This is a genomic window from Burkholderia sp. MSMB1072 (genome assembly GCF_001524725.1).
GTDB lineage: Bacteria > Pseudomonadota > Gammaproteobacteria > Burkholderiales > Burkholderiaceae > Burkholderia.
Window position 1 is genome coordinate 172,210 of the sequence record NZ_LOYC01000034.1, and the last position, 57,671, is coordinate 229,880.

The following is a 57,671-nucleotide window of genomic DNA, read 5'->3' on the forward strand; positions in this document are numbered from 1 at the left end:
CGTGTGGGGCGTCGACGTGGGTCAGGTGAAGGTGACGGTGCACGAGGTCGTCGATACCAGGAGCGGGCGCAAGCTCGGCTTCGGCGAGCTGGCGGCGAAAGCGGCCGCGCTGCCGGTGCCGGATACGAAGACGCTCGCGCTGAAGGCGCCGGCCGAATTCCGCTATATCGGCAAGGGCAAGACGGCGTTGATAGACGGACGCGACATCGTCGGCGGCCGTGCGCAGTACGGGATCGATACGCGGCTCGACGGCATGCTGTATGCGGTCGTCGCACGGCCGCCGGCCTACGGCGACACGGTGGCGTCGTTCGATGCATCGACCGCCGAGAAGCTGCCGGGTGTCGTCAAGGTCGTGCAGTTGGCGTCGGCGCCGCTGCCGTCCGGCTTCCAGCCGCTCGGCGGGGTGGCCGTCATTGCGCGCGATACGTGGACGGCCATCCAGGCACGCGCGCAGTTGAAGATCGACTGGAAGCGCGGGCAGCATGCGGACTACGACTCGGCTGCGTATCGCAAGACGCTCGAAGCGGCCGCCGCGCAGCCGGGCGACGTGATCCGCAACGACGGCGACGCGGCCGCCGCGCTCGCCGGCGCCGCGAAACGCGTGCGTGCGACGTACTACATTCCGCATCTCGCCCATGCGACGATGGAGCCGCCCGCGGCCGTCGCGCGGGTGGCCGACGGTCGCTGCGAAGTGTGGACCTGCACGCAGGCGCCGCAGACCACGCGCGACGAGATCGCGAAGGCGCTCGCGTTGCCGACCGAGCGCGTGACGGTCAACGTGACGCTGCTCGGCGGCGGCTTCGGCCGCAAGTCGAAGCCCGATTACGTGGTGGAAGCCGCGCTGCTGTCGAAGGCGGTCGGCGCGCCCGTGAAGCTGACGTTCACGCGCGAGGACGACATCGCGCACGACTACTTCCACGCGGTGTCGCTCGAAGCGTTCGACGGCGGGATCGACGCGTCGGGCAAGGTGGTCGCGTGGCAGCATCGCACGGTCGCGCCGTCTATACAGTCGACGTTCCGGGCCGGCGTCGTGCACGAGCAGCCGGGCGAACTCGCGCAAGGCATCGCGGATCTGCCGTTCGCGATTCCGAACGTGCGGATCGAGAATCCGGCTGCGGAAGCGCACACGCGGATCGGCTGGTTCCGCTCGGTGTACAACATCCCGCATGCGTTCGGCATCCAGAGTTTCGTATCGGAACTCGCGCATGTCGCCGGTCGCGATCCGAAGGATTTCCTGCTCGAACTGATCGGGCCTGCGCGGCGTTTCGAGCCGCACATCACGGTGAAGAACGTGAACTACGGCGAGGATCCCGCGCTGTATCCGGTCGACACCGGGCGCCTGCGGTGCGTGATCGAGACGGTCGCGCGCGAAGCCGGGTGGGGGCGCAAGCTCCCGAAGGGGCACGGGCTCGGAATCGCCGCGCATCGCAGCTTCGTGTCGTATACGGCCGCGGTGTGCGAGGTGCAGGTCGGTGCGGACGGCAGGATTTCGGTGCCGCGCGTCGACATCGCGATCGACTGCGGGCCGCAGGTCAATCCGGAGCGGGTGCGCTCGCAGCTCGAGGGCGCGGTGGTGATGGGGCTCGGCATCGCGCTGCACGGCGAGATCACGTTCAAGGACGGCCATCCGGAGCAGAGCAACTTCAACGGCTTCCAGGTGCTGAGAATGAACGAGGCGCCGCGCGAAATCCGCGTGCATCTCGTCGCGCCGGACGATTTCGCGACGCCGCTCGGCGGGGTCGGCGAGCCGGGTCTGCCGCCCGTTGCGCCGGCGCTGACCAACGCGATCTTCGCGGCGACCGGCACGCGCATCCGCAGCCTGCCGATTGCCGATCAACTGGCGAAACCGCAGGCGGGTTGACGCGGTATCTGTCCCGCGCCGGGCCGCATCGTGCGGCCCGGCCCCCTCTCGAAGCCCCGAACACCGGGACCCATGATTGGCGTGAACCGGCCCCGATGCTCGGCGTTGTCGTTTGCGAACGACCGTGCTAAATTCCTGCCAGCACTTGCAGTCACGCAACCCTACATTCGGCTGACATGGCCGGCACCCCGGGAGGCAGCACGATGAGCCTGTTGATGTCGCGACGCGATCTCGCGTTCCTGCTGTATGACTGGCTCGACGCCGAGGCGCTCGCCGCGCTGCCGCGCTACGCGGAGCACGGTCGCGAGACGTTCGATGCGGTGCTCGACACCAGCGAGCGGATTGCCGAAGACCTGTTCGCGCCGCACGCGGCGCGCGGCGACCGCGAGGAGCCGCGGTTCGACGGCGAACGCGTGACGCTGATTCCGGAGGTCGAACCGGCCGTGCGCGCGTTCGCGCACGCCGGGCTCATCGCCGCGGGTCACGACGAAGCGCTCGGCGGCATGCGCTTGCCGAAGCTGGTCGAAGCCGCGTCGTTCCTGTTCTTCCAGGCCGCGAACATCGCGACGGCCGCGTACCCGTTCCTGACCGTCGCCAATGCGAACCTGCTCGTCGCGCACGGCAGCGCCGCGCAGATCGACGCGTTCGCCCGCCCGGAGCTGGAAGGGCGTTTCCTCGGCACGATGTGTCTATCCGAACCGCAAGCCGGTTCGTCGCTGTCCGACATTGCGACGCGCGCCGATTTCGAACGCGATTCGCCGCTCGGCGCACGCTACCGGCTGACCGGCAACAAGATGTGGATTTCCGGCGGCGAGCACGAGCTGGCGGAGAACATCGTCCACCTCGTGCTCGCGAAGATTCCCGACGAACACGGCCGGCTGCCGCCCGGCACGCGCGGCATCTCGCTGTTCATCGTGCCGAAGTTCCTGACCGGCGCCGATGCCGGCGCGAACGGCGAGCGCAACGACGTCGTGCTCGCCGGGCTGAACCACAAGATGGGCTATCGCGGCACGACCAATTGCCTGCTGAATTTCGGCGAAGGGACGCGTTATCGGCCGCAAGGGCGTGCGGGTGCGATCGGCTACCTGGTCGGCCAGCCGAATCAAGGGCTGGCGTACATGTTCCACATGATGAACGAAGCGCGCATCGGGGTCGGCGCGGGCGCGGTGGCGCTCGGCTATACCGGTTATCTGCACGCCCTCGACTATGCGCGCAACCGTCCGCAAGGGCGCCCGCTCGGGCCGGGCGGCAAGGATGCGGCCGCGCCGCAGACGCCGATCGTCGACCATCCGGACGTGCGGCGCATGCTGCTCGCGCAGAAGGCTTATGTCGAAGGCGGTCTCGCGCTGATCCTGTATTGCGCGAGGCAGGTCGACGAAGCGCGCGCGCACGACGATGCGGCGGTGCGCGCCGATGCCGCGCGCCTGCTCGACATCCTGACGCCGATCGCGAAGAGCTGGCCGTCGCAGTGGTGTCTTGCCGCGAACGATCTCGCGATCCAGGTGCACGGCGGTTATGGCTACACGCGCGACTATGCGGTCGAACGGCTCTATCGCGACAATCGCCTGAATCCGATTCACGAAGGCACGCACGGGATCCAGGCGCTCGACCTGCTCGGCCGCAAGGTGAGTCAGGACGACGGCGCGTCGCTGCGCGCGCTCGATGTGCGGATCGGCGCGACCGTCGAGCGCGCACGAGCGCTGGATGCCGGCACGCGCGAGCAGGCCGATGCATTGACCCGGCGTTGGACGAGGCTGTGCGACGTGACGCGCCAGTTGAGCGCGATCGGCGATCCGCAGACGCGGCTGGCGAATGCAAGCGTGTATCTCGAAGCGTTCGGCCATCTCGTCGTCGCATGGCTGTGGCTCGACGTGACGCTCGCCGCGCACGGGCACGACGGCGATTTCCACGACGGCAAACGTGCGGCGGCCCGGTACTTTTTCCGCTGGGAACTGCCGAAGGTGGATGCGCAGCTCGACCTGCTGTCGAGCGTCGACACGACGACGCTCGACATGCGCGACGCGTGGTTCTGAACGTGGTTTCGACGATATTCCGGAATGCAGACGATCTTGCCGATGCCGATGGCCATCGCATGCGCGTCGTGAACCGGCCGCGCGGGGGGATCCCGCTCACCGCACCGATGCGCGGCCACGCCGCGCAAGGAGACAGAAGCGCATGAAAGCCCTGTTGTGTACCGCATTCGGCCCGATCGATCGCTTGCGCATCGAGGACGTCGCGATTCCCGAACCGGCTGCCGGGCAGGTCCGGATCCAGGTGAAGGCGGCATCGCTCAATTTTCCCGACGCGCTGATCGTCCAGGGGCTGTATCAGGTGAAACCGGCGCTGCCGTTTTCGCCGGGCGCCGAGTTTGCCGGCGTGATCGACGCGGTCGGCGAGGGTGTCACCGCGTGGCGACCTGGCGATTCGGTGATGGCGTTTACCGGACACGGCGGGTTCGCGGAGCAGTGCGTGGCCGATGCGCACCAGCTCGCCGCCCTGCCGCCGGGAATGACGTTCGAGCAGGGCGCGGCGCTCGTGCTCGCCTACGGCACGTCGCTGCACGCATTGCAGCAGCGCGCGCACCTGCAGGCGGGCGAGACGCTGCTCGTGCTGGGTGCGGCCGGCGGCGTCGGGATCGCCGCGATCGAGATCGCGAAAGCGCTCGGCGCACGCGTGATCGCGGCCGCGTCGAGCGCGGACAAACTCGCGCTGTGCCGCGAAGCGGGCGCCCACGAGACGATCGACTATGCGACCGAAGACCTGCGCCGCCGCGTCGACGAGCTGACCGGCGGGCGCGGCGCCGACGTCGTCTACGATCCGGTGGGCGGCGCCAGCAGCGAAGCGGCGCTGCGTGCGACCGCGTGGCGTGGCCGGTTCCTCGTGGTCGGCTTCGCGGCCGGCGAGATCCCGAAGATCGCGCTGAACCTCGCGCTGCTGAAGGAGCGCGACATTCTCGGCGTGTTCTGGGGCGATGCGGTGCGGCGCGATCCGGCGCAGCATGCCGCGAACATGCGGCTGCTCGCCGAATGGTTCGCGGCCGGCAAGGTGCGGCCCGCGATCACCGAGCGCGTGCCGTTGGCGGGCGCGGCCGACGCGATCGCGCGGATGGCGAACCGACAGGTGAAGGGCAAGGTGGTGATTTTCCCGGACGCGTGATCCGGTTTCGCCGCGCGGCGATTCGAAGCAGGCCGCGCGGCGGGTTCTTCACGAAAGCGGGCACGGTGCGACCTGCTGTAAAGAGCCGCGACCCGGTTTCCGTTCCGTCCAACCTCGATGCTGGAGACTCAGATGACACACGCCCCGCTGCATCTTCATCCCGCTGTCGCGAAATCGCTCGAGACATGGCATGCGATGGTCGAGCGCAAGGATTTCGGCGCGCTGGAATCGATTGTCCATCCGGACGCCGTGTTCCGTTCGCCGATGGCGTTCAAGCCGTACGGGCCGGCGCCCGCGCTGCTGATGGCGCTGCGCACGGTGATCACGATTCTCGAGAATTTCACGTATCACCGCCAGTTCGTGTCCGACGACGGCAAGAGCGTCGTGCTGGAGTTCGGCGCGACCGTCGGTGACAAGGCGTTGAAGGGAATCGACATGATTCGCTTCGACGACGACGGCCGGATCGTCGAGTTCGAGGTCATGATCCGGCCGTTCAATGCGCTGCAGGCGCTCGGCGCGGAAATGGGCGCGCGGCTTGGGCAGCAGTTGCCGGCGTTCAAGACTGGCGGCTGAACAGGGTGGGGCTATGGCGTAGCCGGCTCGCGGCTGCGCTGCGGAACCTGCGCGCGAGGCCGTGCGAAGCGTCGACGAGCCGCGCAGCAAGCGCGCGTTCGGGGTGCGCAACCGGCCGCGAACGGGCGACAAGCCGGCCGCCGCGCTGGCCGGCGCGATCCTGCTCGTGTGGGCCGATGTCGCCGCGCGCACGCTCGCGGCGCCGGAGGATCTGCCGATCGGCATCGTGACCGCACTGTTCGGCAGCCTGTTCATCGTCGTGCGGCTGCGTCGGTGCTGAGCGCAGGCGCCGTCAGGCGAGGGCGGGCCGAGTCCCGTGGCCTGTCTTCATCGAAACGGGATGACCGTGTCCGTGCCGCTGCGGCGGCGCCTATCGGCGTGCGGGGTCGCAACGTCCTGCGCGGCGTCGAAGAGGCTGTCCGGCAGCGCACGTACGGGCAGCGTGATCACGAAGCGCGCGCCGCCGAGCGCCGAATCCTCGAGCCGCACGTCGCCGCCGTGCACCTGTGCGACGCGCCGCACGATTGCAAGCCCGAGCCCGAAGCCGCCGGTTTGCCGGTCGCGACTCGAGTCGAGCCGCTGGAACGGCTCGAACACGCGGGCGCGCTCGGCGGCCGGGATGCCCGGCCCGTCGTCGTCGACGCTCAGCACGAGCGCCCCGGACCGATCTCGCGTGGCGGCCAGCACGACCTTGCGCGACGCATAGCGGGCGCCGTTACGGATCAGGTTCAGCAGGGCCCGGGCGACGAGCTTCGGATCGCATATGTGGGTCGCGGGCGCGTCGAGCGTCGACACGTCGAGCGCGATGCCGCGATCGGCGATGTCGTCCGCGACGTTGCCGGCGACGCTGTCGAGCAGCGCGTCGACGACGACCTCCATCGGCGCGAGCTCGCTCGCACCCTGTTCGAGCCGGCCGATCGTCAGCAGCTCGGTGACGAGCTCGTCGAGTTCGCGCACGTCGCGCCGCAGCGCGTCGCGGCGCTCGCGCATCCGGCCCGTTTCGTCGGAATCGGCGAGCAGCGCGAGCCCGAATTCGAGCCGGGCGAGCGGCGTTTTCAGTTCATGCGAGATGCCGTGCATCATTTCGCGCTGCTGCTTGATCGACGCCTCGATGCGCGCGGCCATGTCGTTGAACTGCTGCGACAGCTCGTAGATGTTCGACTTGCCCGACAGCTTCACGCGCGTCGACAGCATCCCGGCGCCGAATGCGCGCGCGGCGTCCTGCAGCCGGCGAATGTCGCGCCAGTGATGGTGAATCCAGAGCACCACCGCGAACAGCGTCGCGAGCGCGAGCAGCATGTACGCATAGATGCGGATGTCGAGGTCGGGCGCCTCGATCGGCCGCGCATGCAGCACCGAGCCGTCCGCGAGCGGCATGTAGTAATCCTTGCCGTCGTAGCTGATCGCGATTCGGCCGGCATCGAGATCGCGCAGCGGCGCGCCGCTCAGTTGCGCACGCGCGTCGGCCATCGACATGAACCCGAACCCTTCGCGGCCGTGCAACGCCAATTCGCGCAAGGCGAGCTCGCGCTGCGCGCCCGGATGGCGCTCGAGGTAATCGTTCAGCACGAACGCATAGGTTGTCAGCGAGTCGCGCTGCGCCTGCGCGACGCGCTCGTAGAAGATCCGGTCGAACGACAGCTGGATGAAGACGATCGACGCGCCGACGCACAGGATCACGACGAGGTACAACCGGAGCAACGGGCGCAGCATTTACTCGTCCCACGCAGAAGGGCTGAACAGATAGCCGCGGCCCCAGATCGTCTTGATCTTGTGCGGCTCCGATGACGCGTCCTCGAAGCGGCGGCGCAGCTTCGAGATGCCGGAATCGACCGAGCGGTCGAGCCCGTCGAATTCGATCCCGCGCAATTGCTTGAGGATGTCGTCGCGGCTCAGCACGGTGCCGGCCGCGCGCGCGAGGATCAGCAGCAGGTTGAATTCGGCGGTCTTCAGCTCGACCAGCTCGCCGCGCCACGTGACGGTGCGGTTCGGCGGCGAGATCGTCAGTTCGCCGAATACGAGCGCGTCGGGCGCGACGGCGCTCGCTTCCGCCACGGCCGGCTGCGCGCGGCGCAACAGCGCACGGGCGCGCGCGACGAGCACGCGCGGCTCGATCGGTTTCGTCACGTAGTCGTCGGCGCCGGTTTCGAGCCCGGCGACCTGGTCGTACACGTCCGCGCGCGCGGTCAGGATCAGCACGGGGACATTGGTGAACGCGCGGATGCGCCGGCAGACTTCCATGCCGTCGAGATTCGGCAGCATCAGGTCGAGTATCACGAGGGCCGGCTGGTGCTCGCGCACCGCAGCGACGGCGAGGTCGCCGCGCCGCACGACCGTCACCGCGAATTCATAGCCGTCGAGGTATTCGCGGACGAGCTGCGCGAGGCGATCGTCGTCCTCGATCAGCAGCACACGGTATTTGAGCGGAACTTCGTTCATGGTCTCCTCAGGATGCGCGCGCCATCTCGTTCCCGGCAGCCCGATGCACGGTGCGGCACGCGAATTCTATCCGGCGGACCGGCTGCCGGGGCAGCGGGGCGACAATCTCGAACAATCGAACACAATTGCGCACAGATTCTCCGCACATTCAGGACAGTCTCGGCGCAGGGCGGCCCCTAGACTGCGGGCTTCGTCACTCATATCTCGATATTGTGCGCCCATCCCTTCGCCGCTACCGCTATTGCATGCCGCTCGCCGGCCTGACCCTCGCCGCCGCCGCCCACGCGGAAAACCAGTACTCGTTGTCGCTCGGCGGCGGATTCGCACCGCGCTATCAGGGCAGCAACCAGTATCGCGGCGTCGTCGCGCCGTCGTTTTCCGCCACGTTCGGCAACGGCTTCTTCGTCGACAGCACGCAGGGCGCCGGCTACCGGCTGAACCTGCCGCACGGTGCGTTCGTTTCGGCGGCGGTGAGCTACGACGCGGGCCGCGCGGACGAGAACCGCTTCGACCTGCCGGGCTCCGACTACCTGAAGGGGATGGGCCGGATTCCCGGCTCGGTGCTCGTCGGCGTGCGCGCCGGCGTGACGCTCTTCGATGCGGCGGAACTGAGCATCACGGTCGACACGCCGGTGACTCACACGTCGCGCGGCGTGTCGGGGCACGTCGATCTTGCGGTGCCGGTACTCAAGACGTCGCAGCACGAGATCGTCGTGACGGGCACCGTGCATGCGGGCTCGGGACGCTACATGCAGACCTTCTACGGCGTGACCGACGCGCAATCGATGACGAGCCGGTTCCGGCCGTATTCGATGAGCGGCGGGATCGACAGCGCGGCGATGGCGGTGGCGTGGAACTGGACGCTGACGCGGCACTGGTCGGTGCTCGCGACCGGCGGCGTGACGCGGCTGCTCGGCCGCGCCGGAGACAGCCCGATAGTGCAGTCGCGCAACACCTACTACGGCATCGCGGGCGTGACGTACAAGTTCTGAGCGGATTGTCGCGCGGGCCGGCGTGCAGGTGCACAGGATCCAGCTGCGTCGCGCCGTCGCTGCGAGCCGCGTGCGGTAACATGCGGGCGGGTTCGGCGTCAGGCCGGCCCTGCGACGCCGGTGCGCCGAGGCGGCTCGGCCGGGTCGCGAAAAGCCGCCGTTCGCCGGCCGGCTCCATCAGGAAACGGCCGGCAGCGTGCGGAACCGATCACGCATGCGATGCCCGGTCGTGCACGAATGCCGAACAGGGACCGCCGGGCCGCGACAGGGAGAAACCGATGAAGAACACGATCGCGATGCTCGTTGCACTCGTTGCAGGTGCAACCTTTGCAGGATGTGCGGACATGGACACGAAGCACCCCAACGCCACCGCGGGCGGCGCGGCCAGACCTCCTTTGGCGCCGGGCGCCGCGCAGGTATGCAAGGCGAATGCCGCGCCGGACGATGCGCTGGTCGGCAAGACCGAGACCGATGCGACCGCGCTGCTCGACGGCTGCCTGTGGCGCGTGCTCGAGCGTGACGGGAAGTCGTTGCCGGGCACGATGGATTACCGGGAGGAGCGCCGCAATCTCGGCATTCGCGACGGGAAAGTGATCTGGGTGCGGCGCGGGTGAGGCATTCGGCCGCCGACGAAAATCGGTTGCGGTTGATGTCGCTTCCGTGAGTGCGGCTATTGCGGGTATGCACATCGCGCGGCCGATCGGTCGGCAGCACGCGTCGCGATTCATCGCTGCGGGCGCGGTATCGATGGCCGCGGCGGTCGGGCGCCGCGATCCGTTGTAGACGGGGCACGCACGACGCGTCCCGTCACGTCGCGACCGTTCCGGATTGCGGCACCGATGCAGTGGTGTCGACAGTCGTCGCCGGCGTGACGAGCATCACGCCCCGTGCGAGCGGGTCGCTGACCGATGCCGCCAATACCGCTTGTCCTTCCTCTGTCGCGTGATCGGCGGCGACGGCCAGCACAGCGAGCGCAAGCGCCGCGCCGCTTGTCCCGTTGGCGAGCCCGAGGTGGCGACTGCGCTCGGCGGCATCATCGCCCCAGATCTGCTCGCTGACCGTCATGACTTCGGTGCGGCGGCTGCGGCGTTGATCGGCGTCGGTGACGAATCCGGGTGTCGACAGGTCGGGGCGTAACGTCGACAAGCGCGTACCCGCCGTAACAAGCAACTGTTCGAGCGTCGTCGCTTCGGCCTTGCCGTGATCGGCGGAACCCGCGCGGCGCGCGGCCGCGAGCCGGTGGATCGACGGGGCGGACATCGCATGCGGTGTGTCGGGATGGCCGAGCAGCAACGCACATGCGCCTTCGCCGGGCATCATGCCGTTCGGCCGATCGCGGCCGTAGAGCCGGCCTGCGCGATCCAGCGCGTCGACTGCGTCCTGGCTTGCGGTGGAGTCGAACGCGAGGACGACGTGCAGCTCGCCGGACGATTGCAGGTGCAACGCCTGGATCAGTTCGTCGACGACTGCCCATGCTTGCACGGGATCGGCGACCGTGCGCAGTTGCGCACGGACGATGCCAGGCGCGACGGCTTCCCGCGCTGCATGTGCATCGAGCCATGCCGCGAGCGTGGTGGCGACCGGTTGCCAGCGCTCCGGCATCAGCAGATGGAGCCTGAGCGGCGGCGCGTCGGCGGCCGCGCCGGACAACACGGCATGACGCTCGCGCAATTCGTCGAGTGCGTCGGCGGCCAGCAGCAGCCCGCGCCAGTGCTCGTCCTGCAGCGTTTCCTGCGCGTCGGGCGCAAGCAGGCTCGTATCGAACCGGTCGAGCGACACCGATTCGACGGTGCTCGCGAATACGCCGGTTCCGTCCGGGCGTTGCAGTTCGGGATGAAGCGCGACGGAACGCTCTTCACGGGCCGCCGCATCGATGTCTGCGGTCGTCGCCCCCGTTGGCAGCCTCACGCTGCTGTCGAGCAGCAGGGCCGACCACGTGTGCGACGTTGAATCCCGCGGGGCAGAGGCGTCCGTCGATGCGGACGAACTCGGCGGTGCGGCGGCCGCGAGCGCCGGATGCGGGCCGAGCCCCCGGCGCAGCCATGCCACGCAGACGGCGAGGGCCGCCGGCAGCACGAGCCCGCACAACACCAGTTCCCTGGTGGTGGGTGCATGCCGGGTCGTTTTCCACCAGACGAATACGACGATCCACACTGCGATGAACAGCGCGGCGACGAATGCCGTCTTGCGCAAGCGCGTGATCATTTCCGTCGATTCTCCCCGTGACGTGCGGCGTCGCGTATCAATTGCCGTCGCTGCCCGCCGTCCGGCTTGCGAGCAGTACGGCGCCGCAGGCCGTCTTGTAGCCGTCGCGCGCGACGCCTTCGCCCTGTACGATCATCGTGTCGTCGCCGTCGACGATGTAATTCGGGCCGTGGATCGGACACGTCACCGTGTCGTTGCGGCGCGCAATGCCCCGGCCGTCGACCGACGACAGCGTCGACGCACTGGTCACGGTGCCGCCATGGCTGTGCTTGTCCCCAAGGACGATGAAGGGTTGGGTCATCCGGATAGGCCTCCTGGCTGGAATCATCGACGATGCATCGCGACTTTCGCCGCCGGGTGCGGGAGCGCATCGGTCATCGGCAACGTTTTTCGAATCGATTTCGGCTAAATCGGGCATTTATTACCTTTCGGCAATAATTGCCTGTTTCCGATTGAGCCGTAATATAGCTTTCGAACCGAAGGCCGTCATTATCGGACGTGATGCCCGCACGTCAAGGGCTGCTTTTTTAAATCTAGGTCCGTTTGCCTATGGTGCAGCCCGCCTACGTAATCTAAAATAGTAAGCTTGAAATAGGGGTCGCATCATCTGGTCCAGTTGGCGTGCGTTCAGCCAGACAGTGGACGGTGTTGCGGGGCCGCGCGTGTCCTGCCGGTTCGGCATGGCGATCGCGAGGCCGGCAATCGTGCATCATCCCGTGTTGGTCGCACCAATATCTAATTTAAAAACGTCAAATCCTGAGAGAGCGGGACCGCATGAGCGTCATCACGGAATTTGCGTCTCTTTTTGGCGCATTCAATCGCTTGTATTCGCTGGACGGATCCGGCGCGCTGGCCGCGTTTCAAATCGAGCGCTGGACCGGCCGCGAATCGCTCTCCGATCTCTTCGAATGGAACGTCGATGCGCTGTCGACGGATCCCGCACTGGATCTCGACGCGATGCTCGGGCAACGTGTCGCGATTCGTACCACGCTCGCGAACGGCACGACGACGCTGCGCAGCGGTCTCGTCGCCGAGGCCGAGTGCAGGGGTTACGACGCAGGCCTCGCTCGCTATCATCTGCAGATCGTGCCGTGGCTCGCCGCACTCACGCATGCGCGCGACGAGCGAACCTTCGTGAACCAGACGCTTGCCGACGTGCTCGACACGGTGTTCGCGCCGTACGCCGGGATCGCGCGGTGGCGCCTCACGCCGGATGCCAGCCGGCGCCTCGATGCGCTGGAGCCCGTTGCGTATCGCGTGCAGTATCGAACCCATACGCACTACGAATTCGTGCAGCATCTGCTGGCCGAGGCTGGCCTCGGGTTCTGTTTCGTCGAAGACGAGGACGCGCCTAGCGGGCACACGATGCTGGTCTTCGACGACAGCGCGCAACTGGCCGAGGACGATACGTCCGCGCGACGCGGCGGGGTGCCGCACCGCTCGAGCGGGACGGCGACCGGCACCGACGACGTGATCCTCGGAATCGGGCAGTCGCTGTCGCTGACGGCCGATCGCATCACGCTGATCAGCAGCGACTATCGCGTGAACCGGGCGACTACCGCGAGTACGACGCTCGGCCGTCCGGGCGGCGCGCGGGAACTCTACGACGACGTCGGGCCGGAGGCGTTCGACAGCTTGCGCCAAGCGGAAGATACGGTACGGCGCCAGGCCGATGCGATCGTGTCGCGCGCCAGTTTCTGGACCGGCTACGGCACGCTGCGCACGGCGCGCGCAGGACGCGCGCTGAAACTCGTCGATGCCGGCTGGCAGCCCGTGCGCGGCGTCGCGGCGCCCGAGGATTTTCTGCTGACGCGCGTCGAGCATGTCGGGATCAACAATCTGCCGTCCACCGTCATGGAGGCCATCGAACGGCAACTCGGGCCGTTGCCGGCGACGGCGCTCGATCCGCGCGTGGTTCGGCAAGCGCAGGCTTGCGGCTATGCGAACCGGTTCGATGCGGTGCCGCGAACGCAGGTCTGGCGGCCCACGCTGGCCGACGAAACCGGGCAGCGACTCAATCCGGTTCCGACGGCGCTGGGCGCGCAGACGGCGATCGTCGTCGGGCCGGCAGGCGACGCGCGGCCCGGTTCGACGGGACCGGTGCACGTCGATGCGCAGGGGCGGTTACGCGTTCGCTTCCACTGGCAGGCGCAAGACGATGCGGGTACGTATCCGACGCGCGCCATACAACGTCTCGCGAGCGACGGGCACGGCCTTCAGCAGGTACCGCGCATCGGCCATGAAGTCCTCGTGCAGTTTCACCACGGGCTGATCCACCGGCCAATCGTGCTCGGCGGTCTGTTCAATGGCCGCGGCGAAGGCGGCGAGTCGCCTTCGCCGGGCGGAGCGGCCGGCAAGCCGCTCGACGCGTCGATCTACACGCAGGCAGGCGATCATGCGCCGAGCGCGCAGGGCAATCTGGCAAGCGGGCTGAGCCCCGCGTGGCATGGCGCCGGCGGCGGCACGGATCGCCACAATCACGCCGGCGCGCTGTCGGGTTTCAAGAGTCAGGGTTTCGACGGGCAAGGCCACAACCAGCTCGTCGCCGACGATTCCGACGGCATGGGACGCCTGCAGATGGCGACCACGCACGCAGCCACGCAATTGAACCTCGGTCATCTGCGTCATCAGGCGGACAACTATCTCGGCAGTTTCCGTGGCCAGGGCGTCGAATTGCGTTCGGACGCATACGGTGCGATGCGTGCGACGCGCGGCCTGCTGGTGTCGAGCTATGCGCCCGCTGGCGCCGCGCAGCCGGTGGGCGATGCGTCCGCGCTGCAGGGGCTGCTCGCGCGGCACACCGCATTGGTTCGGCGATTCGACCGGACGGCCGATACGCATGGGACGCTGCCGTTCGCCGCGCAGCGCGGTGTGGAACAGGCGGGCCAGTCGTCGCTGAACGGTAGCGCCGCGCCGCTCGATGCGCTTGCGCAGAGTTTCGCGACGACGGTCGGCGCGGACGGTTACACGCAGGCGTCGGCCGACGCCGCCCGGCGGTCGACGGGCAACGCATTGCCGCACACGGGCGACGCCGTGCTCGGCATCGAGGCACGGGGCGGGCACGGGCTGGTTGCCGGGCAGGCGCTGCAATGGGCGGCCGGCGAAACGCTGTCGCTCGGCAGCGGTGGCGACTTCAATCTCGCCGCTGCGCAGCAGCTGCGCATTCACAGCGGGCAGGGCATCGGCTGGCTGGCCGGCGCGAGCCATGCACAGGGTGTCGGCATCGGCATGATCGCCGGCAAGGACGGACTGACGTTGCAGGCGCAGCGCGATGTGCTGGGCCTGCGCGCGCGCGACGATCTGAAGCTCGCCTCCGCGAGCGCGGACGTCGAGATCGCCGCGAAGAAGACCGTGCATCTCGCGGTGAGCGGGGGGGCGCACGTGACGATCGAAGGTGGCGACGTCACGTTCGGTTGCCCCGGCAAATTCGTCGTGTATGCCGCGCAGCATGCATTCGTGGGCCCTGAGCAACTGAATACGCCGTTGCCGCAGTTTCCCGAAAAGGTTTGTGTCGAATGCCTGCTGCACGCGATGCAGTCGGGCAGCGCACTCGCAGGCAAGGCGATCTGAGCATGACGATCGAGACGACCGACTGGATTGACCGCTATCCCGACGACACGCCGGACCGGCTGAATGCGCTGTTCGAGCGCGTGCCGGCCGACCGGCGCTGGCACCTGCTGCTCGACATGGGTTTCGCGCCGGCGCTGCGTGACCGGATGCCCGCGGTCGAGCGCGACGATGCCGTCGTCGTGTTGTACGAAGGTGTGTACGACGGCGACGACCTGCTGGCGATGTCGCCGTGCCTCGTGCCGTTGCCGGCCGACGCGGCGGCGCGCCGGGCGATGCTGGACACCGTGCTGCGTGAGACGTCCGGACGACCGATGGTGAGCCTGCTGCGCGGCGCGCGCGATACGGCCGCACTCGCCGCGCATCTGCGCGGACAGATGGAGGCGAGTGCGGCGGCCGACGGCGAAGCGTTTCTGGTGCGTCTCGCCGATACGCGTTGCCTGCCCGCATGGCTCGCGGCGCTGACGCCCGCACAGCGCCGCCGCTTCACGGACGGCATCGACGCGTGGCACGTATTCGATCGCACCGGGGCGCTCGTTGCGCTCGATTTCGACACCGTGGGCGAGGCGGCGGGCGGCGATGCGGACGCCGGGCGCGACGGCGAGCCATACTTGCTCGACGACGAACAGATCGAACGGCTTCGACAGGCTGCGAAGATCGACACGCTGATTTTTCATGTTCGCCAGCGTCCGGAGAGTTTCGGCCGTCTGGTGGCTGCGCCCTCGCAAGTCCATGCGTGTGTGAGTGCGGCATGGGCGCGGCACGACGGTCCGCCTGCGGCGGCGTCGCGAGCCGCGCTCGATGCACTTGTGGCGGCCGGGTATCTGGTGACGGAGCTCGCGCCGGCGATGTCGTCCACATAGAACGATGCGGGTTCGCGTGCATGCGACAGCGCACGTGGTTGATAGCGATCCGCGCCGGACGGCGTCGGAGAAGAGGATGAAAAGATGAGTTTGAATGCCGGTTCCACGACGTTTGCCGCTCGGCTGCTGATGTTCACGGCCATCCTGCTCGGGACGGCCGGATGCTCGCGCGCGACCGACGTATCGCCTGCCGAGTCCAGTGCAGCCGGGGCGTCGAGCGTCGCGAGCGCGGTGGCCGCATCCGGCACGTTGGGGCTGAAGCTGAATGCCCTCAACTACACCGACGTTCCGATCGGCACGTTCTACGTCGACGGCACCTGGGGCGGGACGGTACCGGCGCGTATCGGCAGCGGCGGCGGCGCGATCATCTGCTGTGTCGCGTTGCCGAAACAATGGCATCCGGGGCTGACCGTCAACCTGCAGTGGCGGGACGACGACCTGTACAGGAAGGATCCGAAGGCGCTTGCGAGCCGGGTCGTACCGGTCGAGCGCTACGACACATTCTCGGACGGCTTCCTGTGGGTCCTGTTCTTTCCGCACGATCGAATCAAGGTCTATGCGTCTCAGTGGATGCCCGGCTACCGCGGCTTCCCTGAAAATCTCCAGGCGCCCGACGAAGCGTGCCCGGGGAACTTCACGTTGCGCAACAGCGACCCGCAGTGCCGGAATCCCGACAAGAGGATCACGCGATGAGTTTCCGCTTCGCGAGCGCCGACCGACCTGACGTCGGCGTCGTCACACGCGAGGAGCAGGACGCGATCATGCGTCGGCTGCACGACGACGACGGGATGAGCTGCTGCAAGACGCTGCATGTCGGTATCTTTTTCGACGGCACGCGCAACAACGCCGATCGCGATCGCGCGGGCGGCAAGCACAGCAACGTCGCGCGACTGTTCGACGTGTTTCCGCGCGACAAGTATCACAGTGCCATTTACGTGGCCGGCGTCGGCACGCCGTTCGTCAACGAGATCGGCGACCAGGGCGTTGGGCTGCAGGCCGCCGCTGGCGCCGCGACGGGATGGGCCGGCGAGGGGCGCATCAACTGGGCGCTGCTGCAGATCCACAACGTCGTGCATGCGCACGCGTTCGGCAATTCGCTGTCCGCGGCGCTCGGCAAGAGCGACAAGGAACTCGCGAAGGCCGTCAGCGTCGACCTGAATTTCAAGGGCATCGATCTCGGCGGCAACCCAGCCAAGCCGGGCAGTCTCGGCGACATCAACGCGCGCGGCAGTTCGAGCGTCGGTGCGCTCAAGCTGATGGCCGCCGAGCAGAACGGGATCGAACTGACGTGGGATCGCGACACGATCTGGGCGCAGCTCAAGGGCGAAGTCGATACGGCGAACTGGACCGCGACGATGCGCGCGTGGGACGAGAAACGCCGCGTCGCATTGCGGGCCCGGTGCGCGCAGCTGCAGGCGCGCGTTGGAGATCTGCTGGTGAAGGGCAAGCCGAAACTGCAGCGCATTCGCCTGTACGTGTTCGGTTTTTCGCGCGGGGCGGCTGAGGCCCGCACGTTCTCGAACTGGCTGGCCGACGCACTGGACCCCGATTTCAGCCTGTGCGGCGTGCCCGTGTCGTACGACTTCCTCGGCATCTTCGATACGGTCGCTTCGGTCGGCATCGCGCAAAGCACGGCCGCGACGCTGTTCGACGGGCACGGCGGCTGGGGGCGCAAGGAGCTGATGGGCGTGCCGCACTACGTGCGCCGCTGCGTCCATATGGTCGCGGCCCACGAGCCGCGCGGATCGTTCCCGCTCGACCTGATCGATGCGTCGCGGGACAGGCATGAGGAGATCGTCTATCCGGGCGTGCATTCGGACGTCGGCGGCGGTTACGGGCCGGGCGAGCAGGGGCGCGGCACCAGCGATGCGGACAAGCTGTCGCAGGTGCCGCTGCTCGACATGTATCGCGAAGCGCGCAAGGCCGGTGTGCCACTCGATATCAAGGGGCCCGGTGTCGCTGCCGAAGCGGCGGCGGCGTTCGCGATTTCTCCCGCGCTCAAGCGCGCGTTTTCCGCCTATGTGAGCACGAGTGCCGACTATTACTACGCGAAGGAGCACGGCACGCCGGGCCTGATGCGCGCGCACTACGGGCTTTACCTGCGCTGGCGCAAGATGCGGCTCGACAATTTGCGTTCGCAACCGTCGTTTCTCGCCGCCAAGGCTGCCTATCCGCAGGATGCCGTCGATCTCGACAGCGCGAACGAGGAGCTGCGGCTCGAATGGCGCGACCTGCTCGAGTGCGAGAAGGAAGGCGGACCGACCGTGAGTCGGTACGCAGGCAACACGGTCAGCCGGAAGATCACGCAGAACCCGAAGGCGGCGGCCGTCATTTCGCCGGCCGTCCTGCCGATCGCCGCAGGCCTGCAGTCCGCGATTCCGTTCGTCGGCCCGCTGGTGCGCGCGAGCGCCAAGCGTGCCGAGGATTTCTTCCAGTTGCAGCTCGAAGAGAAATGGAAGCAGTGGCTCGAGGTGCGGGGCGACTGGAACATGGGGCCGCCGCAAGCGCCGATCAGCGCGCTGTACGACAACTTCATGCATGACTCGCGCGCGTGGTTCAAGCCGCTGGGCGACGATGACGACGTGTGGAACCTCAAGCAGATCAAGGCGCTGAAAACCCGTCAGGCCGAGTTCGAGCGCCAGCACGCCGAATGGAAGAAGCGCCAGCAACTCGGCATGCCGGGACCGTCGCAGATCATGCAGATGATGGGGGCGGGTGCGCTCGGGCTCGGACCGGCCGCCAACGTCGCGCCGGAGCCTGAACCGCGTTCGCCGCTGACCGCGCAGCAGGCCGACATCCTGAAACGTTACGACGCCGCGCAGCAGGCTGCACGGAAAGCCCGCGCGGCCCGGGATGCCACCGCGCCGACCGACAGCGCCGTGTTGACCGACCCGAAAGTCACCGGCGGCCTCGCGCTGCAGGATTCGGGGCGCGAGTTTTCGTTCGTCTGGGGGTATCTGCGCTGGCGCACCGTCTACGTGAACGGCGTACGCTGGGACGCGCCCCATGTGCCGAGCGTGCAGGAAGACATGGAGGCGATGCGTCAGCAGATGCAGCGCAACGTCGACATGAGCAAGCTGTTCCGATGAACCGATTGGATACGAACCAGCCGGCGCGACACGCATTCGCGCGCGATTGCCGAGAAACGACATGGATCTAGTTGCCGCATTAACGGGGTACGGGCAAGCGACCCGTCATATCCAGATCGATACCGCGATGCCGGGCGCCTTCGTGGTCGAGCGCTTTCACGGTCGTGAGGGGATCAGCGAATCGTTCCGGTTCGAGATCGACGTGCTGTCGAGCGAGCCGTTTCTCGATCTCGCGCCGCTGATCGGCAGCGCCTCGCGGCTGCGTCTCGCGACGGCGGCGGGCGAACGATGCTGGAACGGCTACATCACGCATGCCGCTTATGCGGAGAGTGACGGCGAGTTCACGCGTTATCGGCTCACGATGGAATCGTGGCTCGCGCTGCTGCAACTGCGCCGCAATTGCCTGTATTTCGTCGACCTCGATGCCGAGGGGATCTGCGAGCGCGTGTTCGGCGACTATCCGGAAGCGCACTGGCGCTATGAACGCGTCGAGCCGCTGCGATCGTATCGCTTGCGCGGCCAGTATCGCGAAACCGATCTCGATTTCGTGTTGCGGCAGCTGTCCGAGGCCGGGTTGTCGTTTCGCATCGAGCACGGGCAGGACGCGGGGAAGGCGCCGTCGGGCGACCATACCGTCGTTGTGTTCGACCGCCATGCACGGCTGCCCGACGGCAGCGCGATCGCATTCAATGCGCAGGACGTCGGCGATCCGGACGGCGTGATGACGCAATTCTCCGATCGGCGTCAGCTCGTGCCGGATCGCGTGGTGGCGACGAGCTGGAAAGCCAGGGAACTTCATGCGCTTGCCGGCCATGCTCAGCAGCCCGCCGATGCCGGCGCGCCGCTATTGCCGGTGCGGGAAATCTACGACGGCCAGCGCGCCGGCCGCTTCGACACGAGCGGCGATGCGCAGCGTTACGCCGAACAGCGTCTCGACGCGCTGCAGCTCGCGAAGCGGATCTACCGTGGTGGCGGCTCGTCGCGCACGCTCGAGACCGGCAAGGTCCATACGCTGAACGACTATCTGGGAGGCCCCCTGCGATTCGTGCCGCTGTCGATCGAGCACGAGGCCGTGAACAACCTCGGCGCGCAAATCGGGCAGTTGTTCGGACGCGGCGAGCTCGACAAGGGCCTGTATCGCAACCGCTTCGTCGCGGTGCCGGAAGGCACGCCGATCGTGCCGCCGTTCCGCGACCGGCCGACTGTGTACGGGGTGCAGACCGCGATCGTGGTCGGCGAGCCGGGTGGGCGCGTCAGCAGCACGCGCGATCACCAGGTCCGCATCCAGTTTCCGTGGATGCGCGGTGTCGCGCCGCTGCCGGGCGGCTTGACGGATACGGCAAGCCGGTCCAATCCGGCCGGCCACGCGCCGGGCGATCACCGTTCGGGCATCCTGGCTCGCGTCGCCGAACAGGCGGCCGGGCCGAATTTCGGTCATGTGTTTGCGCCGCGTGTGGGGGCGGAAGTGGTGGTCGGCTTCGAGTCGGGCAACATCGATGCGCCGGTCGTGCTCGGCCAGGTGTACGGCGGGCGCGTGCGTCCGCCGTTCTCGGCCGGCGAGGGCAGCGATGCGAACCATTCGGGAACGCTGACGGGCCTGCAGACGCAAACCCTCGACGGGCAACCCGGCAGTCGCTGGGTGATGGACGATGCGGCCGGACAACTGCGTCACGAGTTGAGCAATTCGACTGCCGACACGCGCCTCGCGCAGGGCTATCTGATCGACCAGCAGGGTACGATGCGCGGCGCTTATCGCGGTGAAGGCTTCGAACTGGCGACGCAGGGCTGGGGTGCCGTGCGGGCCGGCGCGGGCGTGCTGCTGTCGAGTACTGCGCGCCGGCTCGGCGCGTCGACGCAGATGGATGTCGCCGAACGCGTGGAGCAATTGAAGGACGCGGCGAAAACGGCGCAGGAACTCGACACGGCGGCGATCGGTGCGCAGGCGGTCGGCCTGAGCGCGAACAAGGTGCAGACCGATTTCCTCAAGGCGATCGATCCTGCGCAGGACGGCAAGTATGCGGGCAGCGTGGGCGGTCAGAGCGCGACCAAGCCGACCGGGACGCAGCGCGACGGCGGCGATCCCGTCGAGCGATTCGCGACGCCCGCGGTGCTGATGGAGTCGCCGGAGAACATCGTGGTGACGACGCCGGACAGCGCGGTGTCGTATGCGGCGCAGCACGTTCATCTGACGTCGCAAGGCGACGCGCACGTGGGCGCTGGCGCCACCGTGGCCGCGGCGACGGGCGATGCGATGAGCCTGTACAGCGTGGCGGGCGGGCTCAAGGCGATCGCGGGGGAAGGGCCGGTGAGCGTCGAGGCGCATGCGTCGACGATGGAGATTCTCGCCGACCAGACCGTGCGCGTGACGTCGACCGACGAGCGCGTCGACGTGCTCGCGCAGGAAGCGATCGTGCTTCAGCAGGGGCCGAACCGGATCACGCTGAAAGGTGGCGACATCGTCGTCGAGACGCCGGGGCAGTTCGCGGTGAAGGCAGGTGGGCATCCATTCCCGGGGCCGCGCGCGACGAGCGTGAAGCTGCCGGCGCTGCCGGTGTTGCCGCAGGGCGATCCGTGCGACTTTCTCGTGCAGGCGCTGGCGGCGAGTCCGGCGGGGAGAGGGGCGGTGGCGGGGGGAAGTGCGGCGGGTGCGGCGAGCTCGATCGCCGGTGCGACGCTACCGACACCGCGCGGTGCCGTCGGCGCGGCGCAGGCATTTTCCCGTGCGCCCGGTCAACCGCTGCCCGCGCCTTCCGCGGCTGCACCCACGGTGGCGGATGGGGGATCGGGTCCCTCGCTCGGTTATTCGACGCCGCCACCTGTGTCAGGAGAACTGGGGGGCATGCCGAAAAAAGGTGCGGCTGCGCACAGTGGGCCGTGCAATCTTCACGTTCCCGCGATCAAGAAGGAAGAGCACACCGTCAGTATGGGGGCCGCGGACTATTATGAGACGGACGAGGGCGGCAATCCGAAGTTGAAGGATGGGAAACCCAACTGGCTTGAATATGCGGCATCGACCGGGACGTACGATATCGGCTATGCACCTGCGACGGCGACGTTGACGGCCACCGTCCGTATCAAGGTTCATTTGAAAGATCAATACTGGATCAACCAGGGGCGCGTCCATATGGATCCGTCGACGGGCAAGCCGTTTTCGGTGCCGTACAACAGCGACGGCATACGAGAAGGCTTGATCATCAGGGTAGTGGATCGACCCGGTGGTCTTGCTGCCGTGTCGGGCTTCAAGAAGCGCATCGAGGAAGGACTGAACCGGGGGAATTACTCGATGCAGCCGAAGGCGTGTCCGTTGGGCAAGGCATGTACATGCAAGGTCAAGGTGAAACTTGAAGTCGAGCTCGTTCAAACCGGGAGATGCCATGCTGAGATCAATCTCTTTCCCAAGGTGACGCGGGCGAACTCGGCGAATTGGGGGGAAGTGCAAGTCGAGTGGAACCCGCGGCAGCAACGGTATGTCCCGGTATCGACCCAGAATGCGATCGCGCATGAGAGCGGGCATCTGTTTGGCTGGCCGGATGAGTACTTTACTGACGGTGGCGCCGTGTTCGGGAAGTACATCAACTCGCGACATCTGGTCGACGTGACGATGGCGCAGCTTGACGACAACTGGCAACGCTCCACCGAAACGAACTTGATGGGCCGCGGAATGTTCCAGCAAAAGCCGGAAATTCCGAAGTACTACATGTACGGCTTCCGTGACTGGTTCAACGAAAAGACCGGAATTGACTGGGAAGTGCTGAAATGAAGCGCTCTTTTCTCGTCGTTGTGATGTCGATGATTTCTTTCGGAGTGTTGGACATGGCGCTTGCACAAGATCGCGCGGATTATTTCGAGATTCGTAGTGGACAGGGGCAGATGAATCCGTCGCCGTCGATGGTCTTCACAGCCGATGGCCACAAGGTGTCGTATTTTTCGCGGGGTCGGGATATCGACCCGATGCCGCCATCGAGTTACTTTGGAATCGGAAAATATACGGCGAGTCTCACAGGAACCTATCGCCAGCATGTCGATCTGGTGAAGGCGACGTTGAGCAGTAGGGCGATTCCCCAGATCCATGCAGTCAATAAGGGGGCCGTGCTCGTCTATTCGTTTGACAAGGGCGGCCACCATTACGAGGGTACGTACAACTACCAGTTCGACGATCAATTCAACGACAAGCTCTCGGTACTTTACGATCTTGCCCATGATTTGCTGGCGCACGGCACCCCGGAAATCAATCTGCATCCGACATTCTCGGTGCGGCCCGCGCAAGAGCATCTTGTGATCGAGGTAACGTTCTCGAACGATGGCAAGCAGGACGTGACGGTCGACGGTCCGGATCGTTGGTCGGCGGATTTGGCGCGTCCCGATTTGCAATATGTGCAGATCGGTGGCGGCAGCGACAATGTGGAATTCGACGTCAGGCTCGTCAGCAAATATCTGAGCGACACGTCGCGCCGTTACCGCCACGAAATCGTCGTCAAGCCGGGCCAGCCTGAGCGGGTGGAATTTGTCGTGCCGTACGCAGCGCTGACCTTTACCGATCATTCGGCAATGCGGCGTGTCGATGCCGGGAACTACCTCTTCGTCGGCACGGTGAACCTCGACATCCTTCGTCCGCAGGAAATGGACGGGCGGTTTTTTACGCCGATGGACCGGCTGGAAAACGTGAAACTGACGGGGAAGTGATCCTGACGTGATGCAGGCTACGCGGATCTTCGCCCCGCATTGTCGATTCGCTCCGACTCGAATCGCATACTGGTCGAACTCGAATCCAGGAGCGAAGGCGGCATGAGGTGCGCATCGATGGACCGGATATGTGGGCAAACAATCTTGCGATCCCGAGTCGGCAATGAGTCGAAGGCTGGCAGAGCAACAGCGCGGGAGCGGCGTGATGCAGATTGACGTTTCGTCGTGTGTGGTGCCGATCGGGATATGGACATCATGCCGCCGGCGAAGTATGCGGGCATCGAAAAATACACGGCAGAACTGATTTGAGACATAGCCCCGCGAACCCTGAACTCACCCATCATGTCGACCGAATCTAACCTCATCCAGACATTCTTCCGCGGCTGGTCGCAGCACGACCGGTTCCTGTGGCTGACCACGCCCCTCGGCGTGGACAAGCTCGTCGCCGAGAGCCTGCGCGGATGGGAGTCGCTCGATCGCGGCGGCTTCCGGTTTCAGATCACCGCGTTGACCGAGCGGCCCGACGTGCCGCTCGACAAGCTGATCGGTGCGCCGATCCTCGTCGAGTGGCAGGGCGCGGACGGGCAGGACACGCGGCGCCCGTTCCACGGCCATGTGACGGCCGCGGAACTCGTCGGCTACAACGGCGGGCTTGCGCGCGTGCGGCTCGTCGTCGAACCATGGCTCGCGCTGCTGCATCAGCGGGTCGACAGCTACAACTTCCTGAACGCGAGCGTGGTCGAGATCAGCGAGCAGATCTTCGCGCACTACGCGCGTGGCGCGATCGCGCCGGCATGGCGCTGGGCGCTCGCCGACCCGACGAAATATGCGAACCGCAGCCTGACTGCACAAGCCGGCGAATCGGACTTCGCGTTTCTCGAACGACTGTGGGCGGAAGAGGGCATCTTCTACTGGTTCGAACACGAAGGCGACGCGCAGTCGACGGACCTTGGCAAGCACACGCTCGTGCTGGCCGATACGAACCAGCGCTTCGCGCCCGCTGAACCCGAAGTCATCGGTTTCCACCAGACGAGCGACGGCGACCCGCGCGGCGGCATTCGGCAATTCCTGAACGCGCGCCGCTGGCGCATCGGCAGCGTGGCGCGCGCCAGCTGGGATCATCGAAGCCTGTCGACCCGCCCGTCCGGCGTGCGCGCGAGCGGCGCGGTCGCGCCGGGCGAGGATCGCGATGTCGCAGGCCCGTACGCGTTCCAGACCGCTGCAATCGGCGACCAGCGCGCGCAGCAGCAACTCGACGCGCAGCGCGTGGCGGCGCTGCAGACCGAAGGCAGCGGCACGCGTCGCGATTTGCGGCCGGGGCTGCACTTTGCGATGTCGCAGCATCCGTCGCTCGATCCATCGCATGCGTTCGTGTGCTTGCGCGTCGAGCACGACGCGCGTGCGAACGTGAGCGCCGACGTGCACGGCGCGATCGCGCAACGGCTCGGCGCGATTCCACCGATGCTCGATGCCGCGCCCGGCGAGCCGGGCGGTGCGCAGGCGCTGCACGCGGCATTCGACGCCACGACGCATGCTGGCGGCGCGTTGGTAGACGGCGACGAGGTGTACCGGAACCGCTTCGCCGCGCTGCCGTTCGACCAGGCTTACCGGCCGTTGGCGCCGAGCGGGCACGGTGCACGCGTGCATCCGGTCGCGGTGATGCCGGGCGCCCAGACGAGCATCGTGGTCGGCGGGGGCGATCCGGTTCATACCGAACGCGATCACCGGATCCGGATTCAACATCATGCGCAGCGCGGGCAGAATTCCGCGAGTCGCGAGGAACACCCGCGCGCGTCGAACGCGCCGGCCGACCGCGGCGCGGGCACCTGGACGCGCATGGTGACGCCAGTCGGCGGCGACAATTGGGGTGGGGTGAGCGTGCCGCGCGTCGGGCAGGAAGTCTGGACCGAATGGCTGGAAGGCCAGCCCGACCGGCCGGTCGCCGTCGCTGCGCTGTACAACGGACAAGGCAACATGGACGCGCAGCACAATGCGCTGGCGGGCGGCCCGAGCGGCGGCACGGCCAATGCGGCATCCTGGTTTGCCGGTAACGACCACGCGGCCGTGCTGACCGGCTTCAAGACGCAGGACCTGAGCGCGAGCCAGACCGGCACGGGCGGCTCGCGGCAATTCATGCTGGACGATACGGCCGGCCAGTCGAGTGCGCGCCTTTATACGACCGATCATGGCAGCAGCCTGACGCTCGGGCACATCAAGCAGGTGGAGGACAACCGGCGTTTGGCCGATCGCGGCTACGGCGCCGAACTGTCGACGCAGGCGGCCGCTGCGCTGCGCGCCGGCGCCGGCTTGCTGATCAGCACGGCGCCTGGCGTGAATCAGATGGACGCGAGTGCCGCGAGCCAGCTGCTCGCGCAGCAACGCGAGATGCTGCAAGGGCTCGCGAATTCAGCGCGCAAGCAGGGTGCGGAGCCGGGCATGAGCATGGCGCAGCCACGTGGCGCGACCGTCGACGGCACGACATCGCAACTCGCGGCGATCGAGGGCCTGCGGCAAAGCCAGGTGTCGATCGGCGCAACGCGGGAAGGCGGCGGCGCGGGCGGTGCCGGCGGCGGCGGTGCGGTTGCGTGGCAGCATCCGCATCTCGTCGCGCACGGCGCGGCCGGCGTCGCCGCGCTGACGGCGCAAAGCCACGTGTGGACGTCGGGTACGCAAACCGTGCTGAGCGCCGGACGCGACGTGCAGCTCACGGTCGAGGGCAAGTCGAGCATCGTCGCGAAGGAAGGCATCGCGCTGTACGCGCACGGGACCCCCGGCGGCAGCCGCCCCGTGCCGGCCGCCGGGATTGCGCTTCACGCTGCGACGGGCGTCGTCACCGTGCAGGCGCAGAATGCCGGGACGCTCGACGCCAGGGCGCAGCGTACGGTGACTGTATCGAGCGCGCAGGCAAGTGTCGCGCTGCAGTCGCCGAAACGGCTGCTGCTCACGGCGGCCAACGCGTTCCTGAAGATGGAAGGCAACGATATCGTGATCGGCGCGCCGGGCAAGGCGACGTTCCATGCGGCCCAGCACACGCTGACCGGCCCGCGGTCCGCGAACGTCCAGTTGCCGTCGATGAACAAGCCCGCATGCGTCGAATGCATGCGGGATCTCGCGCATCGCCACGAAGCGATTGCCACGCGCGGATGACGACGATGACCGCGCTGCTCCAGGCATGGGAAACGACGGCGGCGGCCGAGCATGCGGCGTTTCCGGATGCCCATCGCTATCTGTTGACCGATGCGTCGCAGTTGCCGATCAACGCGGCGCCCTGGCGCGAGTTGATTGCGCAAGGACAGGTTCACAACGTGCTCGCTGGCCAGCCCGAGGCGAGCAACCCGGAGGTCTGCGCGCTGGTGTGCGACTATCGTGCGCCGCACGTGCCGGCGTTGCTCGAACGGCAACTCGCGCGGCGGCCGTTCGCGTTTCTGTCGCTGGTCAGCGTATATCCGCTCGATGAACTCGTGCCGAAACTCGGCGTCAGGACGCGCGTGACCCTGCCCGACGATCGCGACGGGCTGCTGCGGTTCTACGACGCGGCGGTGTTCCAGACACTGGCGGGCGCGCTGTCCGAGTCGCGCTATCAGGCGCTGTTGTCGCCGTGCGTGTCGTGGACCTGGGTGCGTCGCGATGGCGCCGTTGGTACGGTGCGGCATCCGCGCCGGCACGAACGAATCTTCTACGCATGCGTGGATGCCCGCGAACGCGACGCTTTGCGGCACGAGAGCCGGCCCGACGCCGTACTCGCCGAATTGCGACGCAACGGCCGGATCCCCGTCGACGCGGATCCGTTCGACACTTACGCGCGCATGCGCCGTCTGATCGGTGTGCTGGACGCGCAGGGGTTGAGTGACGACCGACTCGCTTACCGGATCGGTGCGACGCTAGCGATGGTTGGCCACGTGGAGCTTGGCGATGAGAGCGTCGTCGCCGAGTGCATCGCTGCGTATCGGCATGATCACGACGCGTTGTGCGACGCATTGCTCGATCGCCTGATCGATCAGAGCGACCCCGCGGATGCCGAGACGAAACAGGGGGCGCAGCGATGAGCGTGCCGGCGTTGTTGTCACTGCGCGGCCGGGCCGGGCGCTTGCAATGGTGGTGCGTGACCGTGCCGTTGTTGCTCGCCGGCTCCGCGCTCGATGCGCTCGCCGATTTACCCACCGCGCAGCGGGCCCAGACGTTCGTCGATGTCGTCGGCTGGGCATTCGCGATCGTGATGATCTGGATGCTCGTGGCGGTGTCGGTCCGGCGATGGCACGACATCGGCAAGTCCGGATGGTGGACGCTTCTTCATGCGATCCCGGTCGGAGGCGCGTTCATCGCCATTGCGATGAACGGGTTCTATCGCGGGGACGACGCGCGCAACCGGTTCGGTCCGCCATCGCCGGATGCAGCTAACAACGACAGAAGTGTGTGAGGGTATCGATGAAATTCAGAGCAGGGATGCACGTTTTGGCGCTGGTCGGGCTCGGTGTGCTTGCCGCATGCGGCAAGCACGGCGTCGACGTATCGGCGGAGCCGCATAACGTGTGCGTCACCGGATACAACGAGTACGGTCGCAAGCTCCACGAATTCTGGCTCGACAACGAGCATAAGTCAGGATGCTTCGGCAATCCGTCGGCACGCGAGGACGGTGAGGCATTCGGCGGTGGCGGCGGTTTCGCCTGCGGCTGCAAGGTGACGCCGGGGCAGAAGGTGAAGCTGTTCTGGGAATTCGCGCAGCCGCTGGACGACATTCAGCGCGGTATCCAGCCCGAGCGCAAGACGATCGACGTGACCATTCCTCAGCCGGAATCGCCGACGTCGCGCTATTTGCGTGTGTATTTCCGCAAGAACGGCACGGCCGAGCTGCAGTGGGTCGACGACATGAATGCACCCGAGCTCAAACCGACGCAGGAGAAGTAACTGCCATGGCCGAAATCAACCTGAAGAAGGACGCCGTCTCCGCAGAGACGGACCGCGTCAAGGCGGAGGCCGAGCAGATGTGTCCCGCATGCGAACACATGCTGTGGGTCAGTTTCTATTTCGACGGATTCGGCTTCGGCGAGAAGGACGGGCCGCGAACCAATATCTTGAAGCTGTTCAACGCCGCGTACGACAAGAAGAACAAGAACATGCGGCGCTTCTACTATCCGGGACTCGGCGCGGATTTCGACCCCGAGGCCGGTGTGCTGCGCGAGGTCCTGAAGGACAAGGCGACGGATACGGTCAGCGAGAAGGCCGGCGACAAGCTCAAGGAGCAAACGGTCGACAAGGCCAAGGAAAAGGCGCAGAAGGCGGCCGAGGATGCGTGGAAGCAGAGCGGCAAGATCAGCAATCCGACGTTCGGAAATCGTGTGAGCGACACGTTCGATACGCTGGTCGGCAAGACAAAGGACGGCTTGGGCGACGCGCGCAAGCGGATCGAGCGCGCGATCGAGCGGCCCGGGTCGGAAAAGAATCGCGCGCTGCGCTATCTGCGGCACGAATGGAAGGGCTTCTGGCGCGACGTCGTCAAGTATCCGTACCGGATTCCGAAAACCGTGCTGAAGGAGGTCGGCAAGGAAACACTGGGCGCGGCGGCCGAGTCGTTCCGGCTCACGCGCGATACGAAGCTGGGCGCCGCACTGTTCAATACGGGCGTGGATACGCGCCTGAAGGCGGCCGAAGAGGATTTCAAGGCGGCGGTGGCCGGCGCGAAGCAGGCCGGCACGGTGAACAAGATCCATGTCGCGATCTTCGGCTACGACATGGGCGGCGGCCTTGCACTGGCCTTTGCCAAGCAATTGCTCGACGAGGTGGCCAAGGGCGGAAAATACGACGGCGTACCGGTGAAGATCAAATTCATGGGGCTGTTCGATTGCGTGACGAACCGCTTCGACGACAACCTGCTGACGGGCTACATCCCGTTGAGCAACGCGGTGTCGTCGGATCTGATCCTGTCGCCGGACATCGAGAAATGCGTGCACTACGCGGCCGCCCACGAACTGCGCGTGTACAAGCCGCTGACGATGCTCGGTGTCGACCCGTCCGACATGCGCGGTCGGCGGCAGGAACGCCTGTTTCCCGGCGCGCAGGTGGACGTGGGCGGCGGCGCGATCGAAGGCGAGGACGGTATTTCCGACAAGCTGGCGCGCGTGCCGCTCGAGATGATGTACCACCGCGCGTACGGCGCGGGCGTTCCGATGCCGAGCCTGACCGCGCTGGCGAACGAGGACGGTGCGCTGTATCAGCAGATCGTCGCGCCGCTCGAGATCCAGAATTTCCAGCTCGACTACCGGCTGGCAGTCAAGAAGCTCGTGGCGACGACGCGCGAGATTCCGCCGCTGACGCCACTGGGCACGGGCATCGGCTATCCGTCGGCGACGCTCAAACCGTCGATCGGGCCGCTCGATTTCCTCAATCCGAAGCCCGTGCCCGACATGACAGACGGTTGCCGCGTGCCCGATCCCGCGCCGCCGCGCCCGATCGTCGTGACCGATCTGCCGAAGGACATCCAGGGCGAACTCAAGGGCCACATGGTCGTATATATCCAGTGGCTGCGCATGTGGTACGACCAGGCCGAGAATCGCACGGCCGCGGCACAGCGCAAGCCGGGCTGGCTCGGCGGTGCGGCCAATCCGCTGGCGTACGGACGTTACGAGAAGCTGGTGCGCGAGATCGATTACCAGAAGCAGCACGGTACGCGCCCGGGATACGGGTTCGATGGCAAGCAGGCAATGAAGCAGCTCGGCGGCGAACTGCCACCGTCGATATTCAACACCGATCCGCAGGCGCAAGCGCTGTTCTGGCTCTGGAATAATCCGGGCGAGCGCCTGCCTCAGGTCGAGGCGATGTATCCGCTGTTCGTGAAGCACGTGCACGACAGCATGGCCGAGAGCGATGTCGAGGCGGTGTGGAGCCACCTCGTGTCGATCAAGAACTACATGAACACGCGGGCAATGCAGAAAATCGCGACCGCACCCGACAAGTCGTTCCTGGACCGAGTCGCGGACGTGTACCAGTCGCTGGTATCGACCGTATCGGCACCGTCCGGCACGACGGTCGTTCGATAGTCTGCCGCTTGCCGACTCACGCCGATTGCCGAGACGCAACCGGCCCGTACGTTACTTCGAGATATACCAGAGCGCGTCAGTGCTGACGCGCGTAGCCGGCGTTGCAGCAGCCGGCGCCTGGGGCATCGCCGGCGGCGGCGTATTCGACGTTACCGCGGTGGGCCACGTGGCCGGCATGTTCGATGGCGCCGACGCGGGCGCGCCATTCGCCGTGCTCGCTGTCGATGCCGATCCCGACGTCGACGGCGTATTCAGATACCACAGTGCGTCGGCCGACGCCGTGCGCTTGGTCGATGCATTCGCGGCCTGTTGTTTCGCCGCCGGCGCAGTGGCTGCAGCCGTTGCCGTCGTCGCGCCCGAACGCTGCGTTCCCGTTCCAGCCCCGCCCTGAGCGGTCATCCCTGCCGCACCCCGCTGCGCGCGCGCTTCGAACGGCCCGAGCTGGAAGATCAACGTTTGCGCGGGACGTGTCAGAACGGCATACGGGAATTGCAGCTCCCACGACATCAGCACGCGTCCCGACGACGTTTCGGTGAAGATCGCCGGTACGTGCTTCATGTCGCTGAACTGCACGTAGATCCGCGCGCCGTCGTCGAACACCTGGGTCGGCTTGGCCTGGTCGGCGCCGGTCACCGTCCATCCGAAGTTGTACGTACCGGCAGGCCCGGCGGGGCCGCCCTGCGGCGGCGGAGGCGGCGCGGCCGGCGATATCGACCGTGCACGCGTGACGGGCGGCGCCGACACGCTCAGGCTCGCGAACGGGTTGTACGTCTGCGCCTGTTGCGGCGGCGTGAAGGACGGTGGAAGGATGGGCATGGGAGTATCCGGCGAATCCGGCATGGTCCGGATTGCATCATAGACCTTGCGCGCGTACGCGAGGCGCTTGTCGGGCGACGCGGAGTTGTACGCGCCGATCGCGTTCCAGTTGGGGCCGAGCTGGCGGATGTTCTGCGACAGGATCCACGCGCCGACGTACGCGTTGGTGCACGCATCGAACAGGCTTTCCCGCGTGATGCCTTCGCGCGCGAGCGTCGGCAGCCATGTGCTGTTGATCTGCATCAGCCCGATGTCGACCGTGCCGTTGGTATTCGTGTTCACCGCGTTCGGATTCATCCCCGATTCGACCTGCGCGATGCCGCGCATCAGGCTGACACTCACGTGCTGGAACGCGGCCGCGTCGTCCAGGCAATCGGCCCGCGCGACGCCGCAGAGCGCGCACGAGAGCGCAATCGTCGAGGCGATTGTCCGCGTGTCGCGGCTGAGCGGGCGAGTGATATGACGCGGCATGGCAGGATGGGGCGGAATCCGGCCGCCCGGTGCAAGGAAATTACGCAGACGCGAAGTGTGCCATAGCAAGCGGGCAAATGGCTCGTGTCAAACTTTCCTTTGCATTTGTCCACGCATGCGCCGCGCATTTTTATCGCGCCGGATCACGGGTCGAGACGATGGCCGATCGGTAAAAATGGCTGGCATTTGCGCGCATGCGATTACAACGGCAGCGACTGGATCCTGACGTATTACGTCAGTTGCGCGATGAAACTGGCGATGAACGGAGCGAAAAGGGGAAATCGTCCAACGGCCGTTGCCGGGGCGAAGGAAAGCGGCATGAAAAACGGCGACCGAAGCCGCCGTGTGCACGATGCGAAGGCGCCGACCACGCCGCGCGTAGCCGGCCATCTCGAGCATGCCGTCAGAAGCGGTGACGCAAGCCGAGGTTGACCATCGTCTGCGAGCTCGTGCCCGCATAACCGTACGATCCGATCGATGCCTGCGCGGCCATCGAGCCGCCGTTGCCGTCGCCGGTCTGGCCGCTCGCGTGCTGGTACGCGGCGGTCAGGTAGACGTCGGTGCGCTTCGACAGGCTGTAGTCGGCGCCGGCCGATACCTGGTGATAGGTCGCCGACGTATCGCCGCCCGAGCGCATGTAGCTGTAGCCGACGCCGACGAGCAGCGCATTCGTCGCCTGGTAGTTCACGAAACCTTGCCCCGTGTTGTAGTGCTCGTTCGAGCCGAACACCGAACTTGCGTCGCGGCGGTACTGCGCGTTGCTGTAGCCGAGGCCGAACGTGAACGGGCCGGCGACGTACTGGCCCGCGATGCGGGCGATGCCGAGCGAGTGCGCGCTGGCATAGCCGCTGTTGATCGGGCCGTCGAACGTGCCGTCCGACGAACTGGTCCAGCCGTTGCGCAAGCCGTTCGACGCGGGGCTGTTGGTCGCGTGGAAGTAGCCGCCCGCGACGCTGAACGGCCCGTTGTTGTACGACACGGCAGCCGAGTACGATTGCGCGGCGCCGGTGCTGCCGGCGATGCCGCCGAACGAATACATTGCCGAGAACTGCAGGCCCGCATAGACGGCCGACGTGTACTTCACCGCATTGTCGACGCGAAAGCTGTTGTCGTAGTTGTCGACGTCGCCCGGCGTCGCGAACACGCTGCCGAGGTAGTTGTCGGCGGTGATGCCCTGCACGAGATCGACGAGCGGATCGTACTGGCGGCCGAACGTGAGCGTGCCGTAGCGGTCGCTCGTCAGGCCGACGAAGGCTTGCCGGCCGAAGAGACGGCCGCCCTGGCCCTGCCGGCCGTTGCTCGGGTCGAAGCCGTTCTCCAACTGGAACAGCGCCTTCAGCCCGCCGCCGAGATCCTCGGTGCCTTTCACGCCCCAGCGGCTGCCGGCCAGATTGCCCGCGCTGCTGTTGCCGAGCATCCACGCGTTGTCCTTGCCTTGCGCATGGTTCACATAGGTGAGCGACGTGTCGATCACGCCATACAGCGTGACGCTCGACTGCGCATGCGCGACGGGCATCGCCGTGATCGACGCGAACGAAATCAGCGAGAGGGTCGTGCGTTTCATTTTCATCTCCTTGCGCATGGGTGTGGATTCGTGATTCGGAATGGCAGGAGACTACAGAGCCGCAATAAAACGGCAAAAATGAAATTCTTCATTGTGGCCTGATGCCGACAGGCACATTCCCGGAAACTCACTTTTGAGGGATTTGGATTATTGAGCGGTGTGTATCAATGGATTGCCGTTTCTCGATTTTTCCATTGCGTTTTGCGCGGGGTGGGATAATTCGGCGCGATATTCGGGTGAATGCCCGCAGGCGCGATATTGTTATCGATCCGTCAAATCATTATTTAACGAATCGAATTGGCCGGCCCGGAACGAATGTGATAACCGCGCGCGATTCGCATCCGGCGGCGGTATCGACTTCGCCATCCGTCGCTGCGTCAGCGTCGCTCGCGTACCGAAACCGCGGTCACCATCTCGTTTTGTATATAATAATCATTCTCATTTACAAAATGGTTGACGCCTGCGCACCCCGGAACCCGGCCATGTCCGCTGACAAGCTGTCCCTCCATCGAGAAATCGACGCCCTCCATGCCGGCCGCCACGTGTGGCTGCGCGGCTGACCACGCTGCAGGTCCGACCATACAATCGCCGCGGCCGTTACGCCGGCGCGCGGCTTCGACAGGAATCCAGATGAATCTGAAGACGAAGACCGGCGCACGCCGCCGCTTGTTGCGCACGATCGCCGGTGCGGTGCTTGCGCTGTCCGTGGGCCTCGGCGTCGGCGCTAGCGCGTCGGCGCCCGCATTCGCCGCCGATGCGCCGCAGCCCGTCACGCGCGTCGCGATGCTCGTGCAGTTGCACGGCCCGAACCTGAAGGTCGACGAACGCATCGGCCAGCATCTCGGCGAACGCGGCTACGCGGTGCGCCTGATCGACGAGGCGGCCACGCCCGATGCGGCGCGCGACGCCGATCTGGTGGTGATCTCGTCGACGGTATCGTCGAAGAACGTGCGGCCCGGCTGGCGCACGCTCGACAAGCCGCTCGTGACGTGGGAAAACGACCTGCTCGACGATCTCGCGATGACGGGCAAGCGGCACGACGTCGACTTCGGCGAAACGGGCAAGGAGCGCTACCTGTGGCTCGTCAATGCGCCGCATCCGATGGCGGCCGGGCTGCCGGCCGGCGCGACGAACGCGTACGGCAAGCAGGCGCCGATGAGCTGGGGCAAGCCGGGGCTCGGCGCGATCACGATCGCGACCGTGTACGGGCAACCCGACAAGGCCGCGATCTTTGCATACGAGAAGGGCGCGACGATGGACTACGAAACGCTCGCGCCGGCGCGCCGCGTGATGTTCTTCCTCGACAACGACACGTTCACGAACCTGTCGCCGGCCGGCATCGCGCTGTTCGACGCGGCGGTGGATTGGGCGGCCGGGCGGCGCTGAGCCGCCACGCGTCGATCACGCGGCCGGCAACGGGCGCCGCCGCGACGCTGCGTCGATGAGTTGCGCCAGCGTCTGCGCGGGTTCCGACATCGTGCGCCGTGCGCGATGCACGAGCCCGATGTCGCGGTGAAACGTGTGATGCCCGAGGTCGATCGCGCGCACGCCGGCCGGCCAGCGGCGATAACCGGCGGTCTGCGGCACGATCGCGACGCCGACGCCGTTTTCGACCAGCTTGACGATCGCGTCGAGCTCGTCGAGTTCGCAGGTGTCGCGCACCGCGATGTGCATCTTGCGCAGAAAGCGGTCGACCTGACGGCCGCCGAAGGACGCGCGGTCGTAGCGCACGAACGGCTCGCGCGCGAGCAGGGCGGCCCAGTCCTTGCCTTTCACGCCGCGCGGCACGATCAGCCGGAACGGCTCCTGCGCGAGCGTCGTCCAGTGCAGGTCGCTCTGCAGCGCGAACGGCGGCCGGATGATCGCGGCCATGTCGATTTCGCCCGCATCGACCCGGTTGACCAGCTCGATCGACAGCCCGGGTATCACGCGCGTCCGGCACGCGGGATGCAGGCGATGAAACTCGGCCAGCGCGGCCGGCAGCAGCGCGCTCTGCACCGATGCGATCGCGCCGATGGTCACGCGCACGGCGGCCGGCGAGCCGGGCGCGGTCGAACTCAGGTTCTCGTACAAGCCGATCAGCGCCTGCGCCTGGTCGAGCACGTGGTGGCCCCGCTCGTTGAGCCGCGCCGATCGCCCTTGCCGATCGAACAGCGCGAAGCCGAGTTCGGCTTCGAGACGCTGCATCTGCGCGCTCACGGCCGCTTGCGTGAGCCCGATACGATTGCCGGCCGCGGCAAAGGTGCCTTCCCGGGCGACGGCGACGAGGGTTTTCAGCTCGCGGATCATTCATCGATTCCGTTTGTGAATCGCAAAATTATATATTGATTTAATTTTTTATCGGCCTTGTCTAACATGGTGCCGTCCTCGCGCCACGCGAGCATTTCTTCACGAGGCCATCATGAGTCTTTCCCCGTTTCACCTCGCGATTCCGGTCTACGACCTGCCGGCCGCACGCGATTTCTACGGTCGCGTATTTGGGCTCGCGGAGGGGCGCTCGAGTGCACAGTGGGTCGACTTCGACTTTTACGGGCATCAGCTCGTGATCCACGAGCATCCGAAAACCGCATCGCAGGAAGGCGCCCATACGAATGCGGTCGACGGTCACGACGTGCCGGTGCCGCATTTCGGGATCGTGCTCGACTGGGCGAGCTGGGAAGCGCTGGCCGAACGCTTGCGCACGTTCGGCGTGACGTTCGCGATCGAGCCGTATGTACGGTTCCAGGGGCAGGTCGGCGAACAAGCGACGATGTTCCTGTTCGATCCGTGCGGCAATGCGCTCGAATTCAAGGCGTTCCGCGACATCGGCCAATTGTTCGCGAAGTAACCGGCAGCGGCGCGGCGCCGATCGAAATCGGATGAGAGAATGCAGCCGGCGGCCCGAGCGCGCGCAGGTGCGACGGCCGGCGCCGCGCCGCACGGCATCCGTCCGTGCGCGCCGTTCTCCAAGGAACCCGTATGGACAGTCACATCGCTCCGGTGGAGCTGAAGAAAGCCTACCGTCTCCTCAATCACGGCCCGACCGTGCTCGTGTCGGCCCGCCACGACGGCGTCGACAACGTGATGGCCGCCGCCTGGGCGTGCGCGCTCGATTTTCTGCCGCCGAAGCTGACCGTCGTGCTCGACAAGTCCGCGAAGACGCGCGAACTCGTCGAGCGCAGCGGCACGTTCGTGATTCAGGTGCCGACGGCCGCGCAACTGCAGCTCACGCATGCGGTCGGCAGCCACAGCCTCGCGCAGCGGCCCGACAAGCTGCGCGAAGCGGGCGTCACGCTGTTCGACGTCGAAGGTCACGACCTGCCGTTCGTCGCCGGCTGCTCGGGCTGGCTCGCGTGCAAACTGATTCCTGAGCCGCACAATCAGCAGACCTACGACCTGTTCATCGGCGAGGTGGTCGGCGCATGGTCCGACACGCGCGTGTTCCGCGACGGCCACTGGTATTTCGAATCGGCCGACCCCGCGCTGCGCAGCCTGCACTACATCGCGGGCGGCAATTTCTATGCGATCGGCGAATCGCTGCACGTCGATCCGGACGCGCAGTAAGCGCCGGACGCACTGTCGCGGATCGGGCGCGCTTCATGCGCGCTTTTTCAATTCCGCGAGCATGAGGTCGGCGAACGCCTGCGCGACGCGCGGCAGCGTGCGCCCGCGCTTCACGACGAGCGCGATCGGCCGTACGAACGCGCGATCGTCGATCGGCTTCGCGACCAGGTCGGGCTCGGCGCGCACCTCCCGTGCGGTCGCGGGCAGGATCGTCACGCCGAGGCCGCCGCGCACCATCGCGACGGCCGTCATCATGTAGGTGGGCTCGCATGCGATATCGGGCGTGCAGCCGGCCGCTTTCAGCGCGGCATCGACGACGCTGCGCACGCTCGTGCCCTGCGCGGTGAGCACGAGCGGCACGCCGGCGACGTCGGCGGTGCTCACGCGGCGCTTGCGCGCGAGCGGATGATCCTTCGGGCATACGGCGACGAGCCGGTCGGCGCCCGCGTACAGCACCTCCAGCGTCGCATCGAACGTGTCGCCGCCGGTCAGCCCGAGATCGGCTTCCTCGTTGCGCACCAGCGCGGTGACGAGGCTCGCGACGCCGTCGCGGATCTCGAAGCCCGCGCGCGGCACGTCGCGCCGGAACGACTGGATCAGCTCCGGCAGCACGCTGGACGCGAAGGTCGGCAGGCAAGCGAGCCGCACCGTGCCGCTCGTGCCTTCGCCGAGCGCGCGCGCATCGCGCAGCACGCGCTCCATGTCGTCGAGCGAGCGCTGCAACAGCGGCAGTAACTCGCGCCCGGTCTGCGTGAGGGCGACGCTGCGGCTGTTGCGGTCGAACAGGCGCGCGCCGACGATGTCCTCGAGCCGGCGAATCTGCACCGTCAGCGCCGGCTGCGACAGATGCAGCCGCGCGGCGGCGCGCGTGAAGTTGCCGGCGTGCGCGACGGTGACGAACGCGCGAATGTCGCGAAGATTCAGATCCATAATGCTTCGTGATTGCTGCGATCAAATCATTTCAATTGTGCTATCGCTGCGCCGACCTTACGCTCGTCTCCAACAAAAGACAAGGTAGGAGACACCGATGCTGCCGTTACTCGGGCTGGGCACGATCGTCGTGCTGCTGGCCGCGATTCTGTCGAAGCGGATGTCGCCGCTCGTCGCGCTGATCGTCGTGCCGATCGCCGCGTCGCTGCTCGGCGGCTTCGGGCTGCACACCAGCAAATTCGTCATCGACGGGCTGAAGGGGCTCGCGCCCGTCGTCGGGATGTTCGTGTTCGCGATCCTGTATTTCGGGACGATCACCGACGCCGGCACGCTCGATCCGATCATCGACCGGATCCTCGGCGCGGTCGGCACGCGGCCGACGCGCATCGTGATGGGCACGACGCTGCTCGCGCTGCTGATCCACCTCGACGGCTCGGGTGCCGTCTGCTTTCTCGTGACGATTCCGGCCGTGCTGCCGCTGTACGACCGATTGAAGATGGACCGGCGCGTGCTGGCCGCCGCCGTGTCGATGGCCGCGGGCATCAACTTCCTGCCGTGGACCGGGCCGATGATTCGCGCGTCCGCGTCGCTGCACCTGCCGGTGTCGGGGCTGTTCAATCCGCTGATTCCGGTGCAGGCGATCGGGCTCGTGTTCGTGTTCGGCGTCGCGTACTGGCTCGGGCGGCGCGAGGAGAAACGGCTCGGGCTGTCGCGCAACGATGCGTCGATTCCGTTGCCCAAACGCGAGCTGACCGCCGACGAGCAGGCGCTGCGCCGGCCGCACCTGTTCTGGTTCAACCTCGTGCTGACGCTCGTCGTGCTCGGCACGATGGTCGTGATGGGCGAGAAGATTCCGCCCGCGATCATGTTCATGGTCGGGCTGTGCGTCGCGCTGATGGTGAATTACCCCGACGTCGACATGCAGCGAAAGCGCATCGACGCGCATGCGCGCGCTGCGCTGATGATGGCCGGCATCCTGCTCGCGGCCGGCGTGTTCACCGGGATCATGCAGGGCAGCGGGATGCTGAAGGCGATGGCGCAGGCGGCGGTCGGCTTCGTGCCGCCGTCGATGGCGGGCCATATCCCGGTGGCGCTCGGTCTCGCGTCGATGCCGCTCAGCATGCTGTTCGATCCCGATTCGTTCTACTTCGGCGTGCTGCCGGTGATCGCGGAAGTGGCCGGCCAACTCGGCGTGCCGGCCGTGCAGGTCGGGCAGGCGGCGCTGCTCGGCCAGATGACGACGGGGTTCCCGGTCAGCCCGCTCACGCCCGCGACGTTCCTCGTCGTGGGCCTGTGCGGGATCGAGCTGGCCGAGCACCAGAAATTCACGTTTCCGCTGCTGTTCGGCGCGTCGATCGTGATGACGATCGCCTGCGTCGCGCTCGGCATCTTTTGATTCTTCCCGGCGGCGCATTTCGCCGGACGACGGTACGGACATGACAGCCATGCAAACTGAACGACGCGTGCGAATCGGCGCGGGCGCCGGCTACTCGGGCGACCGGATCGAGCCCGCGGTCGAACTGGCCGAACACGGGCAGCTCGACTATCTGGTGTTCGAGTGCCTGGCCGAGCGCACGATCGCGATCGCGCAGCAGGCGCGCCGCAACGATCCCGCGCTTGGCTACGATCCGCTGCTCGACGCGCGGATGCTGGCGGTGCTGCCGGTCGCGGCGGCCAGGCGCGTGCGGATCGTATCGAACATGGGTGCGGCGAACCCGCGCGCGGCCGCACGGCGTACCGCGCAGATCGCGCAGTCGCTCGGCATCGCGGGACTGACAGTCGCGGCGGTCGAAGGCGACGACGTGCTCGACGTCGTGCTGCGCGGCGCGTTCCGTTTCGAGGAATCGGGCGATGAAGTCGCCGCGTATCGCGACCGCATCGTGTCCGCGAACGCGTATCTCGGCGCCGCGCCGATCGTCGATGCGCTCGCGGCCGGCGCGGACGTCGTGCTGACCGGCCGCGTCGCCGACCCGTCGCTGTTCGCCGCGCCGCTGATCCATGCGTTCGGCTGGCGGATGGACGACTGGGACACGCTCGGCCAGGCGACCGTCGTCGGCCATCTGCTCGAATGCGCGGGGCAGGTGACGGGCGGCTATTTCGCCGATCCCGGCTACAAGGACGTGCCGAATCTCGCGCGGCTCGGCTTCCCGATCGGCGAGGTCGCGGCCGACGGCTCGGTCGTGATCACGAAGGTGCCGCATGCGGGCGGCCGCGTGAGCGCGGCGACCTGCAAGGAACAACTGCTCTACGAGATTCACGACCCGGCGCGATATCTGCAGCCCGATGTCGTGGCCGATTTCACGCGCGTGGCGGTTGCCGAGGAAGCGGCCGATCGCGTGCGCGTGACGGGCGGGCGCGGCACCGCGCGGCCCGATACGCTGAAGGTGTCGGTCGCGTATGTCGACGGCTGGATCGGCGAAGGCCAGATCTCGTACGGCGGCCCGGGCGCGCTCGCGCGTGCGCGTCTCGCGCTCGACATCGTTCGCGAGCGGCTCGCGCTGACCGGCGTCGCGGCGAGCGAATTGCGCTTCGACCTGATCGGTGTCGATGCGCTGTATGGCGACGCGACGCCGGCCGCGCGCGGCGAGCCGGCCGAGGTGCGCGTGCGGGTGGCCGGCCGGGCGGCGAACGCCGCCGAAGCCGCGCGGATCGGCAACGAAGTCGAGACGCTCTATACGAACGGGCCGGCCGGCGGCGGCGGCGCGTTCAAGTCGACGCGCGAGGTGATCGCCGTGCAGTCGGTGCTGCTGCCGCGCGCGGCCGTGACGCCGTCGTTTTCATTCGTGGAGGCCTGATGCAACTGCGTGAACTCGCGCATGCGCGCACCGGCGACAAGGGCAATACACTGAACGTGTCGGTCATCTGCCGCGATCCGCGTCATTACGATCATCTGCGCACGCATCTGGATGCGGAGGCGGTCAAGGCATGGCTGGCGGGCCTCGTCCACGGCGACGTCGTGCGCTACGAGTTGCCGGCGCTCGGCGCGTTCAACTTCGTGCTGCGCGATGCGCTCGGCGGTGGGGTGACGCGCTCGCTCGCGCTCGATGCGCACGGCAAGTCGATCAGTTCGGCGCTGCTCGCGATCGAGGTGCCGGATCCGGCGTAACGCTGGCGTAGTGCCGGGATGGGGTCGGGCGCTCACGGAATCGGGCACGCGCGGCGACAAGACCATTCATACGCACTACACGGTGAAGTTCGACGCCGCGTGCGGGCGTCAAGTCGTGCCGAAGACGCTGTGCGACGGATACTGAGTCGTCGCGCGCCGGAACGGGCGGCGTTACGCGGCCCGCGCATCACACGTACAGGTAGCGTACGAGGTGGAAGAACACCGGCGCGGCGAAGCAGATCGAATCGACGCGATCGAGCATGCCGCCGTGGCCGGCGATCATCGAGCCCCAGTCCTTCGTGCCGAGCGAGCGCTTGACGGCCGACAGCACGAGCCCGCCGACGAAGCCGGCGATCACGATCGCGAGCGAGATCCCGAACGCCGCGCCGAAGCCGAACGGCGTCACGCGATACAGCGACGCGCCGCACAGCGTGGCCAGCAGGCCGCCGCCGACGAAACCCTCGATCGTCTTCGACGGCGACAACTGCGGCGCGATCTTGCGGCGTCCGAACAGTTTGCCGACCACGTACTGCAGCACGTCGCTGATCTGCACGACGAACAGGAAGAAGAACAGCAGGAGCGCGTTCTGCCCCGCGTAGTGCGGAATGTCGAGGATCAGCACGGCCGGCGCGTGGCTCAGCCCGTACACGCACACCATCAGCGCCCAGTTGATCTTCGCGTTGCGGCTCAGGAATTCGCGCGTGTCCTGCGTGAGCGCCGATACGAGCGACATCGCGAAGAACAGGTGCACGGGCACGAAGATCGAGTACATCCCGTACCAGTTGATCCCGAGCAGCAGGTACTGCACGGGGATCGCGACGAAGAACGCGATGAAGAGCGTCGTATGGTCGCTCGCCGTGGTCGGCGTGAGCGTGATGAATTCGCGCAGCGTCAGGTACGACAGCAGCGCGAACACCAGATACGTGACGTTGTTGCCGAGGCCGATCGCGATGGCCATGATCGCGATCATCGCCCACCATGCGCGGATGCGCTGGTTCAGGTTGACGATGGTCGCGCTCGTGCCGCCGCTGCGCGCGCCGAGGATCGCGCCGATCACGGTCGCGACGACGAGCACGCCCGTGACGCCCGCGACCAGTTCCCAGAAGAGGGTTCGCATGGTTGATATCCGGAAAAGGGAGGAGGGGGCGCCGCGTTCAGCCGGCCGGCCGCTGCGGCGGCGCGAGCGCGATGACCGCGTCGCGCATGCGGGCGAGGAACGTCGGCTTGTCTTCCTGAACGCCGAGCGCTTCGTTCGCGCCGAAATGCACCTTGCAGATCAGTGGCACGGGCCAGATCGCACCCTTCGGCATGATGCGCTGCAGGTTCTCGAGATAGACGGGCGCGAGCGCGACGTCCGGGAACTCCGTTGCGAGATGGAACAGCCCGCTCTTGAACGGCTGCGGCAGCACGTCGGCGCCGCGTGTGCCTTCCGGGAAGATGATGATCGAGTGACCCTGCCGCAGCGCATCGCGCACCGGGTCGAGTGGATCACCGCCGCTTTCGCGATGACGGTCGATCAGCACGACGTTCAGCAGCTTCTGCGCGATGTGGCGCTTCAGGTTGCTGCTGTCCCAGTAGTCGCGCGCGGCGACCGGCCGCACGACTGCACGCACGTCGCGCGGCAGCGCGGCGAGGATCGCGAGCGTGTCGATGTGGCTCGTATGGTTCGAGAAATAGATCTTCTGCGTCGGCGACGGCGGCGCCTGATGCCAGACGGGATACGCGCCGGCGACGAGCCGCACGATGGACAGCAGGAAGTCGCGCTGCCAGACGTTGAGAATGTTCATCGGCGCGCCGGCTCCTGCATGCATGCCCGGCCCGCTGCGCACGCGCGGCGGACGGAACCCCGGAATGTCGGCGCGGCAGGATGCGCGCCGGATCGCTCTCGTTTAGATTTTTTCAAGTTCGTGGCTGCCTGTCGCAGGTCCGCGATAATCGGACGATTCGCCGTTGCACGCTGTTGCGTCGCGGCGAATGCGCCGGTCGGCGGCGTGATAATCGGCTGTTGCACGAGTGCCCGTTTGCAGTTCGAATCGATCTCGCTGCGATCGGGCCAGCGGATTATCGCGAGTTTCGACGAAAAACGCCAGATTGGCGCCGCCGGGGGCCCGGGCCGCATGCTTGACGCAGCGAGGCCGCTCGGCGACGATGAGGGCCGTTCAATCCAGGCCGGCGACGGTCGTTTCGCCGCCCGGGGCATGGCGGCGGGAAACGTATCCGATCGTGCCGCGCGAATAATACGAATACGAAACGATGAGCCTCTACGCACTCAAACCCAAATTCCAGGACCGTCTGCGCCCGTTCGCGAATTCGCTCGCCGAACGCGGCGTCACCGCCAACCAGGTCACGCTGTTCGCGGCCGGCGGCTCGATCGTCGTCGGCGCGCTCGCGGGGCTCGGCGTGTTCGCCCGCGTGCTGTTCCTGCTGATTCCGTTGTGGCTGTTCGCGCGGATGGCGCTCAATGCGATCGACGGGATGCTCGCGCGCGAGCACGGGCAGAAGAGCACGCTCGGCGCGTACCTGAACGAGCTGGGCGACGTCGTGTCCGATGTCGCGCTCGTACTGCCGTTCCTCGCCATTCCCGCGTTTGCGCCGGCGGACGTCTGGCTGTTCGCGCTGACAGCGGTGATCGTCGAATGCGCGGGGCTGATCGGCCCGCTCGTCGGCGCGACGCGCCGCTACGACGGCCCGTTCGGCAAGAGCGACCGGGCGCTGGCCCTCGGCGCGTTCGCGCTGTGGATCGGCTTCGGTTTGCCGGTCGGCAGTGTCGCCGCGTGGCTGTGGCGGCTGCTGATCGTGCTGTCGATCGTGACGGCGGTGCGGCGCGTCCAGGCGGGCATTGCCGAAGCGGGCGGCTGACGGGCCGGGCGCCGGAGGGCGGCGCCACACGATTCGAACAACGAAACGAGAGAGATCGCATGAGCACACGCACGGCCCGTGAGGCCGACTTCGTCATGCACGACGGCGAAACGCTGTTCTATCGGCACTGGCCCGCGACGGGCGCACGCTGCCGCGGCGCCATCGTGCTGCTGCATCGCGGGCACGAACATTCGGCGCGCGTCGCGCACCTCGTCGACGAGCTCGACCTGCCGGATTTCGCTTTTTTCGCGTGGGACGCACGCGGCCACGGCCGCTCGCCGGGCGCGCGCGGCTACAGTCCGAGCGCGGCCGCGTCGGTGCGCGACCTGCAGACCTTCGTCGAGCATATTCGCGACACGCACGGCATCGCGATCGAGGAGATGGCCGTGGTCGGCCAGAGCGTCGGCGCGGTGCTCGCGGCAACCTGGGCGCACGACTATGCGCCGCCGATCCGCGCGCTCGTCGTCGCGTCGCCGGCGTTCCACATCAAGCTCTACGTGCCGTTCGCGCGACCGGGGCTGCGGCTGATGCACAAGCTGCGCGGGCTGTTCTACGTGAACAGCTACGTGAAGCCGAAATTCCTCACGCACGATCCCGAACGGATCGCGAGCTACGCGTCCGATCCGCTGATCACGCGGCCGATCGCGGTCAACATGCTGCTCGACCTGCACGATACCGCGCAGCGGATCGTCGCCGACGCGGCCGCGATCACCGTGCCGACGCAATTGCTGATCTCGGGCGCCGACTGGGTCGTGCATCGCGGCCCGCAGGACCGCTTCTTCGAACGGCTCGGCTCGGCGCGCAAGGAGCGCATCGTGCTGCCGGGCTTCTATCACGACACGCTCGGCGAGCGCGACCGTGCGCAGGCGCTCGCGCCGCTGCGTGCGTTCGTCCTGCGCGAGTTCGATGCGCCGAGCCCGCGCGTGTCGCTCGCCGATGCGGACCGGCGTGGCGCGTTCCACGACGAATACGCGGCGCTCGTCCGGCCGCCGGCCAACGTGTTCGCCCGTGCGTACTGGGCCCTCGCGCGCGCCGGCCTGAAAGCCGGCGGCGCGCTGTCGGACGGCATCGCGCTCGGGCTGCGGCTCGGCTTCGATTCGGGCTCGACGCTCGACTACGTGTACCGCAATCGCGCGCAGGGGCGACTCGGCGTCGGCGCGCTGATCGACCGCACGTATCTCGATTCGCCGGGCTGGGTCGGCATCCGCCAGCGCAAGGTGCATCTGCAGGAATTGATCGGCGCGGCGATCGGCCGACTGCGCGGGCACGGCTCGCCGGTGCGGATCGTGGACATCGCGGCCGGCCACGGGCGCTACGTGCTCGACGCGATCGCGATGGCCGCCGAGCGCGACGGCGCGGCGCCCGACGACATCACGCTGCGCGACTACAGCCCGCCGAACGTCGAGGCCGGGCGCGTGCTGATCGCGCAGCGCGGCCTCGAGCCGATCGCACGCTTCGAGCGCGGCGACGCATTCGACGAGGCGTCGCTCGCGACGCTCGAGCCGCGGCCGACGCTGGCGATCGTGTCGGGGCTGTACGAGCTGTTCGGCGAGAACGCGCTGATCGAGCGCTCGCTGCGCGGGCTCGCGCAGGCCGTGCCGCCGGGCGGCTATCTCGTCTATACGGGGCAGCTGTGGCATCCGCAGCTCGAATTCATCGCGCGCGTGCTGAACAATCACCGCGGCGAGTCGACCTGGGTGATGCGCCGCCGTTCGCAGGCCGAAATGGACGAGCTCGTCGCGCGGGCGGGCTTCCGCAAGCTCGACCAGCGGATCGACGAGATGGGCATCTTCACGGTCAGCCTCGCGCAGCGGGTCGACGCGTCATGAGCGCGCTCGGCGGCGGCGCTGGCGCTGGCGCGGGGAGCGGGCTGGCCGAGCCGGCGGCCGGCGCGCGCGACGCGTCGTTCGCGCTGCGCGTCGGCTGGCTCGCGGCGATGGGCGCCGTCTTCTTCTCGACGTACGGCTTCGCGAACTGGCTGGCCGCCCGCCGCGCCGCGGTGCCGACGTTCGCGTTCGGCTGGGAGCATGCGATTCCGTTCGTGCCGTGGACGATCGTGCCGTACTGGTCGATCGACCTGCTGTATGCGCTGTCGTTCTTCTTCTGGACGCGCCGCGACGATCTGCTCGATCACGTGAAGCGGTTGCTGACCGTGCAGCTGATTTCCGTCGCGTGCTTCATCGCGTGGCCGCTGCGCTTCGGCTTCGAACGGCCCGACGCGGGCGGCATGGCCGGTGCGCTGTTCACGCTGCTGATGGGCTTCGACAAACCGTTCAACCAGGCGCCGTCGCTGCATATCGGCTTGCTCGTCGTGCTGTGGGCCGTCTATGCGAAGCACCTGCGCGGCACGTTCGCGCGCGTCGTGCTGCATTCGTGGTTCGCGGCGATCGGCGTGTCGGTGCTGACGACCTACCAGCATCACGCGATCGACGTGCCGACCGGGGCGGCCGTCGGTTGTCTCGCCCTGTTCCTGTTTCCGCTGCGCGATGCCGCGGGCCGATTGCCGGGCGCCGACGCGTCGCCGTGCGCGGCCAGTCGCGCGCTCGCGCGCCGCTATGCGTGCGGTGCCGCGCTGGTCGCACTCGTGGCACTGGCGTGCGTGCCGCGCGCGCCGGGCTGGGCGCTGGCGGCAGGGTGGGTCGCGCTGGCGCTCGCCTGCGTCGCCTGGGCCTACCGGCGCGGCGCGCCCGGCGCGTTTCAGAAAGATGCGCACGGGCGGTTTCCGGTTTTCATCGGCTGGCTGCTCGCGCCGACGATCGCCGGCGCGTTCGTCAATTCGCGGTTGTGGACGTTCCGGCTGCCGGCGCCGGCGCGGATCGACGAACGCGTGTCGATCGGCCGTACGCCGACGACGCGCGACATCCGGCGCCACGGCTTCACCGCGCTGGTCGACCTGACTGCCGAGATGCCGCGCTGGGCCGCGGCCGATGCATCGTTCGCGTATGCGTGCGTGCCGCAGCTCGACCTCGTCGCGCCGACGGCGGCGCAGCTCGCGCGGGCCGTCGCGGCGCTCGAACGCCTGCATGGCGAAGGGCGCGACGTGCTGGTCTGCTGCGCACTTGGCTACGGGCGCAGCGTGCTGTGCGCGGCTGCCTGGCTCGCGGCGCGGCGCGGGCTGACGAATGCGCGCGACGCGCTGGCCGCGGTGCGCGCGGTCCGGCCGCATGCGGTGTGGTCGGAGGAGGGCGTGGCCGTGCTGCAGCAGTGGATCGATCGCCGTTGCGACGGGGGGGACGGGTGATGCGCGATCCGTGCGCTCCGTTCAGGATTGCCGCCGCGCGCGGCGCGCTCGATGCGGGCGTGTGGGCGATCGCGGCCGCGCTGGCTGCGGCCGGCGCGGGCGGGTGGATCGCGGCGGGCTGGCCGCCGGCGACGCTCGCCCGCGTGCTGCTGGCCGCCGTCAGCACGGGATCGGGGATCGCGGCGCTGTGGTACGCGGTGCGCATCGAGATCGATCGGCGGCTGTTCGCCGCATTGGCGCGGGCGGCGGGAAGTCATGCATCGGTCGACGACGGGCTCGCGGCGCTCGACCGCGCGCTCGTCGATCTGGGCTGGATCGACGCAGCGAAGGCGGGGCGCACGCTCGACGCGCGCGTGCGCGGCGCGGTCCGGCTGTGCCGGGCTGCCGTGCTCGTCGCGGTCGTGCAGTGGATCGTCGTCGGGATCGCGATCGCGGGGCGGCCGATCGGCTAGCGATGCGTGCCAGGCGTCATGCGGGCGCGGAGCGCCGCGACCGCATTCGCTTGGCTTCGTACATCGCCCGATCCGCCCGCTCGATCAGCGCATTCATGTCGGTGCCGTCGGCCGGCGGCGTCGCGATCCCGATCCCGATGCCGACGCCGAGCCGCAGCGCATGTCCGTCGAATCGGAACGATTTGCCGACCTGCCGCGCAAGCCGTGTGCTTCGCCCATGCGCGGAGGACAGGGCGGTGGGGTCGACGATTTGATCCAGGTCAGTTTTCCGCGAAGAAAATCCGTCGCGCGGCGCGTGCTTGCGGTAGCATACGCGCCGCCCGCGGCAGCGTGTTCCGCGCGGTCTGCAAGGATCGCGGCCGAGGCCCGGCGAGCCGTCCCGCGCCGGCAATATGCCGGTCCGGCGGTCCGGCGGTCCGGCCGTCCGACGGGCAACGGCGCAATTCTTGCCATTCACGCTTCCTGCGCAACATTTCCGACCGAATTGAGGTTTTTTCGCTTCTCAGTCGCGAATCGCGGTGAGTTTCGTTCTATTTTTGAGATAGTGTGACGAATGGGCGGGCGCCGGTGCCAGGCGCTTCGCCACGCGACGAACGGATCATTGAAGAATCCGCCGCGTCGTTCCGATAAATCAATCAGGCCATATCCGCGTTACACGACGCGCAACATATATGAGGGGAAGCAGAGGGGATGCGCACTCACGGGCATAGCTGCTTTGCGCGTGTCGATTTCGACGCGCAGGATGACCGGACGATCGTGACGCAGCGGAGCGGCGCATGAAGCCGGCCGTGTCGCTGTTCGTCCTGGCGGCCGCGATGACCGGCGCTTTCCACGCGGCCGTGCTGTCTGCCGCGCCGATGCCGGCCGCCCCCGCCGCCGCTTCGGCGGTCGCTGCCGGTCACGCGGCGGCGCCCGATGCAGCACCGGCCGCGGTGCCCGCGGCGGCGCCGACGGCGGCCAGCGCGTCGGCCGCCGGCCTGCCGGCGACGACCGTGCATGTGCCGTTCGCGTCGCTCGGCGCGTTCGATCCGCTCCGCCTGCGCGGCGCCGACGACGCTCGCACGATCAACGCCGGCGTGCGGCTCGATCGCGTGATCACGGGCGCGCGGTTGCGCCTGACCTACGCGTATTCGCCGTCGCTGGTGTTCCCGCTGTCGCACCTGAAGGTGTCGATGAACGGCGAGGTGATCGCGACCGTCCCGTTCGACGCCGTGCGTGCGGGCCGCACGGTGACGCAGGAGATCCCGATCGATCCGCGCTACTTTTCCGATTTCAACCAGATCGGCCTGCGCCTGATCGCGCACTACACGCTCGATCACTGCGAGGATCCGGCGAACTCGGCGCTGTGGGCGGACGTGAGCCCGACGAGCGAGCTGATCCTCGACGAATCGCCGGTGCGCTTGCCGAACGATCTCGCGCTGCTGCCCGCGCCGTTCTTCGACCGGCGCGACAACGGCCGCGTGCGGCTGCCGTTCGTGCTGCCGGCCACGCCCGATTCGGCGACGCTGCGCAGCGCGGGCGTGCTCGCGTCGTGGTTCGGCGCGCTGGCCGACTACCGGCATGCGCGCTTCCCGGTGTCGGCCGCGCTGCCGGCCGACGATCAGGCCGTCGTGGTCGGCACGGCCGCGACGCTGCCGGCCGGTCTCGCGCTGCCGCCGGTGGGCGGCCCGCTGCTCGCGGTCGCCGACAACCCGGCCGCGCCGGGCCGCAAGCTGCTGGTCGTCACGGGCCGCACGGCGGCCGAGGTCGACGACGCGGTCGCGACGCTCGTGCTCGGCCGCGCGGCGCTGTCGGGACCGGCGGCGACGGTCGCGCACGTCGATCTCGGCGCGCCGCGCAAGCCGTACGACGCGCCGCGCTGGCTGCCGGTGAATCGGCCGATCGCGTTCCGCGAACTCGTGAACGACCCGCGCCAGCTGGAAGTGCGCGGCACGACGCCCGACGCGATCCGGCTGAACCTGCGCGTGCCGGCCGATCTGCATTCGTGGAACGGCGCGGGCGTGCCGATCACGCTGCGCTACCGCTATACGGCGCCGACCGTGCAGGACAATTCGACGCTCGCGGTCGAGATCAACGATCAGCTCGTGAAGTCTTACCGGCTCGGGCCGGCTCATGCGGAGGACGCGCACGGTCGCATGCAGCTGCCGCTGCTGGCGGTGCCGGAAGGGCGCGTGACGAGCGACGTCGACATTCCCGCGTTCCGCGTCGGCAGCGGCAATCAGCTGCAGTTCCGCTTCACGCTCGATTCGCAGAAGACGGGCCTGTGTTCGAGCACGGCCACCGAGCCGCAGCGCGCGGCGATCGATCCCGATTCGACGATCGACTTCTCGCATTTCGTCCATTACGCGCAATTGCCGAATCTCGCGTTCTTCGCGAACAGCGGCTTCCCGTTCACGCGCTTCGCGGACCTGTCGCAAACGGCCGTCGTGATGCCCGACCGGCCGTCGCCGCAGGAGCTCGAGGCCTACCTGACGATGCTCGGCCACATGGGCGAATGGACCGGCTTTCCGGCGCTGCGCGTGCAGGTCGCGCGGCCCGGCGACGTCGCCGCGCTGTCGGGGCATAAGGATCTGCTCGTGATCGACGGCTCGCCGGCGTCGCCGCTGCTCGCGCACTGGGGCGCGGCGCTGCCGCTCGCGATCGGCGAGCAGGGCGGTGCGGGTGGCGCGGGCGCGACGCGCGTGGCGTTCACGGTGAAGGAGCACTGGCGCAACGGCGTAGGCGTCGCCGACGGCGGCGCGCACGTCGAACAGACCGGCCCGCTCGCGGCGCTCGCCGGGTTCGAGCTGCCGGGCAGCCGCGGCCGCAGCGTCGTCGCGCTGACGGCGACCGACCAGCGGCGCCTCGGCGATCTGCTCGACGTGTTCGAGAACGCCGGGCTCGTGTCGCAGTTGCAGGGCGACCTCGCGCTGGTGCGGCCGGGGCAGGTCGACAGCTTGCGGGTTGGCGAGCCGTACGTGGTCGGCTTCGTGCCGTGGTATGCGCGCGTGTGGACGCAGGCGGCGCGGCATCCGGTCGTGCTCGGCGCGGTCGGCGTCGTCGCCGGGCTGCTGCTCGCGCTCGGCGTGTTCAGCGTGCTGCAGCGAATCGCCGCGCGTCGACGGGGGATGTAACGGATGGCGCGGGCAATGACGAAGCGACGGGCAACGCAGCCGGCGCGGCGTGCCGGCGCGACGCTCGCGCTGGCGGTCGCGATGACGTGCGCGGCGGCTGGCATGGCCACGCGCGCGCACGCCGCGGGGGCCGGCGCAGCCGATGCGGTGGGCGCGGGATGCGGCGCGGCGTGGCCGCGCTGGGAGGCGTTCAAGCGCGATTTCGTCTCGGCGGACGGCCGCGTGATCGATGTCGGCTCGGCCGATTCGCGCACGGTATCGGAGGGGCAGGCGTATGGACTTTTCTTCGCGCTGGTCGCGAACGATCGGCGCGTGTTCGACACGATCCTCGCATGGACCGAGAACAACCTCGCGCAGGGCGACCTGAGCGCGCATCTGCCGGCGTGGCTGTGGGGCCGCGCGCCCGACGGCGCGTGGCGCGTGCTCGACGCGAACGCGGCGTCGGACGCCGACCTGTGGATCGCGTATGCGCTCGTCGAGGCCGGACGGCTGTGGCACGAGCGCAGCTATACGGCGCGCGGCGCGCTGCTCGCGAAGCGCGTGCTCGACACCGAGACGGCGACCGTGCCGGGCCTCGGCCTCACGCTGCTGCCGGGGCCGACCGGGTTCAAGCTGGCCAACGGCCAATGGCGCGTGAATCCGAGCTATTCGCCGCCGCAGGTGATCCGCGCGCTCGGCGCGCGGCTGCCCGACGACCGTCGCTGGGCCGCGCTGGCATCCAGCACCGGACGCGTGCTGCTCGACACCGCGCCGAAAGGCTTCTCGCCCGACTGGGCGTTGTATCGCGCGGGCATGGGTTTCGGGCCCGATCCGGACACGCAGGCGCAGAGCGCTTACAACGCGATCCGCGTGTACTTGTGGGCCGGCATGCTGGACCGTGCCGATCCGCTCGCCGCGCCGCTGCTCGCGCGCTTCGCGCCGTTCGCCGACCATATCGCCGCGCACGGCGCGCCGCCGGAGCGGGTCGATACGACGACGGGCGTCGCGGGGCCGAACGACGGCAACGGCGGATTCTCCGCGGCGGCCGTGCCGTTTCTCGACGCACGCGGCCAGCACGCGCTCGCGGATGCGCAGGCAGCCCGCGTCGACACGCTCGCGCGCCAGTCGGCGCCCGGCTATTACACCAGCGTGCTGACGCTGTTCGGCCTCGGCTGGCGCGACGGCCGCTACCGGTTCGGGGCGGACGGCACGCTCGACACCCGCTGGGGAGGCCGTTCGTGCGCCGCCCGCTGAAGTGCGCCGTGCCTCACGTCGCGGGATTCGCGTGGCTCGCGTCGTCGGTGTGCGCGGCGGCGCCGGGCGTGGCGTCGGGCGCGGCGATGGCGAACCCCGCGGCACCGGCGGCCTCGGCTGCGGCCGATGCGCGGCGCGAGCTCGATACCGCGCGGATGTGGGGCATCAAGCATCGCGACGATCTCGCCCGCGATGCGCTGCGCAAGGGCCTGCTGATCGCGCCGGGCGATCCCGAGCTGCTGGCCGAACAGGTGCGCGTGCTGCTGCGGCTCGGCGACGCGAAAGGCGCGCAGGCGTCGTTGGCGCGGCTGCAGGCGCAGGCGCCGAATGCGCCTGCGACGCGGCGGGTGGCCGACGAATACCGCGTCGCGACGAGCGGGCGCGGCGAGATGGCGCAGATCCGGCTGCTCGCGCGTAGCGGCCGCGCCGACGAGGCGGCCCGGCGGATCGTCGCGCTGTTTCCGAACGGCGCGCCGGCGGGGGCGCTCGGCGCCGAGTATTACCAGATCGTGTCGAATGCGCCGGGCGGGCGCGCGCCGGCGATCGCCGCGCTGCGCCGCGCGGTCGCCGCCGATCCGCGCGACACGAGCGCATCGGTCGCGCTCGCGCGGCTGTTGAACCAGCGCGACGACACGCGCGCGGAAGCGAACCGGATCGCAGCGTCGCTCGCGAAACGCGCCGACGCGGACCATACGGAAGCGATGGCGCTGTGGCGGCGCGTGCTGCAGTCGGCCGGCAGCGACCCGGCGTATCTCGATGCGCTGCAGGCCTATCTCGCGCTCGCACCGGACGACACCGAATTCCGCGATCGCGCCGCCGGCCTCGAGCGGCAGCGCGATGCGCAGCGCCGGCTCGAACGCGATCCCGACTACATCGCGCAGCAGCGCGGGTTGCAGGCGCTCGCGCGCGGCGACCTGGCCGCCGCCGATCCGCTGCTCGCGCGCGCCGCGCGCTCGCGCCCGGACGACGCCGATGCGCTGGGCGGGCTCGGCTTGCTGCGTCTGCGCGAAGGGCGGCACGACGAAGCGCGCGCGCTGTTCGCGCGGGCCGCGACGCGTGCGACCGACCAACGCGGCAAATGGCTGGGCCTCGCGCGTACCGCGCAGTTCTGGGGGCTGCTTGCCCAAGGCCGCGAAGCGGCCAGCGCGGGCCGCCCGAAGGATGCCGAACGCGCCGCACGTGCGGCGCGCGCGATGCAGCCGGACAACCCGGACGCGAAGCTGCAGCTCGCCGATGCGCTGCTCGCGCAGCGCGACTGGGCGCAGGCGGAGCCGCTGCTGCGCGGCTTGCTGGCCGCACGCTCGCCGAGCCTGTCGGCCGTGCGCGACACGGCCACGCTGTATGAAAACACCGGCCGTGCGGACCGGATCGGCCCGCTGCTCGACGCGCTGCAAGGGCGCGTGACGGGCACCGACGATCGTCGCGCGCTCGACGGCCTGCGCGGCGACCTGCTCGCGAAGGAGGCGCGTGCGCTGGCCGACAAGGGCGCACGCGGGCCGGCCGCGCAACGCTACGAGGCGGCCGTGCGCGCGGCGCCCGACGCGCCGTGGACGCGCTTCGCGCTCGCGCGCCTCTATCGCGACATGGGGCTGCCGCAGCTCGGCCGCACGGTGATGGACGACGGGCTCACACGGAGCGACACGCCCGAGATGCGCTACGCGAGCGCGCTGTACCGCAACTCGCTCGACGATGTCGCGGGCGCGCAGGCCGCGCTCGCGCCGATCGACGATGCGCACCGTTCGGACGGCATGCGCGCGCTGGCGCGCAAGCTCGATGCCGAAAGCGCGCTGGCCGACGCGCGCGGCGCGCATGCCCGGGGCGACCGCGCGGCATTCGCCGCCACGCTCGCGCACGCGCAGGCGAGCGCGCCGGACGATCCCGACATGCTCGCCGCGATCGGCGCGCAGTGGATCGACGCGGGCGAACCCGAGCGCGGCCTCGCGCCGCTGCACGACTGGATCGCCGCGCATCCGCGCGAAGCCGACGCGGACGTGCGGCTGCGCTACGGCGACCTGCTCGGCAGCGCCGGGCGCGACGATGCGCTCGCCGCGTGGCTCGACACGCTGCGCCGCGACCCGGCGCTGACGCCCGCGCAGACGGCGCGGCTCGAGGACCAGTCGCTGCGGCTCGTGCTGCGGCAGACCGACGATGCGATCGCGCGACAGGACTATGCACGGGCGCGCATGCTGCTCGATCGCGCGAGCCCGGCCGGCCGGGCGGACAAGCGTTACGCGCTCGAACTCGCCGATCTCGAACGCGCGCAGGGCCATTACGGCGCCGCGCGCGAGGCGCTCGGGCCGGTCGTGGCGCACACGCCGGACGACGCCGATACGCAGCTCGCGCTCGCGCGGATCGACGAGGACAGCGGCAACCGTGCCGCCGCGCGCGAGCGCGTGCTGGCCGTGCTGGCGCGCACGCCGGACGACGACGTCGACACGCAACTGTCGGCCGTGCGCCGCCTGAACGCGCTGCGTAGCCCGGACGACGCCGCGCCGGTGACCGAGCGGCTGCAGGCCGCGTATCCGACCCGCGCCGACGTGACGGTCGCGGCCGGGCGTGTGGCCGAGACGCAGGGCCGCTATGACGACGCGGCGTCGCTGTACCGGCTGTCGCGGTCGCAGGAACGCACGACGGGCGTGAGCCCGGGCCGCGACGGGCTCACGCCCGCGCAGGCCGCGTTCGCGGAACTCGAGCAGCGGCGCAATCCCGAGATCGAGACCGGCTGGATGCCCGCATACAAATCGGGGGACGAAGGCATCTCGTCGTATCGCGCGCAGCAGGTGCCGATCTACCTGCAGATGCCGATCCGCTACGACGGGCACGTGTTCGCGCAGATCGACACCGTGCATCTCGACCCTGGCACGCTCGACACGAGCGATCCGGACGCGTATTCGCTGAAGACGTTCGGCACCTATGCGGCGCTCAGGGCACGGACGAATCCGCCGGCCCCCGCGCTGCTCGCGAATCCGCCGGGCTCGCTGCACCAGTCGACGACGGGCGTCGCGCTCGGTGCCGGCTATCTGTCGGATGCGTGGCGCGTCGATCTCGGCACGTCGCCGCTCGGCTTTCCGGTGCATTACCTCGTCGGCGGCGTGCGCTATCGCTTCGACGCGGGCCCCGCGAGCTTCTCCGCGAATGCATCACGGCGGCCGGAAACGAGCAGCGTGCTGTCGTACGCGGGGATGCGCGACCCGTGGACGGGCGCGGTGTGGGGCGGCGTGCGCCGCGACGGCGTGAGCCTGCGCGCGTCGGTCGACGTCGGCCGCACGAACCTGTTCGCGGAACTCGGTGCGGGCGTGCTGTCCGGCCGCAACGTCGAACGCAATGCGGAAGCCACGCTGCGCACCGGCTTCACGGTGCCCGTGTACGAGCGCGCGACGATGAAGGTCAGCACCGGGCTCGTCGGCAATGCGTGGCACTACGCGCAGAACCTGCGCTACTACACGTACGGGCAGGGCGGTTACTACAGTCCGCAGCGCTATCTGTCGCTCGGCGTGCCGATCGAATGGGCGGGGCGGCACGATGCGCTGTCGTGGGACCTGACCGTCACGGGCGGGATCTCGAACAGCTACGAGAAGGATTCGCCGTATTACCCGACGTTCTCCGATCAGCGCGCCGAGCAGGTGGCGGCCGGGTTCGTGTACGCGGGCAGTTCGACGCGCGGCGTGTCGTTCTCGTACGGCGTGAACGGCATCGTCGAATATCGCGTGAACCCGCACCTGAGCGTCGGCGCGCAGTTGCACGTCGATCGGTCGCACGACTATGCGCCGAGCTGGGCGCTCGTCTACCTGCGCTACGCGTTCGCCGCACGCGCACCGCGCAACTGGCTCGTGACGCCGACGCCCGTGCGGCTTTATTCGGATTACTAGGGGAACGTCGTGAATACGGAATTCGATGCCACCCGCTCCGCGCCCGGCGCCACCGGCCTGGCCGACCGCCTGCGCGCGCTGTTGCGCGTGGGGCCGGGGGGCGGCCGCGCCGGCGCATTGAGCCGGCTCGCGATCGACGGTTTGCCCGACACGTGGACGCAACTGGAAGCCGGCGGCCTTTATGCGATCTACGCGGCCGGCGGCACGCCGGCATGCGATGCGCTCGTATGGGAAAGCGCGCGCCAGGCGCGCACGCGCGACGTCACGATCGTATTGGCGCGCGATCCGGCGCGCGTCGCCGCGCAGATGGCATCGCTCGGTTTCGCGGGAGGCGCGCAGCCGGCCGGCTGGCCGCGCAACCTGAACGTGCTGGCGATGCCGGCGGCGGCCCAGCCGGCCGGCGACGGCGCCGACGCCGGCTTGGCCGGCAACGCGCCGCGCCGCGCGGCGCCGGGCGCGTTCGCGCGGCTGACCGGCGGCTTGCGCGCGATGAAGCGCTACGGGCTGCATGCGCGTTCGCTGTATTTCGTGGAAGGCGCACAGCGCTGGTTCAGCTGGGACGATCCGGCCGCGCTCGCGGACGAAGCGTACGCACTGGCCGACTGGTGCCGCGCGCGCCGGATCGCGCTCGTGCTTTTGCTCGACCCGGAAGCGACCCGTGCGGGCGGTGCCGCCCGCGCCGACGATGCGCCGCTCGTGCGCGATGCGGATCGCACGCAGCGCGGCGACTTCCACGGTATCTGTTCGGGCGTCGCGCAGTTGCAGCGCACGCACGGCGAGCTGCTGTGGGTCGTCGATTTCTGGCGCGCGGGCGACACGCTCGCAGCCGGCGAGGTGCGGCCGCTGCGCTTCGCGCCGGGCGGCCGGCTGTCGGCGAACGTCGATGGCGGCGCGACCGAACCGGCGCGGCGGATGAAGCTCGCGCACGACGAGGATCGCGTGGTGGTCAGCCGCGCGGTGCTCGACGGTGCGAGCCGCGTGCCGGACGGCTGGGAAATCGTCGACGACAACGCGGCCGTCGTCGCCGCGTGCGCGCATGCGCAGGCCGCCACCGCGGTGCTCGCGTTCCGTTCGCATCCGCAACTCGAAGCGCTGTGCGCGGACGTGCACGCGCTGCGCCGGCAGTGCGGCGGCGCGCTGAAGATCGCGGTCGTCGAGCGCGGCGAGGTGCTGCGCCAGCAGTTCGAGGTGCTCGTGCTGAGCGTCGGCGCGAACCGCGTCGTCGCGCGCGATCTGCCCGCCTCGCGGATGCAGGCCGCCGTGCACGCGCTGCACGGCCAGCTTTACGCGCGGCCCGTCGCGGCCGACTATCGTGCGGCGCTCGCGGCCGCGCTCGGCGATTCGGTGCTCGGCTATCTGCCGGTCGGCGCGTTCTGCCAGCGGGTTCGCGCGGTGCTCGACCGCGGCGCGGTGCTCGCGCTGCCGCATACGCTCGCGAAGCTCGCGCTGTTGCCGGGCGTGTCGCACGTCGACGCGCTGCGACACTGCCGGCCGCGCCGCACGGGCGACATCGTGACGGCCGATGCCGGACACCTGTTCGTGTTCCTGTTCGCGTGCGAGCCGGTCGACGCCGACGACGCGCTCGCGCGGATCTTCGACGTGCCGGTCGATACGCTGTCCGACCGCGTCGTATGCCTCGGACAGGGCAGCATCGACACCGAGCTCGACGCGCTGACGGCCGAGAACCGGCGTGCGCCGATCGCCGACTACAGCGACGTGTTCGCGGCGACGCAGCCGGCGGGCGGCGCGCGCGCCGCTCGCGGCTCGGCGTTGCCCGACGCGAGCGAGGTGAGCGATGCGATCGATGCGATCGATACCGTCGTCGCGCTCGACGCGATCGGCGTGCCGCAGGTGCCCGCGCCCCCCGTCGCCCCCGCGGCGCCGGACCCCGTCGTTCCCGCCGCGCGTGCGCGCGGCGCCGTCCGCAGCGCGATGCCGCTGCGCAAGCAGGAGGACGCATGATCGCCGACCTCGTCATCGGCTTCGTCGTCGGTATCGCGATTGCGGTGCCG

General features: G+C 68.3%; 44 protein-coding genes and 1 pseudogene (2 of these 45 only partly in view). 34 read left to right on the forward strand and 11 right to left on the reverse strand.

Annotated elements, in window-relative coordinates; genetic code table 11:
* The 5 genes and pseudogenes from WS89_RS18225 to WS89_RS32735 all read left to right on the forward strand — a co-directional run.
* A protein-coding gene (locus WS89_RS18225) for a xanthine dehydrogenase family protein molybdopterin-binding subunit (protein WP_059792457.1) crosses the window boundary here: on the forward strand, positions 1–1,861 show its 3' portion. 464 nt of this gene lie to the left of the window's left edge; 1,861 of the gene's 2,325 nt are visible here — the last part of the coding sequence; its start codon lies beyond the left edge, outside the window; its stop codon occupies positions 1,859–1,861.
* A 203-nt stretch (positions 1,862–2,064) separates the two neighbouring features.
* Positions 2,065–3,894, forward strand: a complete 1,830-nt coding sequence (locus tag WS89_RS18230; protein WP_059792459.1) for an acyl-CoA dehydrogenase — start codon at positions 2,065–2,067, stop codon at positions 3,892–3,894.
* Positions 3,895–4,036: 142 nt separating this feature from the next.
* Positions 4,037–5,017, forward strand: a complete 981-nt coding sequence (locus WS89_RS18235) for an NADPH:quinone oxidoreductase family protein (RefSeq protein ID WP_059792461.1) — start codon at positions 4,037–4,039, stop codon at positions 5,015–5,017.
* A 132-nt stretch (positions 5,018–5,149) separates the two neighbouring features.
* A complete protein-coding gene (locus WS89_RS18240; protein WP_059792463.1) occupies positions 5,150–5,590 on the forward strand; it encodes a nuclear transport factor 2 family protein in 441 nt (146 codons plus the stop codon).
* Between the two features lie 133 nt (positions 5,591–5,723).
* Positions 5,724–5,870 (forward strand): annotated as a pseudogene (locus WS89_RS32735) (iron chelate uptake ABC transporter family permease subunit); the annotation flags it as partial.
* A 47-nt stretch (positions 5,871–5,917) separates the two neighbouring features.
* Here the strand turns inward: WS89_RS32735 and WS89_RS18250 are convergent.
* Positions 5,918–7,303, reverse strand: a complete 1,386-nt coding sequence (locus WS89_RS18250) for an ATP-binding protein (RefSeq protein WP_059792465.1) — start codon at positions 7,301–7,303, stop codon at positions 5,918–5,920.
* A complete protein-coding gene (locus tag WS89_RS18255; RefSeq protein ID WP_059792467.1) occupies positions 7,304–8,029 on the reverse strand; it encodes a response regulator in 726 nt (241 codons plus the stop codon).
* Positions 8,030–8,274: 245 nt separating this feature from the next.
* Here WS89_RS18255 and WS89_RS18260 point away from each other — a divergent pair, with 245 nt between their 5' ends.
* Together WS89_RS18260 and WS89_RS18265 are read left to right on the forward strand one after the other, a co-directional pair.
* Entirely contained in the window at positions 8,275–9,021 is a 747-nt protein-coding gene (locus WS89_RS18260) for a MipA/OmpV family protein (protein ID WP_059792469.1), read from the forward strand.
* Between the two features lie 278 nt (positions 9,022–9,299).
* Positions 9,300–9,635 (forward strand): hypothetical protein, encoded by a 336-nt coding sequence (locus WS89_RS18265; protein ID WP_059502048.1) that lies wholly within the window; start codon positions 9,300–9,302, stop codon positions 9,633–9,635.
* Between the two features lie 193 nt (positions 9,636–9,828).
* Here the strand turns inward: WS89_RS18265 and WS89_RS18270 are convergent, their stop codons facing one another.
* Both WS89_RS18270 and WS89_RS18275 read right to left on the reverse strand, forming a co-directional pair.
* Entirely contained in the window at positions 9,829–11,226 is a 1,398-nt protein-coding gene (locus WS89_RS18270; RefSeq protein ID WP_059792471.1) for a hypothetical protein, read from the reverse strand.
* A 37-nt stretch (positions 11,227–11,263) separates the two neighbouring features.
* A complete protein-coding gene (locus WS89_RS18275; protein WP_059792473.1) occupies positions 11,264–11,527 on the reverse strand; it encodes a PAAR domain-containing protein in 264 nt (87 codons plus the stop codon).
* A 473-nt stretch (positions 11,528–12,000) separates the two neighbouring features.
* Here WS89_RS18275 and WS89_RS18280 point away from each other — a divergent pair, with 473 nt between their 5' ends.
* The 11 genes from WS89_RS18280 (at position 12,001) to WS89_RS18330 (ending at position 30,462) form a co-directional block, all read left to right on the forward strand.
* Positions 12,001–14,796 carry a type VI secretion system Vgr family protein gene (locus WS89_RS18280; RefSeq protein WP_059792475.1) on the forward strand — a complete coding sequence of 932 codons (2,796 nt, stop codon included), beginning with the start codon at positions 12,001–12,003 and terminating at the stop codon, positions 14,794–14,796.
* A 2-nt stretch (positions 14,797–14,798) separates the two neighbouring features.
* Entirely contained in the window at positions 14,799–15,656 is an 858-nt protein-coding gene (locus tag WS89_RS18285) for a DUF4123 domain-containing protein (protein ID WP_059792477.1), read from the forward strand.
* Positions 15,657–15,740: 84 nt separating this feature from the next.
* The gene (locus WS89_RS18290) at positions 15,741–16,349 is read left to right on the forward strand and encodes a DUF3304 domain-containing protein (RefSeq protein WP_059792479.1); all 609 of its coding nucleotides are present in this window, start codon (positions 15,741–15,743) and stop codon (positions 16,347–16,349) included.
* Entirely contained in the window at positions 16,346–18,745 is a 2,400-nt protein-coding gene (locus tag WS89_RS18295) for a T6SS phospholipase effector Tle1-like catalytic domain-containing protein (protein ID WP_059792481.1), read from the forward strand. Before WS89_RS18290 ends, WS89_RS18295 begins: the two co-directional genes overlap by 4 nt.
* A gap of 61 nt (positions 18,746–18,806) precedes the next feature.
* Positions 18,807–22,505 carry a type VI secretion system Vgr family protein gene (locus WS89_RS18300; protein ID WP_059792484.1) on the forward strand — a complete coding sequence of 1,233 codons (3,699 nt, stop codon included), beginning with the start codon at positions 18,807–18,809 and terminating at the stop codon, positions 22,503–22,505.
* Positions 22,502–23,428, forward strand: coding sequence for a hypothetical protein (locus WS89_RS18305; RefSeq protein ID WP_059792486.1), 927 nt, complete (start codon positions 22,502–22,504; stop codon positions 23,426–23,428). Before WS89_RS18300 ends, WS89_RS18305 begins: the two co-directional genes overlap by 4 nt.
* Positions 23,429–23,770: 342 nt before the next feature.
* Positions 23,771–26,575: a type VI secretion system Vgr family protein gene (locus WS89_RS18310; RefSeq protein WP_059792488.1), complete on the forward strand. Its 2,805-nt coding sequence runs from the start codon at positions 23,771–23,773 to the stop codon at positions 26,573–26,575.
* Between the two features lie 5 nt (positions 26,576–26,580).
* Entirely contained in the window at positions 26,581–27,474 is an 894-nt protein-coding gene (locus WS89_RS18315) for a DUF4123 domain-containing protein (protein WP_257128185.1), read from the forward strand.
* Positions 27,471–27,845: a DUF805 domain-containing protein gene (locus tag WS89_RS18320; protein WP_059792492.1), complete on the forward strand. Its 375-nt coding sequence runs from the start codon at positions 27,471–27,473 to the stop codon at positions 27,843–27,845. The genes WS89_RS18315 and WS89_RS18320 overlap by 4 nt, the downstream gene beginning before the upstream one ends.
* A gap of 8 nt (positions 27,846–27,853) precedes the next feature.
* Positions 27,854–28,333 (forward strand): DUF3304 domain-containing protein, encoded by a 480-nt coding sequence (locus WS89_RS18325; protein ID WP_059792494.1) that lies wholly within the window; start codon positions 27,854–27,856, stop codon positions 28,331–28,333.
* Between the two features lie 5 nt (positions 28,334–28,338).
* Entirely contained in the window at positions 28,339–30,462 is a 2,124-nt protein-coding gene (locus WS89_RS18330) for a phospholipase effector Tle1 domain-containing protein (RefSeq protein ID WP_059792496.1), read from the forward strand.
* 51 nt (positions 30,463–30,513) lie between these two features.
* Here WS89_RS18330 and WS89_RS18335 read toward each other — a convergent pair whose 3' ends face one another.
* Positions 30,514–31,749 (reverse strand): transglycosylase SLT domain-containing protein, encoded by a 1,236-nt coding sequence (locus WS89_RS18335; protein WP_059792498.1) that lies wholly within the window; start codon positions 31,747–31,749, stop codon positions 30,514–30,516.
* Between the two features lie 84 nt (positions 31,750–31,833).
* Here WS89_RS18335 and WS89_RS33860 point away from each other — a divergent pair, with 84 nt between their 5' ends.
* A complete protein-coding gene (locus tag WS89_RS33860; RefSeq protein WP_156440571.1) occupies positions 31,834–32,181 on the forward strand; it encodes a hypothetical protein in 348 nt (115 codons plus the stop codon).
* Here the strand turns inward: WS89_RS33860 and WS89_RS18340 are convergent.
* On the reverse strand, positions 32,153–33,313 hold the full coding sequence (locus WS89_RS18340; RefSeq protein ID WP_059792614.1) for a porin: 1,161 nt from the start codon (positions 33,311–33,313) through the stop codon (positions 32,153–32,155). The genes WS89_RS33860 and WS89_RS18340 overlap by 29 nt on opposite strands.
* Positions 33,314–33,943: 630 nt before the next feature.
* Between WS89_RS18340 and WS89_RS18345 the strand changes: the two genes are divergently transcribed.
* Complete coding sequence (locus WS89_RS18345) at positions 33,944–34,699, forward strand: hypothetical protein (RefSeq protein WP_059792500.1); 756 nt, start codon at positions 33,944–33,946, stop codon at positions 34,697–34,699.
* A gap of 15 nt (positions 34,700–34,714) precedes the next feature.
* Here the strand turns inward: WS89_RS18345 and WS89_RS18350 are convergent, their stop codons facing one another.
* Entirely contained in the window at positions 34,715–35,602 is an 888-nt protein-coding gene (locus WS89_RS18350; protein WP_059502053.1) for a LysR family transcriptional regulator, read from the reverse strand.
* A 112-nt stretch (positions 35,603–35,714) separates the two neighbouring features.
* Between WS89_RS18350 and WS89_RS18355 the strand changes: the two genes are divergently transcribed.
* Complete coding sequence (locus WS89_RS18355) at positions 35,715–36,140, forward strand: VOC family protein (protein ID WP_059502055.1); 426 nt, start codon at positions 35,715–35,717, stop codon at positions 36,138–36,140.
* A gap of 131 nt (positions 36,141–36,271) precedes the next feature.
* A complete protein-coding gene (locus tag WS89_RS18360; RefSeq protein ID WP_059792502.1) occupies positions 36,272–36,856 on the forward strand; it encodes a flavin reductase family protein in 585 nt (194 codons plus the stop codon).
* Positions 36,857–36,889: 33 nt separating this feature from the next.
* Here the strand turns inward: WS89_RS18360 and WS89_RS18365 are convergent, their stop codons facing one another.
* Positions 36,890–37,786: a LysR family transcriptional regulator gene (locus tag WS89_RS18365; RefSeq protein WP_059792504.1), complete on the reverse strand. Its 897-nt coding sequence runs from the start codon at positions 37,784–37,786 to the stop codon at positions 36,890–36,892.
* A 97-nt stretch (positions 37,787–37,883) separates the two neighbouring features.
* Here WS89_RS18365 and WS89_RS18370 point away from each other — a divergent pair, with 97 nt between their 5' ends.
* From WS89_RS18370 to WS89_RS18380, 3 genes are read left to right on the forward strand one after another with little or no spacing between them, the layout of a single operon-like run.
* A complete protein-coding gene (locus WS89_RS18370; RefSeq protein WP_059792506.1) occupies positions 37,884–39,182 on the forward strand; it encodes a CitMHS family transporter in 1,299 nt (432 codons plus the stop codon).
* 40 nt (positions 39,183–39,222) lie between these two features.
* On the forward strand, positions 39,223–40,581 hold the full coding sequence (locus WS89_RS18375; protein ID WP_059792508.1) for an acyclic terpene utilization AtuA family protein: 1,359 nt from the start codon (positions 39,223–39,225) through the stop codon (positions 40,579–40,581).
* Entirely contained in the window at positions 40,581–40,892 is a 312-nt protein-coding gene (locus WS89_RS18380; RefSeq protein WP_059792511.1) for an AtuA-related protein, read from the forward strand. Before WS89_RS18375 ends, WS89_RS18380 begins: the two co-directional genes overlap by 1 nt.
* Before the next feature lie 187 nt (positions 40,893–41,079).
* Here WS89_RS18380 and WS89_RS18385 read toward each other — a convergent pair whose 3' ends face one another.
* Complete coding sequence (locus tag WS89_RS18385) at positions 41,080–42,009, reverse strand: phosphatidate cytidylyltransferase (RefSeq protein WP_059502067.1); 930 nt, start codon at positions 42,007–42,009, stop codon at positions 41,080–41,082.
* A gap of 37 nt (positions 42,010–42,046) precedes the next feature.
* The gene (locus WS89_RS18390) at positions 42,047–42,679 is read right to left on the reverse strand and encodes a lysophospholipid acyltransferase family protein (protein WP_059792616.1); all 633 of its coding nucleotides are present in this window, start codon (positions 42,677–42,679) and stop codon (positions 42,047–42,049) included.
* Between the two features lie 466 nt (positions 42,680–43,145).
* Here WS89_RS18390 and WS89_RS18395 point away from each other — a divergent pair, with 466 nt between their 5' ends.
* The 4 genes from WS89_RS18395 to WS89_RS18410 are packed head-to-tail and all read left to right on the forward strand — an operon-like array spanning position 43,146 to position 47,444.
* Positions 43,146–43,751, forward strand: a complete 606-nt coding sequence (locus WS89_RS18395; protein WP_059792513.1) for a CDP-alcohol phosphatidyltransferase family protein — start codon at positions 43,146–43,148, stop codon at positions 43,749–43,751.
* Positions 43,752–43,810: 59 nt separating this feature from the next.
* Positions 43,811–45,580 (forward strand): bifunctional alpha/beta hydrolase/class I SAM-dependent methyltransferase, encoded by a 1,770-nt coding sequence (locus WS89_RS18400; protein ID WP_059792515.1) that lies wholly within the window; start codon positions 43,811–43,813, stop codon positions 45,578–45,580.
* Positions 45,577–46,992, forward strand: coding sequence for a phosphatase PAP2/dual specificity phosphatase family protein (locus tag WS89_RS18405; RefSeq protein WP_059792517.1), 1,416 nt, complete (start codon positions 45,577–45,579; stop codon positions 46,990–46,992). Before WS89_RS18400 ends, WS89_RS18405 begins: the two co-directional genes overlap by 4 nt.
* Complete coding sequence (locus WS89_RS18410; RefSeq protein ID WP_059502074.1) at positions 46,992–47,444, forward strand: hypothetical protein; 453 nt, start codon at positions 46,992–46,994, stop codon at positions 47,442–47,444. The genes WS89_RS18405 and WS89_RS18410 overlap by 1 nt, the downstream gene beginning before the upstream one ends.
* Positions 47,445–47,460: 16 nt before the next feature.
* Here WS89_RS18410 and WS89_RS34690 read toward each other — a convergent pair whose 3' ends face one another.
* Complete coding sequence (locus WS89_RS34690; RefSeq protein WP_082741898.1) at positions 47,461–47,901, reverse strand: diguanylate cyclase domain-containing protein; 441 nt, start codon at positions 47,899–47,901, stop codon at positions 47,461–47,463.
* A 319-nt stretch (positions 47,902–48,220) separates the two neighbouring features.
* On the opposite strand from WS89_RS34690, the gene bcsB reads away from it, so the two are divergent.
* The 5 genes in view from bcsB to WS89_RS18440 are tightly spaced (at most 9 nt apart) and all read left to right on the forward strand, a layout consistent with a single transcriptional unit that may run on beyond the window.
* On the forward strand, positions 48,221–50,557 hold the full coding sequence (bcsB, locus tag WS89_RS18420; RefSeq protein WP_059792523.1) for a cellulose biosynthesis cyclic di-GMP-binding regulatory protein BcsB: 2,337 nt from the start codon (positions 48,221–48,223) through the stop codon (positions 50,555–50,557).
* 3 nt (positions 50,558–50,560) lie between these two features.
* The gene (bcsZ, locus tag WS89_RS18425) at positions 50,561–51,790 is read left to right on the forward strand and encodes a cellulose synthase complex periplasmic endoglucanase BcsZ (protein ID WP_059792525.1); all 1,230 of its coding nucleotides are present in this window, start codon (positions 50,561–50,563) and stop codon (positions 51,788–51,790) included.
* Positions 51,775–55,659 (forward strand): cellulose synthase subunit BcsC-related outer membrane protein, encoded by a 3,885-nt coding sequence (locus WS89_RS18430; protein WP_059792527.1) that lies wholly within the window; start codon positions 51,775–51,777, stop codon positions 55,657–55,659. The genes bcsZ and WS89_RS18430 overlap by 16 nt, the downstream gene beginning before the upstream one ends.
* A gap of 9 nt (positions 55,660–55,668) precedes the next feature.
* On the forward strand, positions 55,669–57,621 hold the full coding sequence (gene bcsE, locus WS89_RS18435; RefSeq protein WP_059792530.1) for a cellulose biosynthesis protein BcsE: 1,953 nt from the start codon (positions 55,669–55,671) through the stop codon (positions 57,619–57,621).
* A protein-coding gene (locus WS89_RS18440) for a hypothetical protein (protein WP_059502086.1) crosses the window boundary here: on the forward strand, positions 57,618–57,671 show its beginning. Its footprint extends 183 nt past the window's final position; only the first 54 of its 237 coding nucleotides appear in the window; its start codon is at positions 57,618–57,620; the stop codon falls past the right edge of the window. The genes bcsE and WS89_RS18440 overlap by 4 nt, the downstream gene beginning before the upstream one ends.

Bases quoted from the DNA above. Each gene is read 5' to 3' on its own strand.
- WS89_RS18230 (WP_059792459.1), top strand. From the start codon at position 2,065: ATGAGCCTGTTGATGTCGCGACGCGATCTCGCGTTCCTGCTGTATGAC.
- WS89_RS18235 (WP_059792461.1), top strand. From the start codon at position 4,037: ATGAAAGCCCTGTTGTGTACCGCATTCGGCCCGATCGATCGCTTGCGC.
- WS89_RS18240 (WP_059792463.1), top strand. From the start codon at position 5,150: ATGACACACGCCCCGCTGCATCTTCATCCCGCTGTCGCGAAATCGCTC.
- WS89_RS18250 (WP_059792465.1), bottom strand. From the start codon at position 7,303: ATGCTGCGCCCGTTGCTCCGGTTGTACCTCGTCGTGATCCTGTGCGTC.
- WS89_RS18255 (WP_059792467.1), bottom strand. From the start codon at position 8,029: ATGAACGAAGTTCCGCTCAAATACCGTGTGCTGCTGATCGAGGACGAC.
- WS89_RS18260 (WP_059792469.1), top strand. From the start codon at position 8,275: ATGCCGCTCGCCGGCCTGACCCTCGCCGCCGCCGCCCACGCGGAAAAC.
- WS89_RS18265 (WP_059502048.1), top strand. From the start codon at position 9,300: ATGAAGAACACGATCGCGATGCTCGTTGCACTCGTTGCAGGTGCAACC.
- WS89_RS18270 (WP_059792471.1), bottom strand. From the start codon at position 11,226: ATGATCACGCGCTTGCGCAAGACGGCATTCGTCGCCGCGCTGTTCATC.
- WS89_RS18275 (WP_059792473.1), bottom strand. From the start codon at position 11,527: ATGACCCAACCCTTCATCGTCCTTGGGGACAAGCACAGCCATGGCGGC.
- WS89_RS18280 (WP_059792475.1), top strand. From the start codon at position 12,001: ATGAGCGTCATCACGGAATTTGCGTCTCTTTTTGGCGCATTCAATCGC.
- WS89_RS18285 (WP_059792477.1), top strand. From the start codon at position 14,799: ATGACGATCGAGACGACCGACTGGATTGACCGCTATCCCGACGACACG.
- WS89_RS18290 (WP_059792479.1), top strand. From the start codon at position 15,741: ATGAGTTTGAATGCCGGTTCCACGACGTTTGCCGCTCGGCTGCTGATG.
- WS89_RS18295 (WP_059792481.1), top strand. From the start codon at position 16,346: ATGAGTTTCCGCTTCGCGAGCGCCGACCGACCTGACGTCGGCGTCGTC.
- WS89_RS18300 (WP_059792484.1), top strand. From the start codon at position 18,807: ATGGATCTAGTTGCCGCATTAACGGGGTACGGGCAAGCGACCCGTCAT.
- WS89_RS18305 (WP_059792486.1), top strand. From the start codon at position 22,502: ATGAAGCGCTCTTTTCTCGTCGTTGTGATGTCGATGATTTCTTTCGGA.
- WS89_RS18310 (WP_059792488.1), top strand. From the start codon at position 23,771: ATGTCGACCGAATCTAACCTCATCCAGACATTCTTCCGCGGCTGGTCG.
- WS89_RS18315 (WP_257128185.1), top strand. From the start codon at position 26,581: ATGACCGCGCTGCTCCAGGCATGGGAAACGACGGCGGCGGCCGAGCAT.
- WS89_RS18320 (WP_059792492.1), top strand. From the start codon at position 27,471: ATGAGCGTGCCGGCGTTGTTGTCACTGCGCGGCCGGGCCGGGCGCTTG.
- WS89_RS18325 (WP_059792494.1), top strand. From the start codon at position 27,854: ATGAAATTCAGAGCAGGGATGCACGTTTTGGCGCTGGTCGGGCTCGGT.
- WS89_RS18330 (WP_059792496.1), top strand. From the start codon at position 28,339: ATGGCCGAAATCAACCTGAAGAAGGACGCCGTCTCCGCAGAGACGGAC.
- WS89_RS18335 (WP_059792498.1), bottom strand. From the start codon at position 31,749: ATGCCGCGTCATATCACTCGCCCGCTCAGCCGCGACACGCGGACAATC.
- WS89_RS18340 (WP_059792614.1), bottom strand. From the start codon at position 33,313: ATGAAACGCACGACCCTCTCGCTGATTTCGTTCGCGTCGATCACGGCG.
- WS89_RS18345 (WP_059792500.1), top strand. From the start codon at position 33,944: ATGAATCTGAAGACGAAGACCGGCGCACGCCGCCGCTTGTTGCGCACG.
- WS89_RS18350 (WP_059502053.1), bottom strand. From the start codon at position 35,602: ATGATCCGCGAGCTGAAAACCCTCGTCGCCGTCGCCCGGGAAGGCACC.
- WS89_RS18355 (WP_059502055.1), top strand. From the start codon at position 35,715: ATGAGTCTTTCCCCGTTTCACCTCGCGATTCCGGTCTACGACCTGCCG.
- WS89_RS18360 (WP_059792502.1), top strand. From the start codon at position 36,272: ATGGACAGTCACATCGCTCCGGTGGAGCTGAAGAAAGCCTACCGTCTC.
- WS89_RS18365 (WP_059792504.1), bottom strand. From the start codon at position 37,786: ATGGATCTGAATCTTCGCGACATTCGCGCGTTCGTCACCGTCGCGCAC.
- WS89_RS18370 (WP_059792506.1), top strand. From the start codon at position 37,884: ATGCTGCCGTTACTCGGGCTGGGCACGATCGTCGTGCTGCTGGCCGCG.
- WS89_RS18375 (WP_059792508.1), top strand. From the start codon at position 39,223: ATGACAGCCATGCAAACTGAACGACGCGTGCGAATCGGCGCGGGCGCC.
- WS89_RS18380 (WP_059792511.1), top strand. From the start codon at position 40,581: ATGCAACTGCGTGAACTCGCGCATGCGCGCACCGGCGACAAGGGCAAT.
- WS89_RS18385 (WP_059502067.1), bottom strand. From the start codon at position 42,009: ATGCGAACCCTCTTCTGGGAACTGGTCGCGGGCGTCACGGGCGTGCTC.
- WS89_RS18390 (WP_059792616.1), bottom strand. From the start codon at position 42,679: ATGAACATTCTCAACGTCTGGCAGCGCGACTTCCTGCTGTCCATCGTG.
- WS89_RS18395 (WP_059792513.1), top strand. From the start codon at position 43,146: ATGAGCCTCTACGCACTCAAACCCAAATTCCAGGACCGTCTGCGCCCG.
- WS89_RS18400 (WP_059792515.1), top strand. From the start codon at position 43,811: ATGAGCACACGCACGGCCCGTGAGGCCGACTTCGTCATGCACGACGGC.
- WS89_RS18405 (WP_059792517.1), top strand. From the start codon at position 45,577: ATGAGCGCGCTCGGCGGCGGCGCTGGCGCTGGCGCGGGGAGCGGGCTG.
- WS89_RS18410 (WP_059502074.1), top strand. From the start codon at position 46,992: ATGCGCGATCCGTGCGCTCCGTTCAGGATTGCCGCCGCGCGCGGCGCG.
- bcsB (WP_059792523.1), top strand. From the start codon at position 48,221: ATGAAGCCGGCCGTGTCGCTGTTCGTCCTGGCGGCCGCGATGACCGGC.
- bcsZ (WP_059792525.1), top strand. From the start codon at position 50,561: ATGGCGCGGGCAATGACGAAGCGACGGGCAACGCAGCCGGCGCGGCGT.